The 57,671-nt window shown below is 61.1% G+C and carries 44 protein-coding genes and 6 pseudogenes (1 of these 50 running past the window's edge); 28 read left to right on the top strand and 22 right to left on the bottom strand.

Features of this window, described 5'->3' with window-relative positions; genetic code table 11:
• From CQ13_RS23190 to cydB, 3 genes are all read left to right on the top strand, one after another.
• On the top strand, positions 1-334 hold the 3' portion of the coding sequence (locus CQ13_RS23190) for a YoaK family protein (protein ID WP_245309275.1). Its footprint begins 323 nt before the window's first position; the window shows 334 of its 657 coding nt (coding positions 324-657); its start codon lies beyond the left edge, outside the window; it ends in the stop codon at positions 332-334.
• Positions 335-639: 305 nt separating this feature from the next.
• On the top strand, positions 640-2,040 hold the full coding sequence (locus CQ13_RS23185; protein WP_057845152.1) for a cytochrome ubiquinol oxidase subunit I: 1,401 nt from the start codon (positions 640-642) through the stop codon (positions 2,038-2,040).
• 2 nt (positions 2,041-2,042) lie between these two features.
• Positions 2,043-3,029 (top strand): cytochrome d ubiquinol oxidase subunit II, encoded by a 987-nt coding sequence (gene cydB / locus CQ13_RS23180; RefSeq protein WP_057845151.1) that lies wholly within the window; start codon positions 2,043-2,045, stop codon positions 3,027-3,029.
• 78 nt (positions 3,030-3,107) lie between these two features.
• On the opposite strand, the gene CQ13_RS23175 is transcribed toward cydB, so the two are convergent.
• Positions 3,108-4,355, bottom strand: a complete 1,248-nt coding sequence (locus CQ13_RS23175) for an oxalate decarboxylase family bicupin (protein WP_057845150.1) — start codon at positions 4,353-4,355, stop codon at positions 3,108-3,110.
• A 252-nt stretch (positions 4,356-4,607) separates the two neighbouring features.
• Here CQ13_RS23175 and CQ13_RS23170 point away from each other — a divergent pair, with 252 nt between their 5' ends.
• A complete protein-coding gene (locus CQ13_RS23170; protein ID WP_057845149.1) occupies positions 4,608-6,899 on the top strand; it encodes an FdhF/YdeP family oxidoreductase in 2,292 nt (763 codons plus the stop codon).
• A 438-nt stretch (positions 6,900-7,337) separates the two neighbouring features.
• On the opposite strand, the pseudogene CQ13_RS23160 reads toward CQ13_RS23170, so the two are convergent.
• The 3 genes and pseudogenes from CQ13_RS23160 to CQ13_RS23150 form a co-directional block, all read right to left on the bottom strand.
• Positions 7,338-7,794, bottom strand: a pseudogene (locus tag CQ13_RS23160) (thioesterase family protein).
• Complete coding sequence (locus CQ13_RS23155) at positions 7,781-10,924, bottom strand: efflux RND transporter permease subunit (RefSeq protein ID WP_057845146.1); 3,144 nt, start codon at positions 10,922-10,924, stop codon at positions 7,781-7,783. The pseudogene CQ13_RS23160 and the gene CQ13_RS23155 overlap by 14 nt, the downstream one beginning before the upstream one ends.
• Positions 10,921-12,090: an efflux RND transporter periplasmic adaptor subunit gene (locus CQ13_RS23150; protein ID WP_057845145.1), complete on the bottom strand. Its 1,170-nt coding sequence runs from the start codon at positions 12,088-12,090 to the stop codon at positions 10,921-10,923. Before CQ13_RS23150 ends, CQ13_RS23155 begins: the two co-directional genes overlap by 4 nt.
• A gap of 54 nt (positions 12,091-12,144) precedes the next feature.
• On the opposite strand from CQ13_RS23150, the gene CQ13_RS41365 reads away from it, so the two are divergent.
• Positions 12,145-12,516 carry a hypothetical protein gene (locus tag CQ13_RS41365; protein WP_245309274.1) on the top strand — a complete coding sequence of 124 codons (372 nt, stop codon included), beginning with the start codon at positions 12,145-12,147 and terminating at the stop codon, positions 12,514-12,516.
• Positions 12,517-12,813: 297 nt separating this feature from the next.
• Here CQ13_RS41365 and CQ13_RS41360 read toward each other — a convergent pair whose 3' ends face one another.
• The 7 genes from CQ13_RS41360 to CQ13_RS23115 all read right to left on the bottom strand — a co-directional run bounded on the left by CQ13_RS41360 (position 12,814) and on the right by CQ13_RS23115 (position 19,403).
• Entirely contained in the window at positions 12,814-13,155 is a 342-nt protein-coding gene (locus CQ13_RS41360; protein WP_082637593.1) for a hypothetical protein, read from the bottom strand.
• 605 nt (positions 13,156-13,760) lie between these two features.
• Entirely contained in the window at positions 13,761-14,324 is a 564-nt protein-coding gene (locus tag CQ13_RS23140) for a cytochrome P460 family protein (protein ID WP_156433821.1), read from the bottom strand.
• Positions 14,325-14,391: 67 nt separating this feature from the next.
• On the bottom strand, positions 14,392-15,420 hold the full coding sequence (locus CQ13_RS23135) for an alpha/beta fold hydrolase (RefSeq protein WP_057845144.1): 1,029 nt from the start codon (positions 15,418-15,420) through the stop codon (positions 14,392-14,394).
• A gap of 48 nt (positions 15,421-15,468) precedes the next feature.
• The gene (locus CQ13_RS23130; RefSeq protein WP_057845143.1) at positions 15,469-15,888 is read right to left on the bottom strand and encodes an organic hydroperoxide resistance protein; all 420 of its coding nucleotides are present in this window, start codon (positions 15,886-15,888) and stop codon (positions 15,469-15,471) included.
• A 116-nt stretch (positions 15,889-16,004) separates the two neighbouring features.
• Complete coding sequence (locus CQ13_RS23125) at positions 16,005-17,291, bottom strand: HlyD family secretion protein (RefSeq protein WP_057845142.1); 1,287 nt, start codon at positions 17,289-17,291, stop codon at positions 16,005-16,007.
• 10 nt (positions 17,292-17,301) lie between these two features.
• Positions 17,302-17,505, bottom strand: a complete 204-nt coding sequence (locus CQ13_RS23120) for a DUF1656 domain-containing protein (protein WP_057845141.1) — start codon at positions 17,503-17,505, stop codon at positions 17,302-17,304.
• Positions 17,502-19,403: an FUSC family protein gene (locus CQ13_RS23115; protein WP_057845140.1), complete on the bottom strand. Its 1,902-nt coding sequence runs from the start codon at positions 19,401-19,403 to the stop codon at positions 17,502-17,504. The genes CQ13_RS23120 and CQ13_RS23115 overlap by 4 nt, the downstream gene beginning before the upstream one ends.
• Positions 19,404-20,038: 635 nt before the next feature.
• On the opposite strand from CQ13_RS23115, the gene CQ13_RS45815 reads away from it, so the two are divergent.
• The 3 genes and pseudogenes from CQ13_RS45815 (at position 20,039) to CQ13_RS23100 (ending at position 25,845) form a co-directional block, all read left to right on the top strand.
• On the top strand, positions 20,039-20,395 hold the full coding sequence (locus CQ13_RS45815; protein WP_245309273.1) for a hypothetical protein: 357 nt from the start codon (positions 20,039-20,041) through the stop codon (positions 20,393-20,395).
• A 1,102-nt stretch (positions 20,396-21,497) separates the two neighbouring features.
• The gene (locus CQ13_RS23105; RefSeq protein ID WP_197427405.1) at positions 21,498-22,550 is read left to right on the top strand and encodes an AraC family transcriptional regulator; all 1,053 of its coding nucleotides are present in this window, start codon (positions 21,498-21,500) and stop codon (positions 22,548-22,550) included.
• Positions 22,551-23,000: 450 nt separating this feature from the next.
• Positions 23,001-25,845: pseudogene (locus CQ13_RS23100) on the top strand (ATP-binding protein).
• Positions 25,846-26,489: 644 nt separating this feature from the next.
• Here CQ13_RS23100 and CQ13_RS23095 read toward each other — a convergent pair.
• Entirely contained in the window at positions 26,490-27,245 is a 756-nt protein-coding gene (locus tag CQ13_RS23095; RefSeq protein WP_057845138.1) for an SDR family oxidoreductase, read from the bottom strand.
• A gap of 144 nt (positions 27,246-27,389) precedes the next feature.
• Positions 27,390-28,517, bottom strand: a complete 1,128-nt coding sequence (locus CQ13_RS23090; protein WP_057845137.1) for an iron-containing alcohol dehydrogenase — start codon at positions 28,515-28,517, stop codon at positions 27,390-27,392.
• A gap of 113 nt (positions 28,518-28,630) precedes the next feature.
• Between CQ13_RS23090 and CQ13_RS23085 the strand changes: the two genes are divergently transcribed.
• The 6 genes from CQ13_RS23085 to CQ13_RS23060 are packed head-to-tail and all read left to right on the top strand — an operon-like array spanning position 28,631 to position 33,183.
• Positions 28,631-29,455 carry a FadR/GntR family transcriptional regulator gene (locus CQ13_RS23085; RefSeq protein WP_057845136.1) on the top strand — a complete coding sequence of 275 codons (825 nt, stop codon included), beginning with the start codon at positions 28,631-28,633 and terminating at the stop codon, positions 29,453-29,455.
• Positions 29,455-30,228, top strand: coding sequence for an ABC transporter permease (locus tag CQ13_RS23080; protein ID WP_057845135.1), 774 nt, complete (start codon positions 29,455-29,457; stop codon positions 30,226-30,228). The genes CQ13_RS23085 and CQ13_RS23080 overlap by 1 nt, the downstream gene beginning before the upstream one ends.
• The gene (locus CQ13_RS23075; protein ID WP_082637590.1) at positions 30,225-31,034 is read left to right on the top strand and encodes an ABC transporter permease; all 810 of its coding nucleotides are present in this window, start codon (positions 30,225-30,227) and stop codon (positions 31,032-31,034) included. Before CQ13_RS23080 ends, CQ13_RS23075 begins: the two co-directional genes overlap by 4 nt.
• Positions 31,031-31,789: an ABC transporter ATP-binding protein gene (locus CQ13_RS23070; RefSeq protein WP_057845134.1), complete on the top strand. Its 759-nt coding sequence runs from the start codon at positions 31,031-31,033 to the stop codon at positions 31,787-31,789. The genes CQ13_RS23075 and CQ13_RS23070 overlap by 4 nt, the downstream gene beginning before the upstream one ends.
• Positions 31,790-31,792: 3 nt before the next feature.
• Positions 31,793-32,116, top strand: a complete 324-nt coding sequence (locus CQ13_RS23065) for a hypothetical protein (protein WP_057845133.1) — start codon at positions 31,793-31,795, stop codon at positions 32,114-32,116.
• Positions 32,117-32,121: 5 nt separating this feature from the next.
• Positions 32,122-33,183 carry an ABC transporter substrate-binding protein gene (locus tag CQ13_RS23060; protein WP_057845132.1) on the top strand — a complete coding sequence of 354 codons (1,062 nt, stop codon included), beginning with the start codon at positions 32,122-32,124 and terminating at the stop codon, positions 33,181-33,183.
• A 264-nt stretch (positions 33,184-33,447) separates the two neighbouring features.
• On the opposite strand, the pseudogene CQ13_RS45810 reads toward CQ13_RS23060, so the two are convergent.
• Positions 33,448-33,659, bottom strand: a pseudogene (locus tag CQ13_RS45810) (CsbD family protein).
• Positions 33,660-33,758: 99 nt separating this feature from the next.
• Positions 33,759-34,394, bottom strand: coding sequence for a helix-turn-helix transcriptional regulator (locus CQ13_RS23050; RefSeq protein WP_082637589.1), 636 nt, complete (start codon positions 34,392-34,394; stop codon positions 33,759-33,761).
• 126 nt (positions 34,395-34,520) lie between these two features.
• On the opposite strand from CQ13_RS23050, the gene CQ13_RS23045 reads away from it, so the two are divergent.
• A complete protein-coding gene (locus CQ13_RS23045; RefSeq protein ID WP_057845129.1) occupies positions 34,521-37,469 on the top strand; it encodes an ATP-binding protein in 2,949 nt (982 codons plus the stop codon).
• A gap of 29 nt (positions 37,470-37,498) precedes the next feature.
• Here the strand turns inward: CQ13_RS23045 and CQ13_RS23040 are convergent, their stop codons facing one another.
• The 3 genes from CQ13_RS23040 to CQ13_RS23030 are packed head-to-tail and all read right to left on the bottom strand — an operon-like array spanning position 37,499 to position 39,482.
• Positions 37,499-37,798, bottom strand: coding sequence for a tautomerase family protein (locus CQ13_RS23040; RefSeq protein WP_057845128.1), 300 nt, complete (start codon positions 37,796-37,798; stop codon positions 37,499-37,501).
• Positions 37,799-37,824: 26 nt separating this feature from the next.
• Positions 37,825-38,823: a zinc-dependent alcohol dehydrogenase family protein gene (locus CQ13_RS23035; protein ID WP_057845127.1), complete on the bottom strand. Its 999-nt coding sequence runs from the start codon at positions 38,821-38,823 to the stop codon at positions 37,825-37,827.
• The gene (locus CQ13_RS23030; RefSeq protein WP_057845126.1) at positions 38,820-39,482 is read right to left on the bottom strand and encodes a cysteine hydrolase family protein; all 663 of its coding nucleotides are present in this window, start codon (positions 39,480-39,482) and stop codon (positions 38,820-38,822) included. The genes CQ13_RS23035 and CQ13_RS23030 overlap by 4 nt, the downstream gene beginning before the upstream one ends.
• A gap of 559 nt (positions 39,483-40,041) precedes the next feature.
• Here CQ13_RS23030 and CQ13_RS23025 point away from each other — a divergent pair.
• The 10 genes and pseudogenes from CQ13_RS23025 to CQ13_RS22975 form a co-directional block, all read left to right on the top strand.
• A pseudogene (locus tag CQ13_RS23025) lies at positions 40,042-40,500 on the top strand (alpha/beta fold hydrolase); the annotation flags it as partial.
• A 1,499-nt stretch (positions 40,501-41,999) separates the two neighbouring features.
• Positions 42,000-42,182: a helix-turn-helix domain-containing protein gene (locus CQ13_RS47185; protein ID WP_057845125.1), complete on the top strand. Its 183-nt coding sequence runs from the start codon at positions 42,000-42,002 to the stop codon at positions 42,180-42,182.
• A 796-nt stretch (positions 42,183-42,978) separates the two neighbouring features.
• A complete protein-coding gene (locus CQ13_RS23010; RefSeq protein WP_156433819.1) occupies positions 42,979-43,185 on the top strand; it encodes an ATP-binding cassette domain-containing protein in 207 nt (68 codons plus the stop codon).
• Between the two features lie 307 nt (positions 43,186-43,492).
• Positions 43,493-44,266, top strand: a complete 774-nt coding sequence (locus tag CQ13_RS23005) for an enoyl-CoA hydratase-related protein (RefSeq protein WP_057845122.1) — start codon at positions 43,493-43,495, stop codon at positions 44,264-44,266.
• A 40-nt stretch (positions 44,267-44,306) separates the two neighbouring features.
• A complete protein-coding gene (locus tag CQ13_RS23000; RefSeq protein ID WP_057845121.1) occupies positions 44,307-45,167 on the top strand; it encodes an FAD binding domain-containing protein in 861 nt (286 codons plus the stop codon).
• A gap of 5 nt (positions 45,168-45,172) precedes the next feature.
• Positions 45,173-45,652 (top strand): (2Fe-2S)-binding protein, encoded by a 480-nt coding sequence (locus tag CQ13_RS22995; protein WP_057845120.1) that lies wholly within the window; start codon positions 45,173-45,175, stop codon positions 45,650-45,652.
• Complete coding sequence (locus CQ13_RS22990; RefSeq protein WP_057845119.1) at positions 45,652-46,413, top strand: N-acyl homoserine lactonase family protein; 762 nt, start codon at positions 45,652-45,654, stop codon at positions 46,411-46,413. The genes CQ13_RS22995 and CQ13_RS22990 overlap by 1 nt, the downstream gene beginning before the upstream one ends.
• Positions 46,406-48,805, top strand: a complete 2,400-nt coding sequence (locus CQ13_RS22985) for a xanthine dehydrogenase family protein molybdopterin-binding subunit (protein ID WP_057845118.1) — start codon at positions 46,406-46,408, stop codon at positions 48,803-48,805. Before CQ13_RS22990 ends, CQ13_RS22985 begins: the two co-directional genes overlap by 8 nt.
• Entirely contained in the window at positions 48,802-49,551 is a 750-nt protein-coding gene (locus CQ13_RS22980; protein ID WP_156433818.1) for an SDR family NAD(P)-dependent oxidoreductase, read from the top strand. The genes CQ13_RS22985 and CQ13_RS22980 overlap by 4 nt, the downstream gene beginning before the upstream one ends.
• Before the next feature lie 13 nt (positions 49,552-49,564).
• Complete coding sequence (locus CQ13_RS22975; RefSeq protein ID WP_057845117.1) at positions 49,565-51,109, top strand: class I adenylate-forming enzyme family protein; 1,545 nt, start codon at positions 49,565-49,567, stop codon at positions 51,107-51,109.
• Here CQ13_RS22975 and CQ13_RS22970 read toward each other — a convergent pair.
• Positions 51,106-52,146 (bottom strand): winged helix-turn-helix transcriptional regulator, encoded by a 1,041-nt coding sequence (locus tag CQ13_RS22970; RefSeq protein ID WP_057845116.1) that lies wholly within the window; start codon positions 52,144-52,146, stop codon positions 51,106-51,108. The genes CQ13_RS22975 and CQ13_RS22970 overlap by 4 nt on opposite strands.
• Before the next feature lie 214 nt (positions 52,147-52,360).
• Here CQ13_RS22970 and CQ13_RS22965 point away from each other — a divergent pair, with 214 nt between their 5' ends.
• From CQ13_RS22965 to CQ13_RS22955, 3 genes are all read left to right on the top strand, one after another.
• Entirely contained in the window at positions 52,361-53,575 is a 1,215-nt protein-coding gene (locus CQ13_RS22965) for an ABC transporter substrate-binding protein (RefSeq protein WP_057845169.1), read from the top strand.
• Between the two features lie 98 nt (positions 53,576-53,673).
• On the top strand, positions 53,674-55,233 hold the full coding sequence (locus CQ13_RS22960) for a 4-hydroxyphenylacetate 3-hydroxylase family protein (protein ID WP_156433817.1): 1,560 nt from the start codon (positions 53,674-53,676) through the stop codon (positions 55,231-55,233).
• Positions 55,234-55,304: 71 nt separating this feature from the next.
• Entirely contained in the window at positions 55,305-55,745 is a 441-nt protein-coding gene (locus CQ13_RS22955) for an SRPBCC family protein (RefSeq protein ID WP_057845115.1), read from the top strand.
• Between the two features lie 673 nt (positions 55,746-56,418).
• On the opposite strand, the pseudogene CQ13_RS45805 reads toward CQ13_RS22955, so the two are convergent.
• The 3 genes and pseudogenes from CQ13_RS45805 to CQ13_RS22945 form a co-directional block, all read right to left on the bottom strand.
• Positions 56,419-56,762, bottom strand: a pseudogene (locus CQ13_RS45805) (MaoC family dehydratase).
• A pseudogene (locus CQ13_RS45800) lies at positions 56,726-57,007 on the bottom strand (hypothetical protein); the annotation flags it as partial. The pseudogenes CQ13_RS45805 and CQ13_RS45800, both read right to left, overlap by 37 nt.
• 56 nt (positions 57,008-57,063) lie before the next feature.
• The coding region (locus tag CQ13_RS22945) for a LysR substrate-binding domain-containing protein (protein WP_245309272.1) at positions 57,064-57,671 on the bottom strand (608 nt) is incomplete at its 5' end.

Below are 57,671 nucleotides of genomic sequence, written 5' to 3'. Positions count from 1 at the left end.
GATGCTGTTGCGTCATCGAATCCCGGATATGGTCGCAATCTTCGGAATGTCCTTCGGCGCCGCGCTACAGTCGGCCAGCTTCAGGCAGATCGAGCGCTGGAACTATCTATCGATCACCGTCACCGGCAATATGCTCCGCGCCATCGATCAGTCCGTTGCGACGTCCGATCGCGATGCAACTCGTGGTTGCGTGGTCATGCTTCTGCTCTGCCTGTTGTTTCTGTCAGGAGCCGCAATTGGTAGCTGTGTGGCGAAGTGGTTCGGCGGGCGGGGCCTTCTCGTCCCGATCGGATTGTCCCTATGCGTTCTCTGGCTCTGCCGCCGGCGACGTTGAAGCTGAGCCGTTGGTCCGAGTCCTCAGCATCTGCGAAGTGCATTCGCTCGTTGATGGCCGGACTGCGCGTCATGCCATTCGACAAAACGACATTCGTTCGCGGAAGCGTGAATGCCGCGGGATGCGTACAGTTTCCTGGGGCGCCCAGATGGCCCTTCAATTGCCATGAGAGGAAACGATGAGCGACCTCCGCAAAAACACAGGCAGCTTAACGGGACGAGACATTCCCACGGGGAATATCCAGGGCCCGGCGACGCGCGCGCCGTTGGCCGCGAGCAGGGCTTGAGCAAAAAAGGGGCATTCCCATGGATCCGACAGCGCTTCTCTTGTCACGGCTGCAGTTCGCCTTCACTATTTCCTTTCACATCATCTTTCCGGCATTCACGATCGGGCTTGCCGCTTGGCTTACCGTGCTCGAGGCGATGCACTTGCACAGCGGCAGGTCCGTCTACCGGACCCTCTTCGAGTTCTGGCTCAAGATCTTCGGCGTCGCGTTTGGCATGGGCGTCGTGTCGGGCGTGGTGATGGCGTTCCAGTTCGGGACGAACTGGAGCGTGCTCTCGAAGATGTCCGGGCCGATCCAGGGTCCGCTGCTGGCCTACGAGACCTTCACCGCCTTCATGCTGGAGGCGGGTTTCTTCGGTATCCTCATCTTCGGACGACCCCGCGTGCCGCCCTGGTTCTACCTGTTCTCGACCGCGATGGTCGCGCTCGGAACCACGCTGTCGGCGTTCTGGATCATGGTCAACAACAGCTGGATGCAGGTGCCGACCGGCTATGTCCTGCAGAACGGCCAGTTCGTGCCTGACGATTGGGCGCAGATCATCTTCAACCGGGTGGTCTGGGTCCGCTTCCCGCACATGCTGCTCGCCTGTTATCTCACCGGCGCGTTCTGCGTGGCGGCGACCGGCGCATGGTATCTGCTGCGGCGGACCTATCGGGCCGAGGCGCATGTGATGCTGCGAATGGGCCTCGCGCTCGCGGCCGTGCTGCTTCCGGTCCAGCTATTCGTCGGCCATCTCGTGGGCGACTACGTTCACGATTACCAGCCGGCCAAGTTCGCCGCGATCGAAGCGCGCTGGCATGACGAGCAGCCGGCCTCGGAGGTGCTGATCGCGATCCCGGATTCCGCGACCGAATCGAACAAATACGCCATCTCGATTCCGGTGCTCGGCAGCATCATCGGCAGTATGAGCCTGGACTCGAAGGAGGTCGGCCTGACCAGCTTCGCGCCGCAGGACCGGCCGCCGGTGGCGATTCCGTTCTTTGCATTCCGCATCATGGTCGGCTGCGGCTTCGTGATGCTGGGGCTGGCCTGGCTCGGGACCTGGTTCGGGCTCAAGCATCGGCTCGAGCGCAGCCGCCTGCTGCTGTGGGGCATCTTCCTCAGCTTTCCGCTGCCCTGGATCGCGATTCTGACCGGGTGGTACACCGCGGAGGTCGGCCGCCAGCCGTGGACCGTCTATGGTGTGTTGCGGACCGCCGATGCCGTGACCCCATTCCTCACGGCGTCCGCCGCGCTGACCTCGCTGATCCTGTTCGTCGCCGTCTACGCTTTCATCTTCTCGTTCGGGACCTATTACATCTATCGGCTGCTGCGCGCCGGGCCGGCCGGGCTTGGCGGCAAGCGGCTGCATGTCCCTGTGCCCAATCGGCCAATGTCGCTCGCCGATAAAATGCCGGCAATCGTCGAGGCGGGAGAGTAGCCATGGTGATGTTCTGGATTGCGCTTCTTGCCATCAGCATCCTGATCTATCTCCTCCTGGACGGATTCGACCTCGGCGTCGGGATGCTGTTTGGTCTCGCAGGCAGCGAGGCGAAGCGAGAGGCGATGCTGCGCACGGTCGCCCCCGTCTGGGATGGCAACGAGACCTGGCTGGTTGTCACCGGCGTGATCATGTGGGGCGCGTTTCCCTTGGTCTACTCCATGCTGCTGCCCGCGTTCTATATCCCGGTCCTGGTCATGCTTCTGGGACTGATCCTGCGTGGTGTCGCGTTCGAATTCCGCAGCAAGGCGGCGCGCACGCGCTGGATCTGGGACGTCAGCTTCACCGCGGGATCGTTCGCGGCGAGCTTCATGCAGGGCGCAATGGTCGGGGCGCTCGTCGAGGGACTTCAATTCTCGAACGGCGAATATGTCGGAGGCACCTTCGGCTGGCTGACGAGCTTTTCGGTCTTGTGCGGAACCGGCCTCTGCTTCGGTTACGCGTTGCTCGGCGCTTGCTGGCTCGTGAGGAAGTGCCATGGCCCCGTCCGCTACGACACGCGGCGTCAGATTCCGTTGCTCGCAATCACCGTGCTGGTTTTCCTCGTCATCGTCTTCGCGCATGCCCTTACCGAGCATCTGCCGATTCTGCGCCGATGGATGGAGCGGCCCTATCTGTTCCTGTTTCCACTCGTCGGCACCGGTGCCGCCGCAGTGCTCGCCACGAGTATCCTGCGCCACGACGATTACTGGCCATTCTACATGGTTGCACTGATCTTCACGGCGGCGTTCGCTACGCTCGCCCTGTCGTTCTGGCCCTACATGATCCCGTTCGTCGTGAGGATCGACGAGGCTGCGGCGCCTCATTCCAGTCTCGCATTCCTGTTCTGCGGCGCCGGCCTGTTCATCTTTCCGCTGATGCTGCTCTATGTCGCGGTCGGTTATCGCGTCTTTCGCGGCAAGTCTGCCTCGGCGGCGGACCACTACTGACGGCCGCACGAACTTGTTGGTGAGATGCGATAAGCAAAAAGAAAAGGCGCCGTGTCCGGCGCCTTTCTCGTCTTCGGTTCATGATTTCGGCATGACGCCCGGAGCATTATCAGGCCATTGGGCGATCAGCTTCTCGTCGATGTTGAAATGCTGGGCGACCAGCTTGGGCGGCGTGTGCGTCAGCCAGTTGGAGAGCGAGACCTCCTCGTAGCGCGGCGCGCGGAACACGCCGACGAATTGCAGCTCGGTGTCGCCGACATTTTCCACATAATGCCCGAGATTCCGCCTGACATAGCCGATGTCGCCGGCCGAGAAATCCGTCGTCAGCGCGTTCGGGCCGGTGTCGAACACCGTCATCCGCGCCTTGCCCTTGATGTAGTACTGCCACTCGTCGGCGTTCGGGTGCCAGTGCATTTCCCGGACCGCTCCCGGCGGCATCGTCACCAGGGCCGCGGCGATCGTGGTGGCTACCTTGAAGTTGTTGCTGTCGGCAACGCGGATGCTTCCGGCCGAGCTCTCCTTGACCGGGGTCGAGCTGCCGAGTGGGTGGACGAAGGGGTAGGGCGGCGCTTCGGCGTGCCTGGCGATTGCGGCGCGATCGGCGGCGAGATCGCCGGGCAACGTCCCCTGGAATATCCAGAGATTATGCAGCGGGATCTTCGCGAACGCGTCTGCCGGGACGCCGAAATTCTTCGCCAGCACCTCGGGCGGGGTGTGAGCGAGCCAATCCGTCACCAGCAGGGTGTTGAACTCATTGGCGTGGCCGTCATCGAAGCAGATCACGAATTCGCAGCCGTCGGGGCCCAACCCCTGCAGCGAATGCGGCGCGCCCGGCGGAAAATACCAGAGGTCGCCGGCTTTGAGGTCGGCGACATAGGGACGGCCCTGTGTGTCGAGCACGGTAATACGGCAGGTACCGTAGGTCATGATCGCCCATTCGGCGGCCTGATGCCAGTGCAGCTCGCGAATGCCGCCAGCGGACAGCCGCATGTTGACGCCGGAGATCTCCTTGGAGATGGCGAAGTCCTCGACGGTGACCTGACGGGCCCAGCCGCCGTTCTGGATGCGCTTCGGCGCGTTGTTGAACGAAGCCCAATCCATCGGCAGCCCGCCGACGTCCGTCGCCGGCGGGGTTTGTGCGGAGGGGAATTGCTTGCCCAGCGCGGGATTCTGCGGACCGGGGTCGGTCAGGCTTCCCGGGCTCTTGGCGTTGACGGCACCTTGTGGCGGCTCGTCCGGATTGCCGAAGGTTGCACCTTGCGCACTGGAGCCGACCATCGCGGCGCCTGCCGCGGACATGGCCAGCAAGTCACGTCGTGAAAACATGTTGGGTCGCTCCTGAAAATTGTCGAAAGCCCTCTGAGGCGCCGGGGCTCCAACCGCCCACTCTAGTTTCCGGTTGTCGTTTTAGCTTCCGGGAACGGTGCTCTTTTTGCCGGAATGCACTGGCTGCTGCGGCAGGGCACACGGCCTCCGAACGTGGTGCCATTGAGAAATTCCGCTTCGTTCTGAAAAGACGGTTCTGCACGCACGGTCCTTAACTGGCCGGGAGAATTGCAGGGATCGAGAGTTATCGACATGACCACGAAATCGGTTCGGCCCTACCGTGAACCCGCCGGCGGTTGGGGCGCACTCAAGGCGCTCAGCGAGGCGCTTCTGGTCCAGCGCGTACCGCTGAAGGGCGCGGCGACGCTGAGCAGGATGAATCAGCCGCAGGGCTTTGATTGTCCGGGCTGTGCATGGCCCGATCCGAAGCACACCTCGTCGTTCGAATTCTGCGAGAACGGCGGCAAGGCGATCGCCTGGGAGGCAACCTCAAAGCGCTGCACCCCGGAATTCTTCGCCGAGCATACCGTCACCGAGCTGGCAAGCTGGAGCGATTATGATCTCGAAATGGTCGGGCGGCTCACGCATCCAGTGGCCTATGACGCCGCATCCGACCGCTATCTTCCGGTGGAATGGAGCGATGCGTTCGACATGATTGGGCGGGAACTCAGGGCATTGCCGGACCCGAACATGGCGGAGTTCTATACCTCGGGGCGGACCTCGAACGAGGCAGCCTTCCTCTATCAGCTCTTCGTGCGCGAATACGGCACCAACAACTTCCCAGACTGCTCGAACATGTGCCATGAGGCGACCAGTGTCGGCCTGCCGCAATCGATCGGCGTCGGCAAGGGCACCGTGCTGCTGGAGGATTTCGACAAGGCCGACTGCATCTTCATCTTCGGCCAGAATCCGGGCACCAATAGTCCCCGGATGATGACGAGCCTGCGCAATGCAGCGCGCCGCGGCGCCTCGATCATCTCGTTCAACCCGTTCCAGGAGCGGGCGCTGGAACGCTTCCAGGCGCCGCAAAGTCCTGTCGAGATGATCACGCTGTCGTCGACGACAATCAGCTCGAAGCTCTTCCAGGTGCGGGTCGGCGGCGACGTTGCCTCTCTCAAGGGGATCATGAAGGTCCTGGTGGAAGCGGATGAGGCCGTCCGTACCGCCGAGCAGCCGGAGATCCTGGACTGGGATTTCATTCGCGGTCACACAATCGGTGTTGAGGCGCTGATCGACGACCTCAAGCGCACGCAATGGCCCGACATCGAACGTCAGTCCGGCCTGACGCGCGAGGACATGGAGTATGCGGCTGGTGCATACATGAAGGCAGAGCGTGGCATCATCGTCTACGGCATGGGCATCACCCAGCACTGGCGCGGCGCGCACAACGTGCAGCAGATCGCCAATCTGGCGCTGCTGCGCGGCAATGTCGGGCGCGAAGGCGCCGGCGTCTGCCCGGTTCGGGGCCATTCCAACGTGCAGGGCGATCGCACCGTGGGGATCACCGAGGCTCCCAAGGCGGACTTCCTCGAGCGCCTGGAGCAACGCTTCGGCTTCAAGCCGCCGTCCGCGCCGGGCCACAACGTCGTGACCGCGCTGGAGGCCATGATCCGCGGCGAGGTGAAAGCCTTCTTCGCGATGGGCGGCAATTTCGCCGCGGCCATTCCGGACTGGCAGGCGACGCAGGCGGCCCTTGGCAAGCTCGATCTCACCGTCCACGTCTCGACCAAGCTCAACCGCAGCCACCTGATCCATGGCCGCGCCGCACTGATCCTGCCGTGCCTTGGACGGACCGAGATCGATGTCCAGGCGTCGGGGCCGCAGTCGATCACGGTGGAGGACTCGATGTCGATGGTGCATGCATCCGGCGGCCGCAACAAGCCTGCATCGGAGCATCTCCGCAGCGAGGTCGCGATCATCGCCGGCGTCGCCAAGGCGACGCTGGGCGAGCGCACGGTGGTCGACTGGGACGGCTTCGTTGGTGACTACGACCGGATCCGCGATGCGATCGAGGCGGTGTTCCCGATCTTCCAGGGCTATAACGCCCGTATTCGTGTCCCCGGTGGCTTCCACCTCACCTCGACGGCGCGCGAGCGGATCTGGGCGACGCCGTCGGGCAAGGCGAATTTTCTGGTCTTCCCGGGGTGCGGCGAAGATCCGCCGCAGAGCGATGACGATTTCCTCTGGCTCACCACGATACGCAGCCATGACCAGTACAACACTACGCTCTACTCGATGTCCGATCGATACCGTGGCGTATTCGGTCAGCGTGACGTGGTCTTCCTGAACGAGTATGAGCTGAAGAAGCGGGGACTAGCCGACGGTGATCGTGTCGACCTGATCACCGCATCGACCGACGCCGCCGAGCGAATCGTGCGCAACTTCCGCGTCGTGGCCTATTCCTTCCCGACCGGCTGCTGTGCCGCATACTATCCAGAGGCCAATCCGCTGGTTCCGCTTTATGCCCGGGACCCCCTCAGCTTCACGCCGTCATTCAAAGGCATTCCGATCCGCCTTGTGCGCTCGACCTCCCCGACACAGTAGAGGCGACAGCGTAGAGGCCGCGGTCACTCATCGGCGTCGGGACCGATTGCAGCGCCGGCTTGAAGATCGGCAGTGTAAACCAGAACCGGGTCCCGCTGCTCGTTCCTCTTCGGCTCGGAGTGGCTTGCTCTTACCGATGATGGACATAACCGCGCCGCCGAACTCGAAATGCCTCCAGCCGTGATTTCGTGGGCGGCCACGCCATGCACCTGATCGAGCCATCGCTCAAGGCCAGTCGGTGCCTTCAGGATAGATATTTCCTGTCGTTCATGGCGCGATCGATCGCTTCGCCGACGGGGTCGCCTGGATCGTACCTCGTGAGAGCCATCGAGGTGTTCGATCGACGCATACTGCACAGCGAGAAATCGTCCTATTGCCTGTTGTAGGCCCTTTGGCAGAACCAAAGTTACGAAACTGTGAGCCCGGATCGTTGCCACTTCACCTGAACGAACGTGGCGCGGCAGGCTCTCCGTGACCCAAGCCATTGCTGCCACGGGGCCCCATCACGCCGAATCGCTTCTCGAACTCGGCGACGTTGACAACGCCGCGCCTATGAGTGCCGTCGCCGATCTTGCGGTCGTCGTCCCAAGCCTTGACTTCGAACACGACGCTCTTGGCTTCGACCGCGACGACCCGTGCGACCGCGCGCACCGTGCGGCCGACCGGCGTTGCTGCGAGGTGGCGGATACTGACCATCATCCCGACGCTGACGTAGCCTGCGGGCAGGAACGGCTGAACCGCCGAGCCAGCGGCCATCTCCATGTGCAGGATCATCATCGGCGTGCCGTAGACTTCGGGCATGCGAGGCACCACATGGCCGACCGTCATCTCGGGCGTGACGGTCACCAGCTTTTCGGGCGGTCATGCCGGTCGTCACTCTCTTAAGCGGATTCATGGCTCAATTCCGTCTCTGCCGCGGTCGTGGATGGGGTGGATGTCTGAGCTGTCTGCGGCTTGCGTCCAGTGAACCAGTTGCCGAGCCGATCGAGATACAGATAGACGACGGGCGTGGTGTAGAGCGTCAGGATCTGCGACAGCATCAGGCCGCCGACGATCGTATAGCCGAGCGGCTGGCGCAGCTCCGCGCCGGTGCCGGAGCCGATCATCAGCGGCACGCCGCCGAGCAGCGCCGCCATCGTCGTCATCAGGATCGGGCGAAAGCGAAGCGTGCAGGCCTGGTAGATCGCTTTTTCGGGGCTGAGCCCGTGCTGGCGCTCCACCTCGATCGCAAAATCGACCAGCATGATGCCGTTCTTCTTGACGATGCCGATCAAGAGGATGATGCCGATGATGGCGATGACGCTGAGATCCATGTGGACGGCCAGCAGGAGCAGCAGCGCTCCGATACCTGCCGAAGGCAGCGTCGACAGGATCGTGATCGGATGGATCAGGCTCTCATAGAGCACGCCCAGGATGATGTAGATGACGATCAGCGCCGCCCCGATCAAGAGCGGCGTGCCCGACAGCGAGGACTGGAATGCCTGGGCGTTGCCTTGGAACGAGCTCGACAGTGAGGCGGGCTTGCCGGTGTCCTTCTCGATCTTCTGGATCGCCGTCACCGCATCGCCCAGCGCGACGCCTGGCCGCAGGTTGAACGAGATCGTCACCGACGGAAACAGGCTCTGGTGGTTGATGAGGATCGGTGCGGGCTTGATCACGGCGTGAACCAGCGTGCTCAGTGGGACCTGCTGGCCGGTGGCCGAGTTCAGGTAGATGTCCTTGAGCGCTTCGGGTCCGTACTGGAAGTGTGGATCGACCTCCATGACGACGTGGTACTGGTTCAGCGAGGTGAACATGGTGGAGACGATGCGCTGGCCGAAGGCGTCGTCGAGCGCATTGTCGATCGTCTTGGGCAGGATGCCGAAGCTGGAGGCGACCTCGCGATTGACGGTGACCTCCAGCCTCGGGCCGGCATTGGCCTGGTCGCTCGCGACGTCGGTGATGAGGTTGAGGGCGCGCAGCTTTTCCAGGAAGATTGCCGACCAGTGGGTGAGCTCGTTGGAATCGGCATCCGTCAGCGTGTATTGGTACTGCGTCTTCGACAGGCGTGCGCCGATCGTGATGTCCTGCGCGGCCTGCATGTAAAGTGTGATGCCCTGGATACGGGCGAGCCGGGGCCCCAGCCGCGCGATGACTTGGTCGGCACTCACCTTGCGTCCGGGCTTCGGCTTCAACACGATGAAGATGCGTCCCTGATTGAGCGTCGCCGTTGGGCCGCCTGGACCGATATAGCTCGCTACCGATTGGACGGCCGGGTCCTTTGAGAGGATATCGACGATTGCCTGCTGGCGTTCGGACATGGCAGGGAAAGAGATATCCTGCGAGGCCTCGGTGATGCCGACGATCTGTCCAGTGTCCTGTTGCGGGAAAAATCCCTTCGGGATGATCACATAGAGATAGCCGGTCAACGCAATGGTCGAGAGCATGACGAGCAGCGTTGCGAAACGGTGGCGCAGCACCACGCGCAGGCCCCGCGCGTAGAGCGCAAGCAGGGAATCGAAGCCGCGCTCGAACGGAAGATAGAGCCTGCCGTGCTTCTTCCGCGATTCGTCCTTTAAGAGGCGCGCGCACATCATCGGCGTCAGCGTGAGCGAGATGATCAGCGAAAGCAGCAGCGAGGCGGTGATCGTGATGGCAAATTCCTGGAACAGCTTGCCGACGTAGCCGCCCATCAGGAAGAGCGGGATGAACACAGCGATCAGCGACAACGTGATGGAGACGATCGTGAAGCCGATCTCGCCGGAGCCCTTGAGCGCCGCCTGCATCGGAGTCATGCCCTGCTCGAGATGACGGACGATGTTCTCGATGACGACCACGGCATCGTCAACCACGAAGCCGACCGCGATCGACAGTGCCATCAGGGAGAGGTTGTCGAGGCTGTAGCCGAGCACGTAGAGAACCGCGAACGTCCCGATCAGCGCCAGGGGAACGGTGACCGCCGGGATGACGGTGGCCCAGAAATTCCGCAGGAACAGGAATATGACCATCACCACCAGCGCCACCGTCAGCAACAGCGTGAACTGAACGTCGGAAACCGCGGCGCGAATGGTGGCGGTGCGATCGGCGGCGATCGTCACCTTGATTGCCGGCGGAACGGAAGCCTGTAGCTGTGGTAGCAGCTTCTTGATGCGGTCGACGGTCTCGATGACGTTGGCGCCGGGGACGCGCTGGACCGCGAGGATGATGGCGCGCTCCTTGCCGTACCAGCCGGCCAGGAGATCGTTTTCGGGTGCCTCGATCGCCGTGCCGACGTCGCGGATCCGCACCGGTGAGCCGTTCCGATAGGCGATGATGAGGTCTTCATACGCAGAGGGCTTCAGCAGCTGGTCGTTGGTGTTCAGGGTATAGGTGACGCGCGGGCTGTTGAGCGTGCCCTTCGGCAGATCGACATTGGCGCCGGCGATAACATTGCGGACATCCTCGAGCCCGATGCCGCGGGCGGCAAGCGCCTGCGGATTGACACGAACACGGATCGAGGGTTTCTGCTGGCCGCCGATGCCGACGAGGCCCACGCCGGGTACCTGGGAAATCCTCGGCAGCAGGATGTTTTCGGCATAGGCGTCCACCGTCGTCAGCGGCAGCGTGTCCGACGTCAGCGCGATCAGCATGATCGGCGTCTCCGCCGGATTCACCTTCCTGATCGTCGGTGGGTAGGGGATGTTCGGCGGCAGGAAGGGGCTGGCGGCGTTGATCGCGGCCAGCACGTCCACCGCCGCGCTGTCCACCGTCCGCGACAGCTCGAACTGCACCGTGAGCTGGGCGACGCCGAGCGCGCTGGACGAGGTGAGCTGCGTGACGCCGGGGATCTGGCTGAGCTGCTGCTCGAGCGGCGTGGCGAGTGATGAGGCGATGGTGCCTGGGTCCGCGCCGGGCAGTTGCGCCGAGATCTGGATCGTCGGGTAATTGACGTTCGGCAGCGCGCCGACCGGCAACAGCGGATAGGCCGCAAGGCCGCAAAGTAGCAGGCCCGCCATTAACAGGGCGGTCGCAATCGGCCGCAGGATGAAGGGCGCCGAAAGGTTCATGGGATCGCGTCCTGCACGGCACTCTGCAGGTCGGCTTCCTGCGCAGCCTTGCCATGCAGTTCTCGGACGCGGCTGCCTTCCGTCAGCCGATATTGACCGTCGACCACGACGACGTCACCCGACTTCAAGCCCTGGTCGATCAGTGCCTGGCCATCGCTGATCTGTGCGACGTGAACGGGGCGCAAGGTGGCCGTCTGGTCCGCGGACACGACATAGACATAGCTGCCGTTCGGCCCCTGCTGCACCGCCGAGCCCGCGACCGTCAACGCGTCCTTGCGCATCTCCAACAGCAAGCGCGCGTTCACCAGTTGGCCCGGCCACAGCCGGTGCTCATGATTCGGGAATTCTGCCTTGAGCTGAACAGTGCCCGTCGTCCCCGCGATCTCGTTGTTGACCAGCACCAGCGTGCCCTCGTCGAGCTTCATCTTGTTGTCCTGGCTGTAAGCAATGACCTTGAGCGGTCCCTTTGCGGCGTGCTCCTGGATCACCGGCAAGTCGGTCTGCGGCAAGGTGAACAGCAGCGAGATCGGCTCGATCTGGGTGACGACGACGAGACCGTTGGGGTCTGTCGGATGGATCACGTTGCCAACGTCGATCTGGCGCACGCCGGTGATGCCGGTGATCGCCGACGTCAGGCGCGTGTAGCTGAGCTGGACGTTGGCCTGGTCGATCTGCGCCTGGTCGGCCTTCACGGCAGCCTTGAGCTGTGCCACTTGTGCGGTCTGCGTCTCGATCAGTTGCGGGGTCGCATAGCCCTTGTCGCCGAGCTGACTGTAGCGTGAGAGATTGGCCTCGGCGTTCGCGAGCTGCGCCTGGTTCCTGTCGCGGTTGGCCGTCAGCTGCACGATCTGCGCCTCGTAAGGACGTGGATCGATCTGGGCGAGCAGATCGCCGGCCTTGACGGTCTGTCCCTCGGTGAAAGCGATCTTGACGATCTGCCCCTGAATCTGACTGCGCACGACGTCGGTGTTGTAGGCGATCACGGTGCCGATCCCGCGCAGATAGATGGGAACGTCCTTGCCGGTGACGGTGGCGGCGACCACGGGAACGGAAGCTGGTAAGGGCGCGGCTGCGACCGGCTTCCGCTCGGGGCCGAACAACCAGAATCCTGCGCCGGCCAGGATCGCGGCGAGAGCGACGAGTGCGATGGTGAGGTGTCGTTTCACGGTGATGATCCTAGATGATGTCAGGGATTGCCGGAGCCGCCGATCGAGCTCGTATTGTCCGCATGGCCGGGGCCGGGCACCGGCACGGCCGGACTGATTCCGGCGCCGCCGATCTCGGTAGCTCCCAGCGGAATTCCGAGGTGCTCGACCGTCGATGAAAGGGACTGGAGGGACGAAGCCGCCGTGTTGCCGGAGCATACGATCGATGAGCCGTTCGAAAGTCCGCCTCCGTCGAACAGCGCACTTGGCGAGGCGGCACTGCCGGATGCTGCGCAGCCCACTATATCCAACGAGGGATTGAGCGGCGAGATGCCGGGCATTGCGATCTCGGTCGATCCGAGCGGAATCCCCGCCGGCCGGCTGGATCGCGCGTTGAACGGCGACGTCGCGGGCATGCCGTTCCGTGGCTGCGGCGCGGTCGTTTGATCGATCGCCGCAGCCGAGGCGAGGCAGAGGATGCCGGACGCAAACACCGCGGCTGGATGCATCAAGGCGAACCGGCGCCATCCGGATCCAGCAATGTCGTTCGATGAGTGCTGCTGTCGCATGGAAAGATTCTCGAGCTTCTGTCGAACATTAGAAAAGTAGAGGACGGCGGGTATTTCCAGAACGCACGTAGTGTTCCGGGGGGAGCGGTGGCAAAACATCCTGTGCTTCGCGATCTAGATCGTATCCCTGCCTGCAACAGGAACGAACCCCGGCCGCAGGGGGAGCCTGTGTTCGCTATCTCAGAATGGCTCGTGCGTGAGCCAGTGCGCGGCGGCACGCGCCTATGTCTCCGATGTGATCGGCAGCGCGAGCGCGATCAAGCAAATCGAGCGCATCCGTGAAATCGACGCCGTTCCTGCCTTCTGCCTCAGCAACTGAGCGAGGCGTAGGTTGATAACCGCGAAGCGCGTCGAGACTCTCCGGCTTCCAGCCGTGCGAGCCTGCGTAACTTTCTATGGCCGAATCCAGTTGCACCTGGGTCTGGGCGATGTCTTCAGTGCAGCTGCTTGCATGAGCGGGCGAAGCTGCACACAGCAGGATGAGAAGCGCGATTCGAAAAGTTGCGGTGGATGTCATTTGTCCGATCCCATGCGTTGAGTTTGAAGAGGCAGAACCGTCCTGTTGAATGACAAAACGACAATCGATCGTCTTTCGCGTATGAACGTCTGCCGTTCACAGTCGCGAGAGGTCCTCGTACGACAGGCGCTCATTAGCTGGCGCGGGTTCGGTGGAGGCGCGGATACCCGTTGTCTGGATCGACATCTCCCGGCGTGCGGAGTCAAGAACAGGTGTTGAGAAGACGTGCAGCGCAACTGCTCAAATAGATGCCGTCTACGAGATCCTGACGAAGGGAGGCTTCTACGTCGGCGTGGTGCAGGGGCCTGCGACGCCTTTTGCCGATGATGTCACGGCGGCGAAGCGGTCACTTGACGGCCGAAAAAAGGGCCGTCCTTTGGGGGAGGACGGCCCTAATGCTCGAATGCCTGGGAGGAGAGGCCCGAGCCGTGACGTCAACCGGGTCGCCGGAGGCCTCATATCCGTGAGCTGCTGCCGTCAGGAACCTGGTAAATTGCCATTGATCCAAGCTCCAGCGATTAAATCCGGTGCGTGGCAAGGCTCGCTTGGCTTGCTCTAGATTATGCAAAGAAAGCATCAGCCAACATGGTTGGTTCCCGATGGTTTCAGAGCGCGAGCCGCGTGAAGACATAGTCATAGCTCTTGGCGCGGGCTTCGTGGCAGGCGAAGCAGGTGCGGTGTTGGGCCTCGTCGACCGGCTTGCCGTTGATGAACCGGCCGAAGCCCCAACCGCCGGTCGCGGCATATTTGCGCGAGTCCTTGACCATGACCTGGACCGTGGTGGCGGCGCCCGGAATTGTCGCGGACGCGAACTCGGGTGACTGTTTCTTCTCCCAGGCGCGCTTGACGAGTATCGTGCCGTCCGGGAATGGAAGCTTGCCAGCTTGATAGGCATCGACCGCGGTCTGGTTGCCGACGACGGCGCGAAGCTCGTTGAGCGGCGCTGCTTCCTCGGCCGGCGCGATCAACTCCCACTGCTTATAGCCCGTTGGAATCGTGACGCCGAAGATCGGCGAGGCATCGGCGCTCGCATCCCCGGCCGGCGCCTGTGCAAAGGCAATTGCGACGAGGTATGGCACGCTGGCCAGGAGAACGATGAGAAGGATTGCGGCGAGCACGATCACCGCGGGAAAAGAGAAACTCTTCTTTTCACTTTTAGTTTGCGTCATGACGTTTGATCCGGTTGGGATTGAAAGGAAGAACCTCGGTCCAGCCAGCTGGACCGAGAGCCAATCTTCAGGCGCGGTCGGCGTCGATGACAGCCTTGGCGAAGGCCTGTGGTGCTTCCTGAGGCAAATTGTGACCGATGCCGCCAGTGATCAGGCGATAGTCGTACCAGCCAGAGAACTTCTTCGCGTAGGCGCTGGCGTCGGGATGCGGCGCGCCGTTGGCGTCGCCTTCCATCGTGATCGTCGGCACGTTGATCACGGGAGCGGCCGCAAGCTTCTTTTCGAAATGCTCGTACTTCGCTTCGCCCTGGGCGAGCCCGAGCCTCCAGCGATAATTGTGGATCGTGATGGCGACATGATCCTTGTTGTCGAGAGCCACCGCGCTCCGGTCGAAGGTGGCATCGTCGAACTTCCACCGCGGCGAGGCGAGCTTCCAGATCATCTTGGCGAATTCGTGCGTGTATTTCTCGTATCCAGCGCGGCCGCGCTCGGTCGCGAAATAGAACTGATACCACCATTGCAACTCGGCCTGCGGCGGCAGCGGCGCGTAGCCCGAGGCCTGGCTGGAGATCAGATAGCCGCTGACCGACACCAGCGCACGGCAGCGATCCGGCCACAGTGCGGCGATGACGTCGGCGGTGCGTGCGCCCCAGTCGAAGCCGGCGAGGACCGCCTTCTTGATGTCGAGCTTATCCATCAGTGCGATGATGTCGACGGCCATCGCGACAGGCTCGCCATTGCGGGGCGTCTCGCTGGAGAGGAAGTGTGTCGTGCCGTAGCCGCGCAGATACGGGATGATCACGTGGTAGCCGGCCTGCGCCAGGATTGGCGCGACCTCGACGTAGCTGTGAATGTCGTAGGGCCAGCCGTGCAGGAGGATCGCTACGGGACCGCTCGACGGGCCTACCTCGGCATAGCCGACATTGAGGACGCCGGCATCGATCTGCTTGATCGCGCCGAAGGATGCATTGGTTGCGGACGATAGCGGCGCGTCTGATGCGGCGTGGGCGAGGCTTATCACGCCGAGGCCAGCGACGACGGTGCCGGCGGCGACGCCAAAAAACTCGCGCCGGTGCTGGTCAATGATCTGCTTCATGGTGTTGCTACCTTTTTGATGGTTGGTGGTGGTTTGGTGATGGTTTCGTCAGATCAGAGCGATCGTGACGTCGATGTTGCCGCGGACCGCCTTGGAATAGGGACACGTCTGATGTGCCTCATCGACGATGTCGCGTGCGACGTCGCGATCGAGACCCGGCAGGCTGATATTGAGGCGCGCTCTGAGCGAATACGCGCCTCCGTCAAAGATGAGGTCGATCTCCGCATCGATTGCGCTTTTCCTAGGAAGGTCGATCTTGCGTTTGCGCGCGACCCTCTCCATCGCGCCTTCGAAGCAAGCCGACCAGCCGGCCGCGAACAATTGCTCGGGGTTGGTGCCGATGCCGATATCGCCCGGCGGCGATAGCGTTACGTCCAGACGGCCGTCCGAGCTGCGGGACGTGCCGTCCTGCCGCCCGCCGGCGGTGTGGGTCCGGGCCGTGTAGATCAGTTTTTCCGTTTGCGTCATGAAAGTCTCCTTGGGGGGTAGAGTAACTGACTAGCAGCGGTCGCCGCGGCACACCCGTTTGGACTTGTAAGAAGTTGTAAGACCCGAGCTTGCGGTAGTTACGATGTCTCCGCAATTCAGGGCGAGACGTCCATACCGAGGGCGAGGCCAGGGACACGCTTTTCTGACGAGGGAATTGCCGGCACCCGCGGAAGTGCTTCCAGTTCGGTTCCCTGCGGAGAAGCGTACTGAATGCAGTTCGGGCGCGGCGGATGCCCTGCGCCGAACAGATCGGAGATTGGCTCCACGAGGAGTGCGCGGAGCCGTCCGGACCAGCTTTGGCGGTCGCCCACATCGGGTTGTCGGACCGTTACCGTCGCCGTCATGCCGGAGACGAGCAACACTCCCTGTGGCACCGTGTCGATCGCTACGCGAACCGGCACGCGCTGCGCAAGGCGCACCCAGGTGTAGATCGGATCGACAGTGGGCAAGCCCTGCGTGCCGGCTGCAGCATTCGACACGCTGACGCCGCGGGTCACGGTCCTCACATGTCCGAGGATCGGCCTGGAGTAGCCGATGAGCTGTGCCTCGACGCGGTCGCCGACACAGACACGGGCCATCTTGGTCTCCTCGAAATAGCCGTCGATCCAGAAGCTGCTGGAATCGATGATGGAGACGTTGCTGACGCCGGTGACGGCATAGTCGCCGACGCGCAGCAGGAGATTGGTGACGTAACCGTCGACGGGGCTGACCACATTGGTTCGCTTCAGGTTCAGTTCCGCCTGTGCGAGCTGGTGCGCCGCCGCCGCGTAGGCGGCCTTTGCCTGCTTGGCGTTGCCGGCGAAGATCTGCTGTTCCTCGGGGGTCGTCGCGAGGTCGGACAGATGCTTGCGCCGGTTGAACTCGGCCTGCTTCACCTCCAGGTCCGCGGCGCGCTGGTCGACAACGGCCTTGCCGATGCGGACCGCCACCTCGAAGTCGAATGGATCGATGACGTAGAGCACGTCTCCCTTGTGGACGAACTGGTTATCGGCCACCCGCAACTCCACGATCTTGCCCTCGATTTGCGGAGCGACATTGGCGACCTGCACGCGCACGCTACCGTTCCGTGTCCAGGGCGCGGTGACGTAATGCTGCCAGGTCGCAATCGATATCAGGATCGCGACCAGCGCCATGGCCAGCGTCGCAAGATGCTTGCCGGCGACGGCCACGAATCGTCCGATCGCCTCGCGCCGCCACGTCGTGGACGGCGCGGCCTGCCAGGAAGGCGTGCCGCTGTCCGCCGCGGCGTCGAGGGGCGTATCGCGTACGACGCGCTCCGCCGTGCCGGAACGCTCGGCAGTGCCGACCTCGCCCGCCTTTGCCTCCGGCGTTGGATTGTCGTGGAGCAGCGTGGAGGCATTTGGGGGTCGGGCGGCGACCATGACGTTCTCCCTAGAAGAACAGTGTGAGCAGGCCGAATATCGACGCATAGAGGCAGAGTTCGGCGAGCGACGGGTTGCTGAAGAATCTCGTGAAGCCGACGAAGCGCAGCACCGGGCGGAGCAGCAGGAAGGCGAGCAACGCCGCCGCGGCATATGAGACGATGGGAGCAATCAGCACGCCGCCCATGACGAGCTCACGATAGGTATTCGTCATGGCTGCTTCCCTCGGCTGGAGACGAGGAGGATCTGCGACGGTCCGAAGGCGAGGCTGGCTAGAACGAGGGCGGCGATGACCGGGTCGGCAGACTGGTTACTTTGCGCGGCCAGCTGGCGCAGCACCTCTGCGGTCGTCAGGATTGCGCTTCCATCCCGCAAGGCGAGTGCAGCTCGCGCGGCGCGCACCGACGCAGCGAGGGGGCCCTCCGCCAGACGGTCCAGTTCGGCACAACACCGTCGCAATGCCATCGCCTGGTCGAAGCGGCGCATTGCCTCTGCGACGATCCGATCGGTGGCCGCCGAGCCGCCGCTTGTCATCATGATCTGCTCGAGCCGCGCGGCATCGCGAAACGCGGCCTCCTCGGGTGCGAGTTGCCGGGCGCGCCTGGCATTGAAACGACTCAGCTCGCGATTGGCTTCGGCCAGCAGCAGGCGGATCCGCCGGTCGCCGGACAAGGGCGCCAGGAGCATCTGCGCGGCGAAGACCAGGACCGAAGAAAGCTGGACGAACAGACACGTCACCACGAACACTTCTGGGTCGTAGCTCTGCGGGTTACCCGGCGCGAGCACAGCAATCGTAAACACCAGGATGAGCCGGCCAAGTGATGACAGTACGCGGCTCGGCATTGTCATCAGTAACGCCAAGCAGATCACGATAGGTGCGAGGCCGATCGCCAGTAGTTGAAACTCGGATACGCCGTTGAAGACGAGGTATCTCAGGATGCCGCCCAGCAGGCACGCGATCGGCATAGCAAAGACCGCCTGCGTCGTGAAAGTGCGTGGGTCCTGGGCGGTAGCGCTCAAGCCGATGATGACTGCAGCGAGCGCGAGGCAGAGTTCGGTGGTCGGCCATCCCGCGATCACGAAGATGAATGCTATGAGCATGAAGTGGATCGCGGCCCGCACGGCGCCTTCGGCCGCAAGGCGACGAGAGCGATACAGTGGCGCACGCCATCGGCGGTGGGGATGCGTTCCGTCCCGCAGCGCCTCGAGGCTGTCACGCACGTCTTGGTTTCTGCGAATGATCTGGCTCATCAGGAAGGTTCTGCAGATCGTCGTCACGCCGGACACGTCATGGTCACGATCGTTCCGTTCCGTCGTGGATACGGGTGGCAGTGCCGCGAGCCAGCGGGCGAGCGTCAACTCGCCAACGAGGTCCACCATGGCCGAACGAGCGGCAGCGGTTCTTGCCGTGCCGCTGATGGATTCGATGGTGAGGCTTGCGATCTCCGGATGCAGGGCCGCGATATCGCTCAACATGTTCGCCGCGGCGGTCTCCGATGCATCCTCGCAGCGGAGGACGCCCTGCGCAAACTCCGTGACCCTGCGATGCAGCGCCTCGAGGCGGCTCGCGAGAACCGGGTGGTAGTCAGGCGCGGACAGCAGCTCGTTGACCACAGCCACCGCAAGGACGCCGATGGCGATGGCAGCGCCTCGTGCGACGCCGGTCGGGAACACTAGCAGCGGGCTGTCGATTTGCTCGATGACAATTAGGGCGACGGTGGTGCAGCTGAGGATCGCCGCATAGGCGCGATTGCCGTCCAGCATGCCGGCCACATAGACACAGAGCCCGATCCACACGCTGAACACTGCGAGCAGCAGACCTCCGGCCTGGGAGAAGATGCCGGCGATCGCGATCGATGCCACTACGCCGGTAGCGGTCGCAAGCAGCCGATAGGCGGCCTTTTCTATGCCCTGAGCGCGCGTGGGCAGTGCCACGATCCCCACGGTGAGGGCCGCCGAGTACGGGGATTCGAGCTCGAGCCAGAAGCTCACATAAAGCGCGAGGAGCGTCGCCAGCCAAACTCGCAGGGCGAAGGCCCAGGAGCTCCCTGGAAAGCCGGCGAAGACCAGCGGGCGCGACCCGGCGGCAGCGCTGGTGGTGTTTACAGGCATCGTGCTTCATCCGTTTGGCAAAACGCGAGGCTTGCCAATGTCGCGAAATCGGTTGCGATCATGGGGGGGCCGTGGTCGCCGGTATTTTCGGTCCAGCAACCTGCTTGCGGGAATGCACGCCGGCTTTGGGAAAGCGGGCCGCTGTGCGGCCGGGGACCGGGTTATTGCGGCGCGTAGCCCGACAGCGCCTGTTCGAGGCAGCGAATGATTTCATCGCCGCTGGAGGGGGAGTCCTCTCCGATGCCCTCCCGGCGAGACGACCGATCGTCCTTACTCTGCCATCCTTGCCGACGCGCTGCGTCTTGCCATCCTGACCCGCAGGACCTGCCGGCAAACCAAGGTCGAGCGCAAGGAGACCGCTCCGGCTGATGGCGAGCGATGCGGCAAGTGCGGTTGCTGCAGAAACGGCGCCCGAAGCGCGTGTTGCAATATGTCGTGGCCGCTTCACCTTCGACGTCTGCAGAACGGTCGTCACAGGCATCACACGCTAGAGAGCTCTTCGATGAATCGGAGTGAGTTTGACTACTACGACATAGAGGCGAGCTGCAGAATCCTCTTGCACGGTGTCATGCTACTAAGAAACAGCGCGTGCTCTCACGGAATAAGGACAGAATTCATTCGGGCAATTTACGCCCATGAGAGAGTTCAAGTCAGATCATCCGAGGAATTCAACCTCGGGCGCATTTCGCCACGGCGTTCAAGCGCGTTGCCGGCAATACGCCATATCAGTGGAGGAGCAGCTATCTCGTGCAATTCCTGTGGCTGCCGCGCGCCGCGGCGGCGCTGTCATGGGCAGTGCCAGCATTCTGGCCCTGCTACTACAGCTGATGGGTTTACACTCGGTGCTGACGTACCATGAGATGATGGGATTGTTCGAGATCGTCCGTGCTCTCGGCAATTCCTATCGCCTCGCATCGTCGGGTTGGGGCGCGATCTACGGCCGCTTTGCGTTCGACTTCTGCAGAACGATCGTCGCGGCCATCATGCACTAAAGAGCACATCGATGAATCGGATCGAGTTATGACTGTCCAAGTGAGCGTAGTTGCTATGACGCTGAGGCCAGTCGCAAATTCTCCAAGGTGCAACGAAGTCTGAAGAAAGCGCGTGCTCTCACGGAATACGGGCAGCCTCTCCGACAAAAGCCCTGAACCTCCTGGACATCGGCGACGAGGCCGCGAGCCGCAGGTCAAACTCCTTGAGATGCCGAGGATGTCGTAAGTGGATCACGAGGAGCGCACAATGTGCCCCGAGATTTACTGAAAGGGACTCTTGTGATTATGAGTAGCGGCTTAGAGAGGCCGTCTTTGAAGCGATCTGCAATTGCAGAAGCATGGTTGCAGCCCTCTTCCTGCGTCTAAAGTCTAAGGCGGCGAAACCCAATTCCAAGCCGAGCGCTTCCTAGAGATCGATCCAAATAACTTCCATCTCGTGCGGTGTTCGAGACAGAACGCCGGCTGGGCCTGTGCGGCAGGCGCGCGCCGCCGAACGCGTACGATCTATCAGCCGTTCTGCGACACTGAGTGTTCTGTCATCGACGTCCCTATCCGAGGACCACTATCCTCACAGGGAATGTCCGCTCGAACCCACAACAGAAAAGGCGAATCAGCCGATAGCTGATATCGCCGATGTCAGCCGTTCCGGACTGGAGACACTTACCGCACAGGACGGAAATATAGATGCGGTAGCATCTCCTGGCACCAAAGCGTGCGGGAGCCGTCCCTCGCATGTTTGATCCGGACGATGATCAATCTGCACTGCTCGGTGAGGTTTATGATCGCCTTTAGGCAGCGCCCTCCGACGCATCGGGTTCGAACATATTCTCAGGCCGGCGCCTCTTCCCTGAAGATGGGCGACAGGCGCGGCACATATTTTCTTACAAACCCCGGCATCTCGCTAAACCTTTGTAAAAACGAGAAAAAATGCGCCGAAGGGGGCTCCACCACACTGGGGCGATCTCATGGGACTTGTAACATCTAACGCGTTTTTAGGATCGATAACGAGCAACTTTGCGAGCCGGCCTTATCCTTTCGAGCATCGACTTTACTCAACGGCATGGCCACGGAAATACACCGAGGCTACGTGAAAGGACGACAGATGCCTACACTCAGTTCCACTGGACCGATCCGCCGCTCAGCCGCGCGAATTGGCCGCGCACAGAGTGACGCGCCAGAGCTCGATTGCCTTCAGCACGCGGTTGAAGACCGCCACGCTAGCGAGATCCAATTTTCGCGCTTAGCTGGAGTTGCCGACAAGATGCCGAGCAATATCGTGACGCAAGAAGACCGCTATCTCATCGGACTTGCGCTACGGTCGACTCAAGTGAGACTGATCCAGGCCGGCCGAACGATATTTGATGGCAAGATCCCCGTGGGCGCTCTGCATATTGCGAAGCCGCCCGTGCGCTCAACAGCTCACTTTCAGTCGGCCTATGACTTTATCTATTTCCACATCGCGCCAAGCTTTTTGGACCAGCAGCCGATGTCTCCGCACGGCTATTTCGCGCATAGCGAACCCGTGGATCGAATACTCTTGCGTGACCCGCTTGCCGAACAACTGGCCAAAGTGCTGAGCGATCGCGTCGACGACGAGGATCTGGCATTTTCGCTATGCGTCGGTCAAACGCTCGCGGCGCACGTTGTGCGGCTCGCGCCACCTCATAGCAAAACGAATGCTCTCCCGAAGTGGCGACTTCGTTTGGTGGAGGACTATATCGATAGACATCTTCACTGGAGCATCGGTCTGGCAGACTTAGCCAAAGCAGCGGGTCTCTCGCGCATGCATTTTGCTGCACTGTTCCGCGCCGCCACAGGATACAGGCCCCGCGAATACCTGCTGCAGAAACGTGTCGAACGAGCTAAGGCGCTCCTCGGTAATAGCGATATGCCGCTCGCAGAGATCGCCTTGGCTGTTGGCTTCTCGACGCAAGCCCATTTCTCCACGGTCTTCAAGCGTATGGCCGCAAGCACGCCAGCTCGTTGGCGCGCCGACTACAGGTCCGAGACAGCTTCCCCGCTCACGGTTCTTGAGCGCGACCGCTACGATATTGACGAGCACAGAACGGAACATTCGGAACATCCGCGAAAATCGCCGACATTAGGCCGACCGGACTACTGTTCTGATAGATTCATGTCTGCCGTCCGCTCATAGTTCAACCTGCGACAACTCGCGCACGGCGGAACGCCTCGTACCTTGGGGGCATCGTCGAGATCGTTCCTTCAAGGAGCTCTACGATCATCCCCAGCATCCCTGTACGAAAGCTCTCCTAGCGAAGCCGCGACAGCGTGGCAGAGAGCAGGCAAAGCCGACCTTCATCGCCGGGGACATTCCAAGCGCCAGAGTCCCCCGAGCGGTTGTCGGGTTCACACGCGCTGCCCGATCGTTCACCCATTTGTTCTCAGGCGCAGCCCGTTGCGGCAGGCTGGCGTTCGCTCGCCAGGTTCCTGTCATCTTTGCGGAAGAGGTCAACATGCCAAGATACTGCCTAGCGCTGATGCGGATCGCTTCTCGATGTGCTCGTGTTTCGATGCGCTTCGGCCTAGTCCTTGCAAGACCGCGGTGCATTCGTTATGCGGTTCCTTGAAGGGAACATATAGCGCCATGGCTGAACCAGGTGAGCAGGTAAAGGGAACTTTATCCTTCGGGCCATTCACGGTGTCGCCTCATGAGCGGCTCCTGACGCGGGATGGCATCGTACAGCCCTTGGGCACCAGAGCCTTCGATCTCTTGATCGCGCTACTGTCTCGCCCGAATGAAGCTATTAGCAAATGGGATCTGATCGCCCAGGTCTGGCCCGGGGCCGTTAACGTCGAAGAAGCCAACTTGCGATTTCATGTCGCCGCTCTCCGAAAGGCTTTGGGCGACGGGAGAAACGGCGCCCGCTACATCACGACATTATCGGGACGAGGCTATTCCTTCGTAGCAGCGGTCTCGCAAGCGTCTGTGCAGGCGAACACAGAGCCAGCGCCGAGGATGAAATCGTCGCTCGTCAAACTGCCGAACTTGCTGCAGCGGATGATTGGGCGGGCAGATACTATCGCGGCGCTTTCCGAGATGCTCCTTGCCTCACGTTTCGTAACGATCGTCGGACCCGGCGGCGTGGGGAAGACCGTGGTCGCTGTGACTACTGCCCACGGATTGCTCGAACAATTCGCTGGCGCCAGCCATTTCGTCGATCTTGCTGCCCTCAGCGATCCGGACCTCGTAGTCACTTCGCTCTTGCTCATTCTCGGACTACCGGATCAAACGGACAATCCGCTGCAGGCCCTGATAGAGTATCTGAAAGACAAGAAGATCCTCCTGGTCCTGGACAATTGTGAGCATGTCATTCCAGCCGTGGCAACAATGGCCGCGAGCATTTTTCGAAGTGCGCCAGAGACGTTCATCCTGGCGACTAGCCGCGAAGCTCTCAGAGTCGAAGGAGAGCACGTCTTTAAACTTGGGCCTCTGGCAGTCCCACCAGAATTACCCGAGCTCACTGCGGATGCTGCAAGGGCTTATCCGGCGATCCAGCTATTTCTTGAGCGAGCGACTGCCAGCGGCGCGCACATCGAACTCAATGATTCCAATGTCGAGACCGTCGTTGGCATTTGCCGAAAACTCGACGGTATGGCGTTGGCCATTGAGCTCGCTGCTGGCAAAGTAGAGGCGTACGGCCTCCATCAAACGGCAGCGCTTTTGAATGAGCGGCTAAGTCTGTTATGGAGAGGCCAGCGGACTGCTGCGCCGCGACAGGAGACGTTACGGGCAACGTTAGACTGGAGCTACGGTCTTTTGTCCGATCTGGAACGTGTTGTGCTTCGCAGGCTCGGCGTGTTCGTAGGACATTTCACAATTGACGCAGTCCTTGAGGTCGTCCCCGACAAATGCGTTGAACGATCTGTCCTGTTCGATGCCATCGACGGACTTGTTGCAAAGTCAATGGTGGCGACCCGGCCCATCGGCGCCATGATGCGCTATCGCCTCCTGGAAACGACGAGGGCCTACTTGCTAGAGGTTGAGATCGAAGAAGTCGGACTGGCGGCACGCCATGCGGCCTACTATCGCCGATGGCTGGAACAGGCTGGTACCAAATGGGCAATGTTACCAAGTGCCGACGAACGAGCGATCCATTTCTCAGCTCTGCATAATGTGCGCGCCGCCCTCGAATGGTGCTTCGGTGTCAATGGAGACGTTCGGGTAGGTGTCGAACTCGTTGCAGCGGCAGCACCCATCTTTCTGGCGATGTCCTTGCTTACTGAATGTCGTCGCTGGTCGGAGCGGGCTCTTCAATCGCTCGATCATCTTCCACCCAACAGTGTTGAGGAAATGCACATCCAGGCTGCGCTGGGTCTGACGCTGATGTTTACGCTCGGGAGCAGCGAAGCTGCGCGTGCGGCCTTAACAAAAAGTCTGCACATCGCCGAGGAGCGACGAGACGACTTAAACCAACTCCAGCTGATCGGGCGTATGCATATTTTCCACGAGCGCATGGGGCAGTTCGATGCTGCGCTCAAACATGCGCGGCGCAGCGTGGTGGTCTCCAAAGCAATTAGAGACCCCCACGGCCATTGCACTGTCTCATTCCCTGTTGGGCGTTTCGTTGCATCTTGCTGGAGACCATAGCGAGGCCCGCAAGGTGCTCGAAGTTGCCTGGCTTGCCCCTGGCGCCGAACGAATCAGCACGGTTCACGGGTTTGATCATCGCAACCGTGCCGGCATAACTCTTTCGAGGGTGTACTGGCTACAAGGCCGACCTTCGGAGGCGATAGATATGGCGCGCCAGACCGTTGCTGCGGCCGCGCAAATGGATCACCCCGTAACGCTGTGCATTGCCCTAATATGGGCTGTTTCTGTCTTTCTTTGGACTGGTGATGTTGAAGCGGCGGACGAGCACATTGACCGTTTCATTGCGTATGCCAAATCGCGCTCGCTCGGCCCTTATCTTGCCGTAGGTAGAGGTGTCAAAGGCGAGTTGGCTATTCGACGGGGAGATGCCAGGGGCGGCATCGAGACCATCAAGCATTCGCTTCAGCAGCTACATGAAGCAAAATACGAACTACTTACGACTACTTTCAATCTGGCGATCGTTGAGGGGCTCTTGTCGCTTGGTCAATTTGAGGAAAGCTTGGCCTTAATCGACGAAACGATCGGGCTGGTAGATCGAAATGGTAACCGCTTTTATTTGCCTGAGCTATTGCGGATACGGGGGAAGATCGTTCTCTCTGGACCGCAGTCGAGGAGTGGCGAGGCGGAAATCTGGTTCAACAAATCACTTGAACTTGGTCGCCGTCACGGTGCGTTAGCTTGGGAGTTGCGAACGGCGATTGAACTTGCACAGCTTCTTCTGAAGGACCGCCGACGTAAAGAGGCGGAACTATTGCTGCGCCCCGTACTCGACCGTTTCGCCGAAGGTTCCGACACAGCGGACGTTCGAGCAGCGAAAAGGCTACTGGAGTCAAAGTGAAGGCGCGACGAGATTCCGTGAAACCTTGAAGGCGAAACGCCAGTTTTCCACCGTAGCTCGAATGGTGGGTTTTGGCCTAAGAAAATCAAAAACGCTTGATCTTTCAAAGGGGATTGACTGACACTCTCTCCGCCAGATATGTCTTTAAATTATTGATTTACTGTATATATTTCGCAATAAGGCGATACCGCTCCAACATCCATCCAAACTACAAATCTGAGGGTCGGACGTTCGAATCGTTGTGGGCGCGCCAGCACTTAGCTGGTATTCACCGTGCAAAACGCTACGGCGTTTTACGGTATTTGCAAGGAAGCTGCGGCCGAAGATAACGTCTTGGGTTAGCCGCTCAAGCGGCGATCCTAGTATAGCCGAGACTGGCGTGCCGGGCGAGCGTCGCTCTGCGCTAACTGAGAACGGAAATGGCGAGCCAAATGCCCCAGCCAGCCAGCGCAACGCCGACGGCAATGGTGGCAAGCAGCAACCCCATATCAATCCTGTCCGGGGCCTTCATACGATCAACCGCACGACCAACATCGCCGCCGCCAGCAGCAGAATGCCCGTCGCCACAAACGTTTGAGTCGTCATCAACTACATTCCCTTAAGGAAGCGTCGAATCGAAGCGGATTGATAAGTAAACGAAACAATTAACCTCTTCCAACGAATGGCATCTTTGTTGCCATGATCGTCATAAACATCACGTTGGCATCGAGTGGCAACTTGGCCATGCAGGCTACAGCATTGCCCACATCATCGACATTCATGACCGGCTCTGGCACCTTCTGACCGTCGGCTTGTAGTACACCGCTAGTCATGGGCGCTGTCATAGGTGTTTCAGCGTTTCCGATATCGATTTGACCGACCGCGATATTGTATGCTCGACCGTCTAACGAGGCAGCCTTGGTCAAGCCGGTGATTGAGTGCTTTGACGCGGTATAGGGAGTAGAGAAAGGCCTCGGAGCGTGAGCGGATATCGAACCGTTGTTAATGATTCTACCCCCTCGAGGCGTTTGATCTTTCATGATCCGAAACGCGAACTGTGTGCAGATAAATGGACCGGTTAAATTGGTATCGATCACAGCCTTCCACTGTGCAAAGCTAACCTCCTCCATGGGTATCGATGGAGCGCTTATGCCCGCATTGTTGAACAGCAGGTCAAGCCGTCCGTAAAGCTCCAAGACTTTCGCAAATAGAGAAGCGATCGACTCCGGATCAGCTATGTCGCATACGACAGATGTGCTCATTTCAGGCGCAGGTCCCAGACTCCTGGTTTCCTCGAGCAACTCGAGGCGGCGTCCTGCCAGGACGACAGTGAACCCCGCCTTCATTAGAGCGAGCGAGGACGCTCGGCCTATCCCTGAACCTGCCCCGGTAACGAGTGCAACTTTTGTTTGAGTGCCCAAGTTATCTCAACACGACGACCGTGATGCCCCATTGCTGCTGTGTGAGTTACAATACGCTTTCGCTGTAAGAGATACGCGTACACGTGATACTGGTGGTTACCCTAAGAAGAATTTCGGAATTTATGGTGCTCGTCTTTGATGCTCTCAGAGCGCGGCACGAAGTAAGCCCTCAAACTCTTGTGCAGATGCTTTTCGAGGCGCGGTGGCATTCGAGTGGTCGGCTAACGCTCGGACAACTGTTTGAGGAATATGCCGAGCCTCAAACCCCATCTGGCCGAGCGTTACTGGTAGGTCTAACGATTGGACGAGATCCGACACCGCAGTGGCGAGGTCCGTTTCGCGCGCAATGCAAAATACATCGCTTAGCTTCTCGTATTTATTTCCGACGCTTTGCGCGCTGAAGCGCAGGATGTGCGGCAGGAACACGCCGTTCAGCATACCGTGATGCAGCGTCGGCGAGCGCAATGCGCCGGCGGCATGAGAAAGCGAGTGCACTGCGCCGAGCCCCTTTTGAAACGTGAGCCCACCTTCAAGTGCCGCCATCATCATCTCCCAACGCGCCTCGCGGTCGGTGCCGTTTGTCACAGCGCGCTGGATGAAGCGCCATGCACGCTGTGCACCGTCGAGCGCGATCGCTTCCGCCGGCGGATTGACCAGCGGTGACAGGAACGTTTCGATGCAATGCGTGAGCGCATCGATGCCGGTTGCGGCCGTCAATAACGGCGGTAGTCCCAGCGTGAGTTCAGGATCGCAGATCGCCCTCTTCGGTATCAAATATGGGCTGATCAACGCCAGCTTTGAGCCGTTGGTCAGATTGATCAAAGCACCGCGGCCGACCTCACTGCCAGTTCCCGCAGTGGTCGGGATAGCGATCACAGGCGCGACCTTCGCGGTGATCTTTCCGACGCCGCCACGGATTGCCGCGTAATGCTCCAATGGCCCTTCGTGGGTTGCGGCCAAAGCTACGCCTTTGGCAAGGTCGATCGGCGAACCGCCGCCGAGCGCAATGACGCCGTCGCAGCCGCCGTCGCGGTAGGCGACAACGCCTTCACGTACTGCCTCCTCCGTCGGATTCGGCGGTGTGCCGGCGAATACAGAAACGGTCGTCGAATCGAGGTAAGTCAGCACCTGCGCCGCAATGCCGGCCTCCTGGACGCCGGCGTCCGTTACGAGCAACGGCCGGCGAATTCCAAGCGCCTCCAACTCGATCGGTAAGCCCTTGATGGCACCGAAGTCGAATATCGTCGTCGTCAGATATCCAATGGTCGACAAGGCCGGTTTCCTCCCGACGACGACACAATTGCTGCATCGCCGAATGTTTTTATTCATCGGATATTTAACATCGGATGATTGCGAGGGCAATGAATTTAGTGTATGGCTCGAACATGCCAGCCGGCCATAGAGCCGCGGTCGGGAGTGAACAGTCGTTGAGCGCGAAGCGCGTTAAATCCGCCGAGAAGCGTTTGAAGCCAGGCCGCATCCACGCGGTGCTGACGACACTCGGCCGCGAGATCGCCCAAGAGATCATCCCGGCCGGCGCCGTACTACCGCCAGAAAACGATCTCGAAATCCGCTTCGGAGTCGGGCGCGGCGTGATTCGTGAAGCGATCAAAATGCTTTCAGGAAAAGGACTCGTCAGCGTGCGTCCGCGCCACGGCACTCACGTGTTGCCGCGGCGCGATTGGAGCCTGCTCGATCGGGACGTGCTGAACTGGCTGGTCGGTCAGGATAAACTCGACCGCGATCTGTTGTTGGCTATTCAGGAAGTACGCTCAATCATTGAGCCCGCCGCTGCCGCGCTCGCTGCGACGCGCGCCACCAAGCAGGACCGGCAACGTATCAATGCGGCCCTGGCAGCGATGGAAGCGTCGAACAATCAGGCTTCCGCAACGGCCGCAGACAAGGCATTTCATCTCGCTATTCTTGATGCCACGCACAATCCGGTGCTGCAGGGCTTTCGCGGCGCGATCGACACGATTCTGAGCGCGGTATTCGTGGTCGCCGTCGATAGCATAGCTGGCTGGTTCGAGGATAACCTTCCCAACCACGCAGCCACCGCCCGCGCCATCGAAGAAGGTGACGCAAAAAAAGCTCGTAAAGCTATGGAGCAAGTCCTTGGCTACACCCACTCCAAATTGTCTAGAAAAAATGTCGGCGCCGTTCGGCGAGACGCTCGGCTAAGCGGCACCCGCAGCCTGAGGAAAGCGTGATGCTGCACAGGCTCTCTTCCGCACTTTGGTTCTGCGCTCCCTTTATAGTGCTACTCGTTCTATGGGCTGTTTTCATCCCGTATTTCGACGTCAATCCTCGGCTGTTTCCTCATCTCTCCTCTGTGGTCCAGGCTGGGATTGAGGGAATACAAGATGGCACTCTTATCCAACACATCAAGGCGAGCTTGCTGCGCGTCGCCGTTGGTACGGTGCTCGCGCTAATAATCGCGGTTCCCTTGGGTGTCGCGATGGGCGTCAGTCCGATTGTCTCGAGCTTCCTGACACCCCTATTCAGGTTTTTCTCGGTGCTGGCTGGCATCGCGTGGATCCCAATTGCGACGCTATGGTTTGGCTACGGCTTCGGCGCCATCACCTTCGTGATCTTCAATGCCGTGTTCTTTATCGTGACGTACAACACGCTACTCGGCGTATCGACCATTCCCTTGCATGTGCGCAATGCGGCCGCATCGCTCGGTGCGGGGCGATGGGCGATGTTGACTGAAGTGCTCCTGCCGGGCGCTCTTCCTAACATCGTCACTGGCATACGCACCGGACTGGGCTTTGCCTGGCGTGGGCTGATCGCAGCCGAGATGATCGCCACCAACGTCGGCCTCGGTTACATGCTGTTTGTGGCACGCGACTTCTATCGGACTGAAGTGATCGTGCTTGGCATGATTGTGATTGGCGTGCTTTGGCTACTGCTCGACCGGCTGGTCTTGGCACCAATCGAGCGCGCCACTATCGAACGCTGGGGCATGGTGCAGCGCGCATGAAGCAGTTTCTTCTCAAGTTTTGGGGCCACTGCGTGCGCCTGACGGCGCGCTGGCCATCGATCGGTTCCATCGCGCCTTTCATTCCGGTGATCGCGGCCTGGTGGATTGTCACAGAGCTGCAAACATTTCCCCGCGTGTTCCTGCCGGGACCAGCGGAGGTAGTGCGCTCGTTCGGATCGCTCGTTTATATGGGCATCCTGCCGGCGTACCTACAAGACAGCATAGTGCGCCTAGCCGTCGGTGCGTTTTGGGGCATCGCCCTCGGCATTCCCCTCGGAATCCTGGTGGGTCTTAGCCAGCGCGCGCGCACGGCGCTGTGGCCGCTGCTTCTGTTCTTTCAGGCCATTGGCGATATTGCGTGGCTGCCGATCCTGGTGATCTGGTTCGGCTATGGCCTCACGACCATCACGGTGGTCATCGTCTACACGGTAATCTTCCCAGTGGTCTTGAACACGGTGCTGGGCGTGCGCTCGATCCCCATCACGTTGCATCGCGCTGCCCAAAGTCTTGGTGCCTCGCGCATTCGCATGTTGTGGGAAGTCGTGTTGCCGGGAGCGCTGCCCAACATCGTGACCGGCCTGCGCAACGGACTCGGCTATGGCTGGCGTGCTCTGATCGCAACCGAGATTATCGTCGGCACCAGCGGTATCGGGTTCCTCATGTTCGACGCGCGCCGTTCTGGATCGGTCGTCGAGATTCTGCTCGGCATGATCATTCTGGGAATTCTCTGGTACATCGTCGACAGCTGGATACTGGCACCGATCGAGCGGGCTACCGGACAGCGGTGGGGGCTAGTGACGCGATGAAGAATCTGACTATCCGTAATCTGTCGAAGACGTATTTCGACCCCTATGCCGGCACTAACGTCACCGCTGTGCATGATGTGTCATTGAATGTGGGACAGGGAGAGTTCGTCTGTATCGTCGGGCCTTCGGGCTGCGGCAAGACGACGATCCTCAATATGATTGCAGGCTTCATCCCCCATACAGGCGGTGAAATCCTGGTCGGCGGCCGTCCGGTTAAAGGGCCGGGCCCCGACCGCGGCGTGGTCTTTCAGTCTTTTGCCCTGTTCCCATGGCGAACCGTGCTTGAGAATGTCGCCTTCGGTCCGAAAATGCGCGGCGTCCGCAAGGCCGAACGCGAGAAGATCGCGCATGAATATCTGGCGCTCGCCAAACTGACCGAGGCGGCCGGGCGATATCCCGCCGAACTGTCGGGCGGCATGCAGCAGCGTGTCGGCGTGGTGCGTGCTCTGGCGAACGAGCCGGACGTGCTGCTGATGGACGAGCCGTTCGCGAGCGTCGACGCCCAGACCCGGATGACGCTCCAGGAAGAACTGACGCGCATATGGCAGGAGAAGCGGCCGACCGTCATTTTCATCACGCATGATGTCGCAGAAGCCGTGTTTCTCGCCAACAGAGTGATCGCGCTATCCAAGGGACGCGTGCTCGAGGAAATTGACGTGGACCTGCCACGGCCGCGATCATGGGACTCGCTGAACGATGATGCGAGATTCAAGGAATTGTCGGGGCGCGTTCGTCAGCTCGTGCGATCGGCCTGAGCCATGTTGAAAGATGCCCTTCGATCGAGAAAGGCTCACATCCTGATAGCGGTGACGGTTGGCCTTCTGGCTTGGCAGCTTTGGCTGACCATCGCCGCACCGCAAAAGGTCGCGAACTTCGCCGGCAGCTCGGAAAAGGTGAATATCCTCGTCGTGCTGCCGTTCGAACCTGAACGTTTCCACGTTCAGCTGATGCAGACGTACGGCCGGGTATCCGGAACACAAGAAAAATCTGTTGAAGTTCGAGGAGTGAAACGAGCGGACCTGACGACCGTCGCCCGACCTTACTGGGTTACGCGCGTCGAGCCGCTTCAACCAGGGGGATGATTCCCATGCGACGACTTTCTATGCTGCTCTGCGCCTTGTTGCTGTCGCCGTCACTCGCAATGGCGCAAGCAAAGGATCCCATAAAACTCAAAGTCGGCATGGTGGCAGCCGTGGACATGCTGGCGCTGCCGATTGCGCTGGAGCGTGGCTTCTTCGAGAAGTACGGGCTCGATGTGACCATCGCTCGTCCATACGCCACCGGTGTCGATGCACTCAATGCCTTGCAGGCAGGTGAAACCGACATGGTGCAAGCTGGCGTGCCCGCCATCGGCGCCATTCTACGCAACATGGATCTGGTTTTCTTAGGTAACTTCAGTGGCAACGCCACGAAGCTTGGATCCGATGCCACGCTCGCCCTCATTGCCAACAGCGACTCGGGGATCATCAAAGGCGACTTGAAAAGTCTAAAGGGTAAAAAAATCGCGACTTCATTCGGCACGATCAACCATCTCTACATTCTCGGCTTGCTCGAGAAGGCTGGCCTCGCGCCGACCGACGTGACACTGATCAACACCCCGCCGCCGGAGATGAGCGTGGCGTTGCTTGCCAAGGGCGTGGATGCCTTTGTGTGCTGGGACCCGGCACCGGTGATTGCCATGAAGGACGTGCCAGGCGCTATCGAGGTAATCCGCGGCGGCGACGTCATCTCCTATCTCGGTTTCAACATCGCGCTGCGGCCCTGGGTAGAGAAGAACGGGGCGACGATCGAGAAATTCCTGGCAGCCGTGTCGGAGGCCGACCAGTGGATGCGCAAGAATCCCAAGCAGGCCGCAGCCATCGCTACGCGCTGGATTCCAGGTTTGAAGCTCGACGTGGCGGAGACTGCGATGCAGTACAACATCCAGCAGGTGGACCGCCGCATTTCCGCACACAACTATCGCGCGCTGTGGAAGGCCCAGGATACGCTGCAACGGCTTGGCGTGATCAAGTCCGTGTTCGATGTGAACAAGCACATCGAGCCCAAATTCATCCTGAATGTGATGAATACCTACCCGGACCTATTTTCCGATCTGCAGCCCATTCCTGCGGATGTGGCGATCAAACCGGGCTTCGTATTCAAGCCCTGAACTTGAGTTGCTCGCGCATCCTCAAGCTGGTGCGCGGCAACAGATCTCTCCTTGCACGCCGCAAGTGTGAGCTTGAGCTAAGGTATCACGGGCGGCGAACGGCTGTACCGGCACGACGCGGTTGCTATCCTGCCTTCGGCCCGTTGCTAGACGATCCGCGACACGAGCCCCGAACGCAAACGGCCCCAGCGAAACGCGAGTAACGCTGTGGCCGCCTTGCCTCGCTAGACGTCGGCTTGGGACAACGTCCAACGAAATCATCGATCACCAAGTCCGCTTGCCATACCAGTCATCGATTTCTTTCTTGGTCTGATCTTTCTGATGGCCGTAGCGTTCTTGGAGTTTTCCCTCAAGCTGATCGCGTTTTCCGCCGATCACATCGAGATCTTCATCGGTGAGCTTCCCCCATGCTCCTTAATCTTACCTTTGCGATTTCGTACCGATAGCGGATCGCTGAAATTCGGAACTGAGCTAATTGTCTTAGCGCTGGAATATGCGCGGTGATTGCCCAGCCTTTCTCGGGATGGACGGCGATGATCCCTACCCTGATCGGATCAAGGGTCATGTTTGTCTCCCTACCTGGCTGAAATTCTAGGAGAATGGAGCGTGTTCAGGGGAACGCGGCCCTGCTGGCGGCTCGATGCACCGCGCCTAGATGCGCGCTCCTTACGATTGTGTCGCCATGTCGCCGGAGTACCGCCGATATGCTGCCGGAAGAGGTTACTCAGGTGCGCCTGGTCCGTAAATCCGCACGCCAGCGCGATCTCGGTAAGCGCATAATCCGTGGTCAGCATGAGATGCATCGCCCTTTCGAGGCGGCAGCGAACGATGTAGGCATGCGGCGGCTCTCCAAAGGAACGCTTGAACGCCCGTGAAAAGTGCGCCGGACTGAGGCGCGCGATTTCGCTCAGGTCCTTGACACGGATAGCCCCATCCAGATTTACGTCCACGTGGGTGATAACCCGTTGTCTTTGCCAGCCGGCCAAGCCCGAAGAACTGCCGTGGCTTGGACCGGCGCGACGGTCGACTTCCGCCCGCAGGAGCGCCGAGGCCATGCCGATTACTGCTTTGGCTGCGGATCGGTCCTTATCAATTTCGTTTGTAGCAACGCTTAACAGCCGAGCGAGGTTGCTAGTCCATTGTTGGAATCCAGCCAAGCTAGGCGGTGACCCGGCGTTTGCGGCTAGTTTGTCTGGTATGGTAAAATCCATGTTTCTGTCCCTTCTGCCGGAAACATGGAATGATGGCCGCTTGCATTCCTTGATCTTGTTCTGAAAAATCCTGAAGCCGCTTTTCTAATTGCCATCGGCGGCAATGGCTATTTTTTGAGCGTTGGAATGATCCCGGGCAGGTTGGCGGGCAAAATCGAAAAGAGCCGACATCACGGCCAGCTGGAGACGGGCCAAGGGGCTCTTCTAGGGCGTAGCAGCGTATTCGAATGCGGCGATTGGCAGGTCGACACCGCCGGTCGCGAATTGCGAATGCGCGAGGTGCCCGTGCCCATTGGCGAACGTGCCTTCGAAATAGTCGAGGTCCTCGTGAGTGCGGCCGGAGCGCTCGTCACCAAAGACCATCTGATGAAGCGGGTTTGGCCGGGCGCCATCGTCGAAGAGAACACGATCCAAGTTCATATTTCCGCCTTGCGGAAGGCGCTGGGACCGGACCGGGGAATGCTCAAGACGGTCTCCGGTCGGGGCTATCGCCTGTTAGGCGAATGGCGCCGACGGAATGATGCGGAAGGCGACGGGGTTGTTCTCTCGTCGTCGGCACGGCAGGCCCGCCCTCTCATGAGTAGGCTGCCTACGCCGGGCACGGAGCTCATCGGCCGGACCGAAGCCAAAAAAGCGCTGGGGGATCTCCTCTCAGCCTACCGAATCGTCACCCTTACCGGGCCTGGGGGGATCGGGAAGACCAAGCTGGCATTGGCGGTTGCCCACGATCTCGCATCGCGCTTCGACGGGAACGCCTGGTTCGTCGAACTTGTCTCGCTGTCGAACCCTGGCCTGATCCCAACCTCGGTAGCTGCCACCCTGGGCCTGAAGCTAAGCGGAGAAATATCCGCCTCATCGGTTGCGGAAGCCGTAGGCCGCCAGCGCCTGCTTTTGGTTCTAGACAATTGCGAGCATCTCATCGACTCGGCGGCACATTTCGTGGAAACGATGGTCCGCATGTGCCCCCGCGTCACGGTGCTCGCCACCAGCAGGGAGGTCCTGCGCGTAGATGGCGAATGCGTCCATCGCGTCCCACCGCTGGACGTTCCGGCTGGCCAGGTCGGGAGGAGTGATTTTCTTACGCACAGCGCCATTCAGCTCTTCGTCGCGAGGACGAAGGCATTGCACTCCGGATTCGCACTGCAAGACGATGACGAACTGACGACGGTAGCCTCGGTCTGCCGCCGGTTGGACGGCATTCCATTGGCAATCGAATTTGCCGCCGCGCGCACCGCGACGCTCGGACTGAAGCAAGTTGCGGCGCGCCTTAGCGACCGCTTTTCGTTACTGACCGGTGGGCGGCGCACGGCTCTGCCGCGGCATCAGACGTTGCGCGCTGCTCTCGATTGGAGTTACGAACTCCTGCCTGAGGCGGAGCAGCGACTGCTGCGGCGGCTCTCAATCTTTCCCGCCGGCTTCACGCTTGAGGCGGCAGCCGCCCTTGCCGACGGTTCGCCGCGCACCGTTTCGGCAACTCTGACGGACATTGCGGCCCTGGTGGCCAAATCGCTCGTGGCGCTCGACACTTCTGCACCTGAGGGGCGCTGGCGGTTGCTGGAGACGACGCGGGCCTATGCTGCGGAAAAGCTCGCAAACCACGGCGAGGCGGAATGGGGTGCTCGCCGTCACGCAGAATTTTTTCGCGATCTTGTCGTGAGCGCCGCCCCCGACGCACAACAGGCGCCGACCGCCGATCGCATTAAGTCTCTTGAACGGGAGATCGATAACGTTCGCGCCGCTCTCGACTGGGCCTCCTCAGCCCTGGGAGATGCGTCGACGGTCGTAATCCTGACGGCCGGCTATGCCGCCGTATGGATCGGGATGTCGCTTATCGCTGAATGCCGTGAGCGGGTTGAGCGCGCCTTGGCAGTCATTGGAACTGCGCCCGATTTGAGCGAACATTCCCGGCTGATGCTGCACATGTCTCTGGGCGCCGCACTCTATCACTGTACGGGGACCGTACAGCGCACTGGCGTGGTGCTGGCGGAAGCGCTGGATGCGGCGGAGCGGCAAGCCGACGAGGATGCCAAGCTCCGCGCATTGTGGGCCATGTGGAGCTTTCGGTACAACAGCGGTTGCATGCTGGCGGCCTGGCCGCTCGCGGAACGGTTTGCAATTGTGGCTGCGAACACCGGCCGGACGGCTGAGGGCTTCGTCGCAGATCGGCTGCTCGGGACGACTCTGCATCATGTTGGACGACAGACAGAAGCGCGCCGGCATCTCGAGCGTGTACGAGATCAATACGTCGCCCCGACGGACCACCGACACGCCATGTGGTTCCACTACGATCAGCGCATTCTCGCTAGGTCAATTCTTTCGCGTGTACTCTGGTTGCAGGGATTGCCAGAGCAGGCGCGTGACAACGCCATTGCCTGCGTCGAGGCGGCCCGGTCAGCGGATCACAAGCTGACGCTCTGCTATGCCCTCAACATGGCAGCGTGCCCCGTCGCGATCCTGACCGGCGATCTCGACGATGCGGAGAAGGCGGTGGTCGAACTAGCTGATATCGTGAACGAGCATAGCGTTGCATTCTGGAAAGCACTCACCGATTGCGTGACGGGCCACGTCATGGTCCGGCAGGGCCGATTTGCGGAGGGTGCCGCGGTGCTCTCCAATTCCCTGAGCGAATGTGATTCCCTCGGCGGTACGACTTGGTATCCCGAGTTTCAAGGTGCACTGGCGGAAGGCCAGGCAGGATCGGGCCGCGTTGCCGACGCACTCGATACCGTCGACCGCGCTCTCGCCAAGGTGGAGAACGACTGCGAGCGCTGGTGCAGGCCGGAGCTCCTGCGTCTCAGGGGCGAGTTCCTGCTCCGCACGGAGAATCGCTATCGTGCTGCTGAGGCAGAGGGCTGCTTCGCGGAAGCCTTGGCGGCGGCTCGCGAACAGGGGGCGCTCTCGTGGGAGTTACGCTCCGCAATGAGCGTGGCTCGCCTGCGGTTGACTCAGGACCATCCCGCCGAGGCCCGACGAGTTCTGGCGCCGGTGTATGCGCAGTTCAGCGAGGGCTTCGCCACGGCAGATCTGCGCAACGCACATGACATGCTCGGCAGCCTCGCCGGCGCGCGTAACTGAGCGGCTCCGGCGCGCTGGGGTCAACTGGATCAGGACCGGACCGGAAGAGCGTCCGCCCATTCCTGCCGCGTCGTCGGCTTTCCGTCGATCGCCTCGTAGGTTGCCTTTGACTTGCCCAGTGTCTCCATCAGAGATTTCGGACCCTCGAACGGCCTACCGCCGATGTGCCACCCGTCCGGATGAAGCTCCTCGATCAGCACCCAGACGACCTCGCGGAAGGCCTCTGACCCCTCGAACCTGACCATGACGTCGGACAAGGCCTTTGCCATCGCATGCTTCTCTTCAGTGCTGAAGACTCCTTCGACGAGCTTTACGTTGACAAACGGCATGAGAGTTCCTTTCGGTTTGAGGACAATTAGTGGGGGACGTCGATTACGATTTTGCCCGAAGCATTGTGACCTTCGATGGCGCCATACGCCTCAAGGATCGAGCTTGGTCCGAACCGGCGCGGATCGAGGCGTGGCCGGATCTTTCCGTCTTCCGCCAGTCTCGCGGCCTGACGCAGGATGTCGCCGTGATGCGCGCGACCCTGGCCCGTCAGCATTGGTAGCAGGCTGAAGACCCCGGAGTAGGTGGCGGCACGGAATGACAACGGAGCCAAACCGTGAGTGCCCCAGCCCAGGCAGCTGACCACGTGGCCAAACCGCCGGACTGCTTGGAAAGAGGCATCCAGACCTGGTCCGCCAACAGTGTCGTACACCAAGTCAAAGCCATGCCCGCCCGTATGCTCTTGGATATAATGTTCGACCGTCGATTGGTGACGGTCGATCGCGATCGCGCTGTACGCCTCAATCAGCGGCCGTTTACCGGCACTGTCGACGGCAAACACCTCCGCACCATGAGCTCGAGCGATCTGGATGACCATCTGGCCAACCCCGCCGGCGCCTTGCACCAGCACCTTCTGGCCCGCCTGAACGTGCCCGCGGTCGACTAGCCCTTCCCAGGCCGTGATGAAGATGAGGGGAAGAGCCGCCGCCTCGCGCATGTCGAGTGTGGCAGGCTTGAGGGCGAGAAGATCGGCGTCGACTGCGGCGAAGCTGGCAAGGGAGCCCTGCAGCCCGCCCACGCCGCCCGTCAGGCCGTAGACCATGTCGCCAGCCTTGAAGGCGGTGACGCCGCCCCCCACGCACTCGACGACCCCAGCGAGATCCAGCCCGAGCACGGCAGGCAGCGGCTGCTTGGCATGTGGCGCTTGGCCATGCCGGATCTTGACGTCGAGTGGATTTACTCCGCTCGCAATGATCCGCACGAGTACCTGGCCGGCCGCCGGCTCAGGGCGGGGGACCGAAGTCGTTTGGAAAGGTGCATCCACGCTCTCAAGGAGCCATGCTTGCATCGTCGGCACCGAGCTCATTGTCCGGCTCCGCGGCGCATGAGCTCAAGTACCTCGTCCGTCGACGGCACCATGTGAGCGAGGAAGCGATAATTGATGATCGCTGCCTGGTAGCCATCGCCCCACTCGGGATGGCGCGGGCCGGCGACCGCGTCCTTCACCACCGCGATCTCGAAGCCCTGCTCGAGAAATTCGCGCAAGTGGGATTCCACGCACATGTTCGCCAGCATTCCGCCAAGTATGATCCGCGAGATTCCGCGCTTGCGCAGCTGCAGGACCAAGTCATTTGTTTGGGGCCCGAACACCTTGTGTGGACTGGAGATCACGGTCTTTCCGTCCTCGATGTAGGGCTTGAACCGTTCGACCCAATCGGCGCCGGAATTCTTGAACCCCTCGAGGGTGAGTTGGCCGCTACGCTCGAAGACGCCGCCGCGGATCTCGTCGGTCTCCAACGGACCGTTGAACTTCCAGCCCTTGTCTGGGGGATAGAAATAATGCGGAGAGATAAAGACTTCATAGCCGCGTTCCTTCGCAGCCTTGAAGATGCGTTCCATGTTCTCGACAGTACGGTTCTCGGTAACGCTTGCGCCAACGGCGCCCCATGCGCGACCGGTCGGGCTCAGAACGTCGTTTTGCGGGTCGATGAACACGACGCCGGTGTCCTTCGCACTGATTCCCATCTGACCTCTTCGCTCTGGAGCTTGGGCAAGCACCCCAGAAGAAGCAACGCCGGCAGCAACGACGGCGGAGCAGAATAGAAAGCGGCGACGGGAAAGTATCTCGGGCGCTGGCGTCGTAGCGCCGCTCACGGTTAGACGCGTCATGAGGTGGCTCTCCAGTCGTTCAAGCCTCGGCGCGAGGCGGGTTCTTCGTCTTCACGGCGGCGACAAGTCTCGCATGGGCCATGGGAGACGGCTTGGCCGTCCCTGCCTGTACTTGCAGAAAACTGCCCGACTCTGAGCGCGAAGGGTGCGTGTGGCGGGGCGGCATATCTTTCCAATCGGAAGCATAGGCGCACAAGACCGCGGGGACGGCTGCGAGCAATTTACGTCCGGTCAGACGATGGCCCACGGGCGAACGACAGAAAGAAAATCATGCACGAACTGTCCACGACCGCCTCCCGCCGCAGTGTGCTGATCGCGGGCGCCGCCGCAGGAGTTATGGCCGCTCTGCCAGGCGCCCGATCCGCGTCTCACCCCGATCTCCCGCTCCTCACTATCAAACTCGAAAGGAAAGACGATGAGCTACCTGACCATGAAGGACGGTACGCAGATATTCTACAAGGATTGGGGCACCGGGCAGCCCATCGTTTTCCATCATGGCTGGCCGCTGAGCGGCGACGACTGGGACAACCAGATGCTGTTCTTTCTCGCAAAAGGCTATCGCGTCGTCGCTCATGATCGTCGTGGCCACGGCCGTTCGACCCAGACTGAAAAAGGCAACGACATGGACGCTTATGCTGCGGACATGGCTGAGCTGGCGGCGGCGTTGGACCTCAAGAATGCGGTCCATGTCGGTCATTCGACGGGCGGCGGCGAGGTGGCTCGGTACGTCGCTCGTCACGGTAACGGGCGCGTCGCAAAGGCCGTGCTGATCAGCGCCATTCCACCGGTCATGCTAAAAAGCGAACGCAATCCCGGAGGTACGCCCATCGAAGTGTTCGATGGGTATCGCGCGGCACTAGCCGCAAACCGCGCGCTCCTGACGGCTCGACCTATCATGCTATCGCGAGGTCAAGGGCCGGTCTTGGCGACCCCATCCATTGTGCCCACAATGCCGAGTGAGACACGTACTTCGTGTTGGAAGATTTCGTGGGGTCGACACGGTTGCGCTTCGCACAAGACCGTGCGCCGAAAGCGCTGATCGCGCGACGCTGTCCGCGATCTACTGACCGTCCAATGACGGTGGCCGACGCCTACTAATGTCCAACGGCACACTGAGAGGGCTGCGGATAATGGGCTGCGATGCTGGCGCCAGCAGCGACCACTGCGCGAACAGCCGACTGCGTCAACCTTGCTCAATGAGAAGGGCGTGTTGACCAACGATGTGGTGGAAGCTCAACTCGCCAGAACGTGGAGAAAGTGCGCCGCGACACCGGGCCAGTTTGGTAAGGGTGACAAAAACAAGATCCCAGGTAGCGATAACCGTGCGGCCTATTACGCGGAATGCGAGTGTCTATGCACCGTTGTCTGATCGCCTTGACAGCCTGATTTACGGTGCGTCCGCTGTCTGGCTGCGCGGTTCGGGGGCTTAGTTTGTCCTCGTTTCAACTCTAGGCAACGAAGCGTGAAATTCATCCACACCGTCGAGACAATCATGGTCTTGCCGCCCATCTTATAGGCCCTGATCCTCTCGTGGGCAATCAGCTCATAAGCCTTAGTCTTTCCGAATTTACCCTAGCGGCAACCGTCCTTGAACTCGACGGGCCGGCGCCGGTTGTCGTTATCATTGTCAACCATGAGTCCCTGCATGTGGCTCGATGATCTCCCCCAATCGGATCAAAGCCCGCTGAGCGAGATGCGCATATCCATGGCGCGACGGTTGCGGGCTCGCCAGAAGCCTGCCGTTGTGGTAGCTGACGAGGTTCCTGCTGACCCGTTTCGGCGCCATCTGCGCGTAACCCAATTGCCTGAGATGCATTGATCTAAATTGCCTACGATGCCAAACAAAGGGTCCCCTGATGCGGCCGCCCAGTCCAGAGTGCTGTAGCGTGCAAATCGGACGGATGCGGAAGACGGGGCCGCCTTGGGTCGAATTGAACGAATCATTAGCCCTCTCAAGGCTGAAACAGGGGTTCGATTCCCCTAGGGAGCGCAAGCAAACTCAGGCACTTAGATAGCCATCAGCCGCGTTCGGTGGATTAAGACGCTGGTGAACAGCGGCGAACGCTTGCGGAATTTACTGCCGACGTTAGCAGATTAACCTCGGCGCGATGCCTCACTGTGGCTGGCGCATTCGCAAAAAATTTCCTCGTCGCCCTTGGTGTCCGGAAATATTCAAACCGCCGCTGACCTGCGCTGTCGTACGCGAGCGCCCTCGGATGTTCGCATTGACGTTGCTCGTCGCACAATCAACTCTTGTCCCGTCGAGCTTTGTGCGAATAGGAGGGCCACGTGAGATACAGTCGACGTGAGAAAACTGGCGAACAACAGTCACAAGTCAGTCCATGCGCTCCGAATGCCGCAGAACCGAGCACGATGCCATTCACGCAGCGGCTCACCTGCACGATTGACGATGCATGCGAAGTGACCGGCTTGGGACGCACGAAGCTTTACGAGTTGATAAGAGCTGGGCGTATCGTCACGACAACGATCGGACGTCGGCGACTAGTAGTGGTGCGCTCACTTCTGGCGCTCCTCGACGCCAACATGTCGAACTAATGGACGTGCGACTTAAGGAAGCAACTCCAAAACTCTTGAGGGAATGAAATAGCGCTTTCTTACCAATAGCAGGCTAATCACAACAGAAGCGGACTCGACCCACAGGTCAAACGTCATTCCCGCTTCCCAAATGTCAGCTCGTACGGCGTATCGTAGAGCTGTGGCATTTCGAATGGGAACGTCACTTTCTACAGCGCCTTGCACAAACGAGATCGTCTCTGCTATCGGAATATTCGCGCCCGGCAGGAACCTACTACCCAACATCAGAGGTTCGTGAGTCAGGTGCGATGAAAATTTGCGAGCAACCAGAGTCGGTTATCATCTGCCCACGCTGTTTCAATCTCTGATTCCGGGTACTACAGAGCGGCGAAATCATGCTGGTTGTCCATTCAGCGTCGTGGACATTCTCGGGATAGTTGCGGAGGTCAACCACGCAGAGCACGAACGTATCCGGTTCTGATGCGCATGTCGCTGCCTGAAGCGGCGTAAGCCGAGGTTCGCCAGTTGTCGTAGTCTTAGCTTCTACCTTGTATTCCGCGGGTACCGGAAGGTCGCCAGGTTTTCGGGGCCTTGTCGGTTGAGGACAATCTCTTGCTCGGCGGTTGGACGAGTTCACGAGAGAATGTCACGGTTGACCTTGAAGAGGCGTACTCGACCTTCCCCATTCTCCATGAGGAGCGCCATCTGTCGGCCGGCTCGCTCTCTGGAGGCCAGCAGCAAATGCTCGCAATCAGCCGCGCTTATGAGCCGGCCGTCCGTAGTCCTGCTCGACGAACCCAGCATGGGATTGTCGCCGTTGCTGGTCGATCAGGTCTTCGAAGCCATTACGACGCTCAGGACGAAAGGTCTCACGGTTCTGCTGGTGGAGCAGAATGCCGGCCTGGCGCTTTCGATAGCGGATGATGCCTGTGTCATGGAAACCGGACGGATCGTTCTCAGCGGAACGGGAAATGAGCTTCAAACCGATCCGCGCGTCCGTGCGCTCTATCTCGGTTATACCTGAGCCGGGTGCTCGGACTCCGCGGTGCGCGACAAAGCTCTCTTGACCGTTGACCACAACGCTGGCCGGCTTGCGGGCCACGTCTTCATTGCTTCGACCGCCATTCCGCCGATCATCTGCACTCCGCCGGGCCTATGGGCTCGACTCTTTGGAGGACGCGCACAAGCCTGCGGCCTTGCGACGATATTGGGACGACTTGACGCGTCGGGATATATTAGTCTACTTATGCATGTGACTTCCGGTGTCCGGGCGATGGTCGGAAAACTCGCCTTGACGGACGGTTGCGCCGTCAGGCGCGAGAGGAGCCAAGTTGGAAGAGATCGACATCAAGCGGCGGGGCGCAATCGCGCATATTGCCTTGAACCGGCCCTCGGTGAGGAACGCCGTTACGCAAGCGATGTGGCGCGAACTGGCGGAAATCTTCTCGCGCTTTGCCGCCGACAGGGAATTGCGTGGGGTTGTGCTGACGGGCAACGGCGAGGATTTCAGCGTCGGCGCCGATATCTCCGAGTTCGGCAACATCCGGAACGACAGACAGCAGAGCGCCGAATACGAAGTCGCCGTGGACGCTTGCTCGGGCGCGATCGCCGGATTGGGAAAGCCGGTGGTGGCCGCGATCTCCGGCTATTGCCTGGGCGGAGGGTGCCATCTCGCTTTGGCATGCGACTTTCGTTTCGCCGATCGGACCGCAATCTTCGGAATTCCGGCCGCGAAACTTTCCATCGTCTATGGTGTTCGAAGTGTCCAGCGGCTTTCCGCGCTCGTCGGCATCGTCAACGCCAAGCGGATCCTGTACTCGGGCGACCGCTACTCTACCGAGCACGCGAAATCGATGGCACTGGTCGACGAAATTCACGACGATGCGCGGCTTGCGGCCGCGCAACTCGTCGAACGGCTGGCGGCCAATGCACCGCTTTCGATTGCGGGTGCGAAGTTCATGCTGAACGGCCTCGCAATGGGTACGGGCGCGCTTGATCTGACGGCCACCCAGCAGCTGATCGACGTCGCTTCGGATAGCGAGGATTTCAGGGAGGGCCGGCGGGCCTTTGCGGAAAAAAGGCCACCGCGCTTTCGCGGCGAATAGCAATGGCCAGCGGGAAGGACGGCTTTGAAGGGCGAGATCGATGAAGCCTGCCAGGTTTGAATATATCCCCCCGACGACGCTGGAGGCTGCTGTAGCGGCGCTTGCCGCGGCCAACGGCGAGGGCAAAATTCTGGCCGGCGGCCAAAGCCTGTTGCCGCTGCTCAATTTTCGGATGGCGCGGCCTGCGGTGCTGGTCGACCTCAACGGCATGAAGGAACTGTCGTTCATCGAACTGCGCGGCGAGAACGTGGCAATCGGCGCACTGACGCGACATCGCGAAATCGAGCACTCCCCGCTGATCGCGTCCAGGCTGCCAGTGATGTCGGCGGCAATCCGTCATGTGGCGCATTTGGCGATCCGCAACCGCGGTACCATCGGCGGTAGCCTTTCGCACGCGGATCCGGCGGCTGAGTTGCCGATGATGGCAATGTTCTACGGCGCCAGTCTCACGGTGCAGGGGCCGGCCGGCCGGCGCACGATCGCCGCAAAGGACTTTTTCGTCGATGCCCTGACGAACTGTCTCGAGCCTGAGGACATCGTCGTCGAAATCGAGTTTCCGATCCTGCAGCACGATGGGTGGGCGTTCGAGGAAGTGGCTCGGCGCTTCGGCGATTTTGCACTCGCAAGCATCGCTGTATCGATACGGCGCGGCCAATTCGGCGTCGGAGAGGCACGTGTCGCGGTAATGGGCGTGGCGGATACGCCGCTACGGCTCGAACACGTCGAGCAGCGGCTCTGTGAGATTGCGGTCGACGGCCGCACGCCGGATCGCTTCGCCGAGATGGTGACGTCGAGCGTTAGCCCAAACAGCGACGTGCATGCCTCCGCCGAATACAGGAAACATCTGCTGGGCGAACTGGCCAAGCGGGCCATGCAGACAGTCTTGGCAGTGAAGGGGTGACTGCGATGACTATCAACGTATCAGTGATGGTGAATGGAACGCGGCATGACGTTTCCGATGTCGAGCCGCGTCTGCTTCTGTCCGATTTTCTCCGCGACACCCTCGGACTGACCGGGACTCACGTCGGCTGCGAGCATGGCGTTTGCGGCGCGTGCACGGTGCTGATGGATGGCCACAGTATACGGTCTTGCCTCACGCTTGCGGTCCAGGCTGCGGGCGCTGAGATCACCACGGTCGAGGGATTGGGAACGCCGGAAGCGCTCAATGTGCTGCAGACCCAGTTCCGCGAACATCACGGCCTGCAGTGCGGCTTTTGCACGCCGGGCATGCTGATGACGGGCGAGGATTTGCTCCGCAACTATCCGCTCGCGACCGACGAGGAGATCAGAGAGGGCCTCTCCGGAAATCTCTGCCGCTGTACCGGCTACCAAAATATCGTTGCCGCGATCAGAAGTGCTGCCGCGCTCCGGCGGGAGAATGTGTGATGAAACTCAACTTCCTTGCCGCCGGGCGGCTTCGCATGAAGAAGAGCATCTACATCCCCGGCGCGGACCGCAGCGAGATGATCGACCTGCCGGTGAGCAGCGCGCTGATCAGGCACAAGCAGGGTAACGTGCTGTTCGATACGGGTTGTCACCCTTCGGTCGTGGACAACGCCGAAGAGCGCTGGGGGCCGCTTGCGAAGGTGATGCAGCCGCTGATGGGGGCGGACGAGACGTTGCTGCCCAGTCTGGCCTGCGTCGGGCTTGGGCCCGACGACATCGACATCGTCGTGAACTCCCATTTCCATCCGGACCATTGCGGCTGCAACCAGTTCTTCAAGAAGGCGACGATCCTGGCTCACGCCAAGGAGGTGGAAGCTGCGAAAGCTCCGGCTGCGGAAAACGCAGGCTATCTCCGGGTCGACTGGGATACCGGGCAACCCATTGAAACCGTGAACGGAGAGAAAGACCTGTTCGGCGATGCCAGCGTCGTGCTGGTGCCGCTGCCAGGTCACACGCCCGGTTCGCTCGGCGCGCTGGTCAACCTGGATCGCGATGGTCCATTCCTGCTGGCCTCGGATTCGGTCAGTCTGCGTCAGCATCTCGATGCCGATACCGCGCCCCGCAACACCTGGAACGTCGAGGGGCACTTGAAGACGTACGAGGAAGTGCGTCGGATCGAGAGTTCCGGCGCGACCATCATCTGCGGCCATGACGACCAGCAATGGCAGCGCCTGCGCAAGGGAAACCAGGGCTATGAGTAAGGATAGCCTTGCACAGCCGGCGGACGTGCTGCGTCCCCGACACGTAGGGGCCCCGATCAAGCGCACGGAGGATCCGCGGCTGCTGACCGGGAACGGCGAATATACCGCCGATCGCAAGCCGGACCGGCCGCTACACATCGCCTTCCGGCGCAGCGAGCAGCCTCATGCGCGGATCGTGCGGATCGACACAGCGGCAGCGCAGACGGCGCCGGGCGTCGTCGCCGTATTGACGGCGGAGGACGTTGCAGACGATTTCAAGCCGGTGATTCCATTCTCGCGGATGGCCAATTATTACGCGACGCCGACCCTGCCGCTGGCTTCCGGGAAGGTTCGCTATGTTGGCGAGGCCATCGTCGCTGTCATTGCCACTTCGCGATACCTCGCGGAAGACGCGGTCGAACTTATCGAGATCGAGTTCGAACCGCTCGGCGCGGTGTCGCGCAGCGAGACCGCAGTTGCAGTGGACGCTCCGCTGTTGCACGAGGAGGCCGGCACCAACGTCCTGATCGCCCGCGAATTCAGGAAGGGCGACGTCGAAGCGGATTTGAAAGGCGCTGCCGTCCGGGTCGGCGGCCGCTTCGAGATGACGCGCAAGGCGCCGCTCGCGATGGAGCCGCGCAGCTACACAGCGGAGTACGACGCCAGACGCGGCGCCATCACGCTCTATACCTCCTCGAACATCCCCGGCATCGTTCGCGACGCGATTTCCGAATCCCTCGGTCTTCCTGGCAGCCGCCTGCGGGTGGTCGCGCCCGACGTCGGCGGCAGCTTTGGATCGAAGGGATCGCTTTATCCGGAAGAGCTGCTGATCTGCATCGCGGCCCGCAAGCTCGGCCGCTCGCTGAAATGGACCGCCGATCGCCTGGAGGATGTCTCCAGCAGCAGCCAGGCGTTTGCGGAGATCGTCGATGCCGAGATGGGATTCGATGCAAACGGAATCGCTATCGCCCTGCAAGCCGACGTGCTCGGCGATGTCGGGGCCTATTCGATCTATCCGTGGACCTGCGGGCTTGAGCCCGTTCAGGTCGTCAGTTTCCTTCCCGGCCCCTACAAGATCCGGTCCTATCGCGGCGCGGTGCGCGGCGTCGCCACCTGCAAGCCGCCGACGGGACCCTACCGCGGGGTTGGGCGACCGATCTCGACCTTCGTTACGGAGCGGTTGATGGACCTCGGCGCGAAGGCGCTCGGTCTCGATCCCATAGAGATCCGCCGCCGCAACCTCGTTCGCGCGGGGGAATTTCCGTATCGGATCGCATCCGGGATCATCTGGGACAAAACCGGTTTCGTCGAATGCCTCGATGCGGCGGGTGAGGCCGCCGGCTATGAAAAGCTCCGCGTCCGGCAGGCCGAAGCGCGCAAGGACGGGCGGCTGTTCGGTATCGGTATCGCAAGCTACGCCGAACTGACCGGCATCGGGTCGCGCATTGCAGTGGCTCCGGGGATGCCGATCAATACCGGTTCGGAGACGGCAAAAATATCCATCGACTCGACCGGCGCCATAACCGCAGCCTTCGGGGTCGCCTCCCATGGCCAGGGGCTCGAAACCACGCTGGCCCAGATCATCGCCGATGATCTCGGCGCGAGTTTTGAAGACATCCGCGTCATCCAGGGCGACAGCGATGCGGTGCCGATGTCAACCGGTACCTACGCCAGCCGCAGCGCGGTGCTCGGCGGTGGCGCGGCCAAGCGCGCATCGGCATTGCTGCGGGACAAGATCAAGCGCGTTGCCTCGTATTTGTTAGAGGCCAACCACGACGACATCGAGCTTTCCGGCGGCAAGGCGACCGTTATCGGCACGGACCGCGCCGTCACCTTCAGGCAGGTTGCGAAGGCCGTCTATTCCGACATGAAGACGCTGCCGGCCGAGGCGCGCGAGGAATTGAGCGCGAGCTACACTTACGATCCGATTAACGGGACCACCGCCGCCGCCACCCACATCGTCGCGGTGGAGGTCGATCCCGCGACCTGCTTTGTGAAGATCCACAAATACGTGGTCGCCGAGGACTGTGGCCAAATCATCAATCCGATGATTGTCGACGGCCAGGTCCATGGCGGCGTGGCGCAGGGCATCGGCGCGGCGCTGTTCGAGGAACTGGTCTACGACGAGGACGCCCAACTTCTGAGCGCAAGTCTCGTCGACTACATGATCCCGTCGGCGCCCGACATCCCTGATATGGACGTCGTGCATATCGAGAGCCAATCCGCCGTCGCCGGCGGCTTCCGCGGCATGGGCGAGGGCGGCACGATCGGCGCCCCGGCGGCGATTGCCAATGCGATCGCGGACGCGCTGTCGCCCTACGACATCGACGTCAATCTTCTGCCGATGAATCCGCAGCGCATCTTTGGGCTCATCGAGCAAGCCAAACTCAAAGCAAAGGAAAATCCTAAATGATCGATCTTCAGGGACGCGTTGCGCTCGTTACAGGCGGCGGGCGGGACGTCGGCGCCGCCATCTCCAAAGCACTCGCCGCCGCCGGCGCGGCGGTGGCGGTGAATTATCACGGCTCGAAGGCGGAGGCCGAAGCGGTGGCCGCCGAGATCCAGAAGGCCGGGGGCAAGGCGAAGGCCTATCAGGCCGACATCTCGGACGCCGGTGTGGTTAAGCAGCTCGTCGCCAACGTCCAGAACGACTTTGGCGGGCTCGACATCCTCGTCAACAACGCCGGCCTGGTGTTCCGCAAGCGCTTCAGCGAAAGCGGCCCGGAGGATTGGCGCAAGCAGATCGATACCTGCCTGTACGGCGCGCTGAATTGCTGCCACAGCGCCGGTCCACTGCTGGAGGCCTCGGGCCGCGGGCGCATTATCTCGATCATGGGAGATTCTTCCCGCGTCGGCGAATCCGGATTGGCGCTTGCCGCGGCGGCGCGTGCCGGTACCATCGCGCTGATGAAGTCGCTCGCGCGGGAATGGGGCCGCTCGGGCGTGACGGCCAATTCGCTCTCGCTCGGGCTGATCGAGACCGCGCACGACAAGGCATGGGTCGAGGCCAACCGCGAGAAGCTGGTCAAGGCTTATGCGATCCGGCGTCTCGGCCAGCCTTCCGACGTCGCGCCGATGGTGGCGCTGCTCGCCTCCGACGCCGGCGGTTGGATCACCGGACAGACGATCAGTATCAGCGGCGGGTTCAGCATGATCTGACGGGAGGAGAACGATGCTGCACGTAGACTTGATCGCGCCGATCGGAAAACTCGTCGATCGGCATGCGAAGGAGCGGCCGGAGCAGGTAGCGTACTGGGACTCGTCGCGCTCGATCACCTACGCGCAACTGGCCAAAAATACGGCCGCGATCGCCGCCAACCTGGCGAAAGCCGGCGTCCGTGAGGGCGACTGCATCGCCATCTACCTGCCGAACGGTGTCGACTGGATCGAGGCGTGCCTGGCCGGCCTGCGCGCCGGCGCCGTGATCGTTCCGATCAGCTTCGAGGCGGCGGAAGGAGAGATCAGCTATCGATTGACGGACGCAAACTGCGGGACCGTCATCACGACACCTGCAAGGAAGGACTTGATCGCGAAGATCTCGCGCGAGGCCGGGATCTCGCCCAAAATGGCCTATGCCGGAGGTGGAGCGCCACAGGACGGCTTGTCCATGGCCGACCTGGCCGCCGGCGGCGGTGCCACGCCGCCGGATCCCGGCGACATGGACCGCTCCTCGTTCATCATCTACACATCAGGCACCACTGGTCGTGCCAAAGGCGTCCTGCTGTCGCTGCGCAGCATGCTGTGGATCGCCGCCGCATGCTGGGCGCCGATTGGCCAGCTCAGCACGACGGATGTCGTCCTTTCGCCGCTGCCGCTGTTCCATTCCTACGGCCTGAACCTGTCTGTGCTCAGCGTTCTCGCCGTCGGCGCGAGCGAGCACATCATGGAAAAATTCTCGCCGCAGCAGGCGCTGGAGCTTTTGGAGACCGGCAAATACACCGTCTTTCCCGGCGTGCCTACCATGTTCCACTATCTGCTGCACAAGGCTCAGGAGAGCGGCATTGAGCGACTCGGGAATGTCAGGCTATGCATCTCGGCCGGCGCGATCATGCCCGCAACGCTAAACCGGGCATTCGAGGACCGCTTCAAGACGCCGCTGCTCGACGGCTACGGCATCACCGAGACCTCCACGATGGTCACCATGAACTGGCTCCGCGGCGAGCGGCCGATCGGTTCGTGTGGGCTCCCCGTGCCGGGCCTTGCCGTGCGCATCGTCGATCCGTCCTCGCTGGAGGACGTCCCCTTCGGCGAAGAGGGGGAGTTGATCGTGCGCGGGCCGAACCTCATGAAAGGCTATCACAACAAGCCGGAGGAGACCGCCTCCGCGCTGCGGAAGGGCTGGTACCACACCGGAGATCTCGCGAAGTCGGACCTGTCCGGCTATCTCACGATCACCGGACGCATCAAGGAGCTCATTATCCGCGGCGGCCAGAACATTGCGCCGGCCGAGATCGAGGAAGTCGTGCTCCGGCATCCGCACGTAACCGATTGCGCTGTTGTCGGCATCCGGCACGCCACGCTCGGCGAAGTGTCATGCCTGTTCATCGTGGCCAAACCTGACGAACTGGATGTCGACGCGTTGATGGATCATTGCAGGGCGCACCTGTCGTCCTACAAGATCCCCGAGGCCACTCACTTCGTCCCGGAAATCCCGCGCACCGGTTCAGGGAAGATCATGCGCTTCAAGCTGGTCGAGGCGTTGAACCAGACTGCCTAGCTGACGGAGCGGGGACCCAGAGCTCCAAAGGATTTTGGATCGTAGGCCAGCCTGTACCGCATGTCGGCAGCGACGATCGGCTGCTTGCAATGGTCGCAAACCACCTCGGCATGAAAATCGTGTCCGCAGGGGAGATGCCTGAGCAGGAGCGGGGGCTTTCCCCTGGAAAGCCAGCGATCTCCCCATTGCAGCATGGCGATGAAGGGTCCGTAGAGGTCGCGCCCCATGTCGGTGAGGAGATATTCATAGCGGTCGGGCGAACTCTGATACTGCCTCCGGACAAGTATCCCATTCGACACGAGGCGCGACAGCCGATCGGTGAGGATGTTCGGGGCGATCTCGAGCTCGGTCAGGATCTTGTCGTAGCGCCGGTTGCCGAAAAAACCCTCGCGAACGACCATAAAACTCCATTTATCGCCGATGATCTGCAGGGCGCGCGAGACGGAACTCGGCCGCCCAAGCAGGAAGCGGCTTCCGTCCGAGGCTCGTCTGGTGTTGCGGCCGGCCTTTGCGGGGTGGCGGCCGGCGCCCGGTCCGTCCCGGTACTTCACATCCCGTGCGTTGACACCTTCGCCGCAATGAGAGCACGCGACGAAGGGACGACTATCGCAGCCACAACCCATGTGAACCAGCGTCAAGGGAGCCGGCTTGCCACCCGCAAGCCAGCGGTCGCCGAACTGCATCAGCGCGATGAAGCTTGGATAGAGATCGAACCCCATCCTGGTCAGTCGATATTCCTTGCGCAGCGAGGATCCAGTCGCGACCTGACGGAAGATGGCGAGCTGCGTCAGCTTCTTCAGGCGATTGGTAAGCGTCGCCCGCGGAATGCCAAGCGCCGAACGAAAAGCCTCGAACGTCTGCGTTCCGAAGAACGCCTCGCGGATGATCAGGAATGCCCACGCGTCCGACACGATGTCGAGCGTCCGCGCGACCGAGCAGTTGCGTTCGCGCCGCGCCGCGCCAGCCTGTGCCGCGACCGGTCTCGCAGCCGCTCTGACCGGCGGCTTCGCTCTCTGGACCTTGGCGGTGGCAGGCATCTCGATCGGCCTCTTTGCGCGGCCTGATCCGAGGCCGTTTCGAAGGTGCGCTCATTTAACACATCATCTCGATTGACTCCCAGAAAATATAAGTCTAGTTATGCATGTAACAAAAGTCTAGTTATGCATGTAACAAAAGTCTAGTTATGCATGTAACAAAGGCGGGATCGAACCCGTGTTTCAACAGCAAGGGAGGAAAGCCATGACGGCCGGAATGCAAAAAACTCTGATCGCCGCGGCTGCGGCGGCTCTCTTCGTCAATCATGCCGGCGCCCAGACCGCTGCCGTTTCCGACGATGTCGTGAAGATCGGCGTGTTGACCGACATGTCCGGGCAGTTCTCTCACGAATCCGGCGAAGGTTCGGTCGCAGCGATCAAGATGGCCATTGAGGATTTTGGCGGCACGGTGCTGGGCAAGCCGATCCAGGTTGTCGTTGCGGACCACCAGAACAAGCCTGACACGGCCTCGACATTGGCGCGCAGGTTTTACGACGTCGAAAAGGTCGACATGATCGCCAACCTGATCAACTCCTCGATCGCGCTCGGCGTCTCCCAGCTCGCCAAGGAAAAGAACCGCATCGCCATCATCAATGGCTCCGGCTCGTCCCGCCTGACCAACGACGCCTGCACCCCCAACAGCATTCACTATGCGTATGACACCTACGCCCTCGCCAAGGGTACGGGCTCGGCAATGCTGAAGGCCGGCTTCAAGAGCTGGTACTTCCTCACCGCAGATTACGCGTTCGGACATGCGTTGGAGGCCGATACCACCGCTGTCGTGAAGTCGCTTGGCGGAGAGGTCATCGGTTCAACACGCTATCCGCCGGAAACTTTTGACCAGTCGTCGTTTCTGTTGAAGGCCCAGGCGTCGAAGGCGAAGGTCGTCGCGCTTGCCGGCTCGGGAACGGTGCTGGTGAATGCGGTGAAATCAGCGCAGGAATTCGGCATCCTGAAAGGTGGCCAGGAACTGGCGGGGTTGCTGGTCTGGATCACCGACATCAAGAGCATGGGACTCGACCTCGCTCAGGGTTTGGTGCTGACGAATGCATTCTACTGGGACCGTGACGACGAGACGCGCGCATGGTCGAAGCGCTTCTACGCCAAGGTGAAGCGCATGCCCCATATGGGCGATGCCGGCGATTATTCCTCGACGATGCACTATCTCACAGCCATCAAGGCCGCTGGAACGGATGACGCCAAGGCCGTCATGAGCAAGTTGCGCGAACTGCCGATCAACGACTTCTTCGCCAAGAACGGCCGTATCCGCGAGGACGGTCGCATGGTGCACGACATGTACGTGTACGAGGTCAAGAAGCCGTCGGAGTCGAAGGGCGAATGGGACTATTACAAGCTTCGCGAGGTGATCCCGGGTGACCAGGCGTTCCGTCCGCTCAAGGACAGCGCCTGCCCGCTGGTCAAGAAGGATTGATGTCGGAAATCCCGGGGACGGCTCCGAGCCGTAGCGACGCGGCACTGTGACTTTGCGCCCACCTCGGACGGTGGGCGCGGCAACTGAGGCATTCCGGAATGGATAAGGAATTTGCTGCAGGCGGTAGTGCCATCCTGTCGGGGCGTCCGATCAGGTCGGGGGCTGAATATATCGAGAGCCTGAGGGGCCGGAATCTCAAGGTGTACCTGATGGGCGAGCCGGTCAGCGAGCCGGTCGACCATCCGATCATCAGGCCTTCAATCAACGCGGTGGCCGAGACCTACGACCTGGCGAACAGCAATCCGGAACTGGCTTCCGCCATGTCGCCCCTGACAGGCGAACGTATCAATCGCTTCCTCCACATCGCGACGAGCCCCGCCGATCTCGTCATGCAGAACAAGATGCAGCGTCGCCTCGGACAGTTGACAGGGACCTGCTTCCAGCGTTGCGTCGGCATGGACGCGCTGAATGCGCTCCATTCCGTGACGTTCGATCTGGATCGGAACAACGGTACCGGCTACCACGACCGGTTCAAGGATTTCCTCGTTCGGGTCCAGCACTCGAATCTGGTGATCGGCGGCGCGATGACCGACGTGAAGGGTGATCGCAGCAAATCTCCTTCCCAGCAGGCGGATCCTGATCTCTTCGTGCGTGTCACGCGCCGCACGCCGGAAGGTATCTTCATCAGCGGCGCGAAGGCGCACCAGACCGGCTGCCTGAATTCGCACTGGCTGATCGTCATGCCGACCATGAGGCTGGAGGCCGCAGACAAGGACTATGCGATCGCCGGCGCGGTGCCGGTCGATGCCGGAGGCATCGCCTACATTTGCGGCTGGCAATCCTGCGACACGAGAAGCGCGGAAGGCGGTGAAATCGACGCGGGCAACGCACGGTTCGCGGGCCAGGAAGCGATGATCGTGTTCGAGGACGTTTTTGTCCCCAACGAACACATTTTCATGGACGGCGAGGTGGAATTCGCGTCCACCCTGGTCGAGCGCTTCACCTGCTACCACCGCCGCAGCTACGTTTGTAAGACCGGCGTCGGCGACGTCCTGATCGGTGCCGCAGCGACCATTGCCGATTACAACGGCGTCGAGCGCGCCTCCCATGTGCGGGACAAGCTGGTCGAGATGACCCATCTCAACGAAACGATCTACGGGGCGGGCATTGCCGCGAGCCATCAGGGCATGGAGATGAAATCGGGCGCCTTCCTGCCCGACGAGATGCTCGCCAACGTGTGCAAGCACCATGTCACGCGACTGCCGTACGAGATCGGCCGGCTGGCACAGGACCTCGCCGGGGGGCTGATGGTGACGTTACCCTCGGAGCGCGAATTGCGGCATGAGACGATCGGACCGATGATCGAGAAGTACCTGAAAGGGCGGGCCGACATCCCGACCGAGGACAGGATCCGGATTCTCCGCCTCGTCGAGAATATGACGCTCGGCCGAAATGCCGTGGGATATCTGACCGAATCGATGCACGGCGCGGGATCACCGCAAGCGCAGCGGATTCAGATCGCGCGCGCGATGCAGATCGAATTCAAGAAGGAGCTGGCCAAAACGCTCGCCGGCATCAATTCCGCCTCGCGGCAGGAGATCGCGGACGACCTTTCGACCTACATGGCGCGGGTGTTCGCACCTGTCCAACGCAACTAGGCTCACGCGCGGAGTCGAAGCGTCTGCCGCTTTGAAACCGCGGCGCCTTGTCAACCTTTGCGGAGAAACTCATGGCGATGACGATGACCGGCGAGATCCAACTCGCCGCCCCCCGTGAGACCGTGTGGGCCAGGCTGAATGACCCGGCCGTGCTGAAGGCCTGCATTCCCGGCTGCGAGGATCTCGAGAAGACCGATGACCAAGGTTTTCGTGCTGTCACCAAAATGAGGGTTGGGCCGGTATCGGCACGGTTCAAAGGCAAGGTTACGCTGAGCGATCTCGATCCCCCCAATGGCTACAAGATCTCTGGGGAAGGCGAGGGTGGCGTCGCGGGATTTGCAAAGGGCGGGGCAAAAGTTGACCTGGCCGAAAAGGAAGGCGGTACGCTATTGAGCTATCAGGTCGAGGCGCAGACCGGCGGCAAACTGGCGCAGCTCGGCCAGCGGCTGATCAACGGCACGGCCAAGAAATTGGCCGACGAATTCTTCGCCAACTTTGCAAAAACTCTTTGATCGGCGGAGGGATTTTTCTGATCCGCATTGCGGGCAATTGTGCTAATCGGGCTTGCCGGTCGTAGGATGTGGCGGTCATTGCGTTCGCCGTCTCTCAGTATCGCTACAGTGTCTAGCCACCACCAGCCAAAAGTCGGTGCTTGCGTATTGCGGCTTTGTAATCTGCCTTGTAAATCGGCCGCGGGCACTCCGGGCGCCGCCCAGAGAGTAGTGCACGGCGGCTTAACACTCCCGAAGTGCAGCGCCGCGCGGGTTTCCGGCGCTAGATTTGACTAGCTCCCGCTGGCTGGATCTAGCCCAAACTTTCCCATGATGGACCGGAGCGAGAGTTTGGGTTTTTCTTTTAGTTAGAAGGCGGCGTGTGCATGACGTATGCCGGGAGATCAAGAAAGTCTATTGAAGGCCAGCGTCGGCGGTCGTCCTTTGGAAGTGGATTGATGCCCGGAGAAGCGTGAACGGCCCTGAGAGCGAAGCGGCGGGGTAAGGGCAGGGACCACCTAAGACTTGCGCGCTCCGAGCCTGACGGCGGCCGGCTGGTTATTGGAATTCAGCACCGCGATCGTGAATCGTGGGTTCGCCTCTCACTCTCTCCGCCATTTGCACGATTTTGTATGCTAATCTGCGATTTCGCTGCATGTAGGACTCCAGGTCATCGTCGCCATCACCGACCACGTCATCGTCTCAGCGAAAGTCTTTCTGCAGAGACGATCGTTCGCACGGTGACAAGGCCTTGTCCCGGCCGCGAAGCCGATTCGCGCTTCGCCAACACCTCCGATTCGGCGTAGATCGTATCGCCGACGAACACCGGCGCGGTCAGCTTGATGTCGTTCGAGCCAAGTTTGCCGATCGCCTTCTGGCTGATGTCGCTGACGCTCATGCCGACCACCATCGACAATGTCAGGCAGCTGTTAACAGCGGCTGCTTGAATTCGGATTTGGCCGCGTAGACCTTGTCGAAATGCAGCGGATGGCTGTTCATCGTCAATAGCGTGAACCAGGTGTTGTCGCTTTCGGTGATGGTGCGGCCGGGGCGGTGCTCGTAGACGTCGCCGACCGTGAAATCGTCGTAGTAGCGGCCGAAACATATGGATCAGTGTAGGACCCGGCGGGACTGCCGCCAGACCACGCGTGTCCGGCGCCATCGATGGTCCAGTGTTCGGAGATCGCCCGACCGGCCACGGCGGTTAGGACCGTGCGAGTATAGGCATGGCCGTGGGGTACGCGTCCGCGAACCAATGGGCGGCTCGTTGTTCGCCTTAGGGCCAGTAGGGTCATTCCGACTTTATCAATCCGCTCACGTGCAAGCCGAGCTCGCCACTTCACGCGCCCGCCGCAAGGGATTCCGCGATCTGCGCCTTCAACCAATGGACGAAGCTTCGTGCCTTGCGGCTGAGGGGGCGGTGCTTCGGCCAGGCGACGTAGTGGGCCATGCGGCGCTCGAACGGCGCGTTGAAGAGGGGAACCAGCGTCCCGCCCTGGATCTCGTTCCGGAGCAGGAACAATTGACCCACTGCCACGCCGACTCCTTCGACCGCGGCCTGATAGGTCAGCACCGAACTCGGAAAGCTGATCCCCGCGTCGGTGAGCAGGTCCGGTCGTTTTACGGCCATCAACCAGTCAGGCCAGTCGGTGCGGCGATAGTGCGAATGCAGGAGCTGTACTTTCCGCAGTTCGTCGAGCTCCGAAAGCCGCGTCGTCTTGAGGAGCTTCGGGCTGCATACAGGCTGGATCAGGTCCTTGAACAGGAGTTCGGTCTCGACGCCAGGCCAGTTTCCACCGCCGAACTGGACGGCGAGGTCGACCTTGTCCTTCTCGAAGTCGATCGGCGCGACCATGTTGCTGATGTTCAACTTGATTTGCGGGTAGGCGACGTAGGGTCTGTTGGGATTCATCGCGAGTTTATCACGGCAGCGGCGAGGTGGATCAT

It is taken from the genome of Bradyrhizobium retamae, from assembly GCF_001440415.1.
In the GTDB taxonomy this organism is placed as follows: Bacteria; Pseudomonadota; Alphaproteobacteria; order Rhizobiales; family Xanthobacteraceae; genus Bradyrhizobium; species Bradyrhizobium retamae.
The sequence above is the reverse complement of the archived record's forward strand: the minus strand, read 5'-3'. Positions and strand labels throughout refer to the sequence as shown.

Excerpts from the sequence above, each read along its gene's own strand:
- CQ13_RS23125 (WP_057845142.1), bottom strand. The coding sequence starts at position 17,291 with ATGGTCGCCGCCCGACCCCCAAATGCCTCCACGCTGCTCCACGACAAT.
- CQ13_RS22990 (WP_057845119.1), top strand. The coding sequence starts at position 45,652 with ATGAAACTCAACTTCCTTGCCGCCGGGCGGCTTCGCATGAAGAAGAGC.
- CQ13_RS23105 (WP_197427405.1), top strand. The coding sequence starts at position 21,498 with ATGCCTACACTCAGTTCCACTGGACCGATCCGCCGCTCAGCCGCGCGA.
- CQ13_RS23085 (WP_057845136.1), top strand. The coding sequence starts at position 28,631 with ATGCCAGCCGGCCATAGAGCCGCGGTCGGGAGTGAACAGTCGTTGAGC.
- CQ13_RS23040 (WP_057845128.1), bottom strand. The coding sequence starts at position 37,798 with ATGCCGTTTGTCAACGTAAAGCTCGTCGAAGGAGTCTTCAGCACTGAA.
- CQ13_RS23140 (WP_156433821.1), bottom strand. The coding sequence starts at position 14,324 with ATGACGCAAACTAAAAGTGAAAAGAAGAGTTTCTCTTTTCCCGCGGTG.
- CQ13_RS23175 (WP_057845150.1), bottom strand. The coding sequence starts at position 4,355 with ATGTTTTCACGACGTGACTTGCTGGCCATGTCCGCGGCAGGCGCCGCG.
- CQ13_RS23000 (WP_057845121.1), top strand. The coding sequence starts at position 44,307 with ATGAAGCCTGCCAGGTTTGAATATATCCCCCCGACGACGCTGGAGGCT.
- CQ13_RS23035 (WP_057845127.1), bottom strand. The coding sequence starts at position 38,823 with ATGAGCTCGGTGCCGACGATGCAAGCATGGCTCCTTGAGAGCGTGGAT.
- CQ13_RS23075 (WP_082637590.1), top strand. The coding sequence starts at position 30,225 with ATGAAGCAGTTTCTTCTCAAGTTTTGGGGCCACTGCGTGCGCCTGACG.
- CQ13_RS22975 (WP_057845117.1), top strand. The coding sequence starts at position 49,565 with ATGCTGCACGTAGACTTGATCGCGCCGATCGGAAAACTCGTCGATCGG.
- CQ13_RS23030 (WP_057845126.1), bottom strand. The coding sequence starts at position 39,482 with ATGGGAATCAGTGCGAAGGACACCGGCGTCGTGTTCATCGACCCGCAA.
- cydB (WP_057845151.1), top strand. The coding sequence starts at position 2,043 with ATGGTGATGTTCTGGATTGCGCTTCTTGCCATCAGCATCCTGATCTAT.
- CQ13_RS22965 (WP_057845169.1), top strand. The coding sequence starts at position 52,361 with ATGCAAAAAACTCTGATCGCCGCGGCTGCGGCGGCTCTCTTCGTCAAT.
- CQ13_RS23080 (WP_057845135.1), top strand. The coding sequence starts at position 29,455 with ATGCTGCACAGGCTCTCTTCCGCACTTTGGTTCTGCGCTCCCTTTATA.
- CQ13_RS22995 (WP_057845120.1), top strand. The coding sequence starts at position 45,173 with ATGACTATCAACGTATCAGTGATGGTGAATGGAACGCGGCATGACGTT.
- CQ13_RS47185 (WP_057845125.1), top strand. The coding sequence starts at position 42,000 with ATGCCATTCACGCAGCGGCTCACCTGCACGATTGACGATGCATGCGAA.
- CQ13_RS23065 (WP_057845133.1), top strand. The coding sequence starts at position 31,793 with ATGTTGAAAGATGCCCTTCGATCGAGAAAGGCTCACATCCTGATAGCG.
- CQ13_RS23070 (WP_057845134.1), top strand. The coding sequence starts at position 31,031 with ATGAAGAATCTGACTATCCGTAATCTGTCGAAGACGTATTTCGACCCC.
- CQ13_RS22960 (WP_156433817.1), top strand. The coding sequence starts at position 53,674 with ATGGATAAGGAATTTGCTGCAGGCGGTAGTGCCATCCTGTCGGGGCGT.
- CQ13_RS22985 (WP_057845118.1), top strand. The coding sequence starts at position 46,406 with ATGAGTAAGGATAGCCTTGCACAGCCGGCGGACGTGCTGCGTCCCCGA.
- CQ13_RS22980 (WP_156433818.1), top strand. The coding sequence starts at position 48,802 with ATGATCGATCTTCAGGGACGCGTTGCGCTCGTTACAGGCGGCGGGCGG.
- CQ13_RS22970 (WP_057845116.1), bottom strand. The coding sequence starts at position 52,146 with ATGCCTGCCACCGCCAAGGTCCAGAGAGCGAAGCCGCCGGTCAGAGCG.
- CQ13_RS23060 (WP_057845132.1), top strand. The coding sequence starts at position 32,122 with ATGCGACGACTTTCTATGCTGCTCTGCGCCTTGTTGCTGTCGCCGTCA.
- CQ13_RS23120 (WP_057845141.1), bottom strand. The coding sequence starts at position 17,505 with ATGACGAATACCTATCGTGAGCTCGTCATGGGCGGCGTGCTGATTGCT.
- CQ13_RS23130 (WP_057845143.1), bottom strand. The coding sequence starts at position 15,888 with ATGACGCAAACGGAAAAACTGATCTACACGGCCCGGACCCACACCGCC.
- CQ13_RS41360 (WP_082637593.1), bottom strand. The coding sequence starts at position 13,155 with ATGACATCCACCGCAACTTTTCGAATCGCGCTTCTCATCCTGCTGTGT.
- CQ13_RS23115 (WP_057845140.1), bottom strand. The coding sequence starts at position 19,403 with ATGCCTGTAAACACCACCAGCGCTGCCGCCGGGTCGCGCCCGCTGGTC.
- CQ13_RS22955 (WP_057845115.1), top strand. The coding sequence starts at position 55,305 with ATGGCGATGACGATGACCGGCGAGATCCAACTCGCCGCCCCCCGTGAG.
- CQ13_RS23045 (WP_057845129.1), top strand. The coding sequence starts at position 34,521 with ATGATCCCGGGCAGGTTGGCGGGCAAAATCGAAAAGAGCCGACATCAC.
- CQ13_RS23170 (WP_057845149.1), top strand. The coding sequence starts at position 4,608 with ATGACCACGAAATCGGTTCGGCCCTACCGTGAACCCGCCGGCGGTTGG.
- CQ13_RS45815 (WP_245309273.1), top strand. The coding sequence starts at position 20,039 with ATGAGAGAGTTCAAGTCAGATCATCCGAGGAATTCAACCTCGGGCGCA.
- CQ13_RS23155 (WP_057845146.1), bottom strand. The coding sequence starts at position 10,924 with ATGAACCTTTCGGCGCCCTTCATCCTGCGGCCGATTGCGACCGCCCTG.
- CQ13_RS23185 (WP_057845152.1), top strand. The coding sequence starts at position 640 with ATGGATCCGACAGCGCTTCTCTTGTCACGGCTGCAGTTCGCCTTCACT.
- CQ13_RS23135 (WP_057845144.1), bottom strand. The coding sequence starts at position 15,420 with ATGAAGCAGATCATTGACCAGCACCGGCGCGAGTTTTTTGGCGTCGCC.
- CQ13_RS23050 (WP_082637589.1), bottom strand. The coding sequence starts at position 34,394 with ATGGATTTTACCATACCAGACAAACTAGCCGCAAACGCCGGGTCACCG.